The organism is Ruegeria sp. HKCCA6837 (assembly GCF_013034475.1).
GTDB lineage: Bacteria > Pseudomonadota > Alphaproteobacteria > Rhodobacterales > Rhodobacteraceae > Ruegeria.
On the sequence record NZ_WQGD01000010.1, the window covers coordinates 115,108 to 170,318 of the forward strand.

Consider the following 55,211-nt stretch of genomic DNA (forward strand, 5'->3'; position numbering starts at 1 on the left):
ACAAGTGAAACAGGACCGGTTTACAATGCGCCTGCCGACGATTTTGGGATTGATCATGCTGACCGCCGCTGTTTCGGCATGTGGACAGAATCAAAGCGCCTCGACGACCTATACGCCCAACCTCGCCGGCGGCAATTCAGATGAACGCGAGTTGAACGATCCTAACCGTTCGACAATTTGGGACATTTTCGACCGCAGCACAGCCGAGCAGGTGACCAATGTGAATCGCTACCTTTGGGCGGCTTCACTTGATGTGCTGAGTTTCCTGCCCGTGCAAGAAGTCGATCCGTTTACCGGTGTCATTGTAACGGGTTACGGCACACCGCCGGGTGGAGGGCGTTCATACCGGGCTACCGTTCACATCAGTGACCCTGCGCTGGCAGCCAGGTCGTTGTCCGTTGCTCTGCAAGCCAACGGCGGGGCACCTGTAAGCGCTGCAACGACCCGCGCTGTAGAGGACGCTATTCTGTCTCGTGCGCGTCAGCTACGCATTGCGGACAACAAGTTCTAGCAACCCGCCGAAAATCACACTAATACCACGCCGGGTTCCTACCCGGCGTTTTCATTCACGAAGGACCGCACAATGTCGCGCTATTCGGCCAACGAAATCGAAGCAAAATGGCAAGAGGCCTGGGACAAGGCTGGAATCTTCACCGCCAACCACAAGGCGGATAAGCCAAAGTATTATGTGCTTGAGATGTTCCCTTACCCGTCCGGCCGAATCCATATGGGACACGTGCGCAACTATACGATGGGTGACGTGATTGCGCGTCACAAGCTGGCGACAGGGCATAACGTACTGCACCCGATGGGATGGGACGCCTTTGGGATGCCTGCCGAAAACGCCGCGATGGCTATTGGTGGCCATCCGAAAGATTGGACTTATGGCAACATCGCCGACATGCGCGGGCAGATGAAGCCTTTGGGTCTGTCGATTGACTGGTCTCGTGAATTCGCCACCTGTGATCCTGAATACTACGGCCAGCAGCAGGCTCTGTTCCTGGACATGCTCGAAGCCGGGCTGGTTTACCGCAAGAACGCGGTGGTGAACTGGGACCCGGTCGACATGACCGTTCTGGCCAACGAACAAGTGGAAAACGGGCGCGGCTGGCGTTCGGGCGCTTTGGTCGAGCGTCGCGAACTGACGCAGTGGTTCTTCAAGATTTCCGACTATTCCGAAGAACTTCTGGACGCGCTGGACACGCTGGACAATTGGCCCGCCAAGGTCCGCCTGATGCAGGAAAACTGGATCGGCAAGTCGCGCGGCCTGCAATTTGGGTTCGAACGCACCGATGGTGGCGACCCAATCACGGTTTACACGACTCGCCCCGACACGCTGCTGGGCGCGTCCTTTGTTGGTATCTCGCCGGATCATCCGATTGCCAAGCAGATCGAGACCGAAAACCCCGAAGTTGCTGAATTTGTTGCCGAATGTCGCAAAGGCGGCACTACGGAAGAGGCCATCGAGACCGCCGAAAAGCTGGGCTATGACACCGGTATTCGCGTCAAGCACCCGTTGGACCCGAACTGGGAACTGCCGGTTTGGATCGCGAACTTCATCCTGATGGATTACGGCACGGGCGCGATCTTTGCCTGCCCGGCGCATGACCAGCGCGACCTTGATTTCTGCCGCAAATACGACCTGCCGGTGATCGATACGTTCTTTGCCCTGGACGATAACACGCCGGTCGACAAGATCGCGTTCGTTCCGCCGAAAACCGAAAAAGTCCGCTGGGTGAATCATTTCGCGGGCCTGACCGAGGCAACCGGCGACGAGGCGATCAACGCAACGGTCGACTTTGCCGAGAACGCTGGCTGGGGCGAAGGTGTCACCAAGTACCGCCTGCGTGACTGGGGCCTCAGCCGCCAGCGGTATTGGGGCTGTCCGATTCCCGTCGTTCATTGCGACAGCTGCGGTGTAGTGCCCGAGAAGAAAGAGAACCTGCCGGTCCGCCTGCCCGACGATGTCACTTTCGACAAACCGGGCAACCCGTTGGACCGCCACCCGACGTGGCGGGATTGCGCCTGCCCGAAATGTGGGGCTCCGGCCAAGCGTGAAACCGACACGATGGACACGTTTGTCGATTCGTCGTGGTATTTCGCCCGCTTCACCGCGCCACGGGCCGAAACGCCCACCGATCTGGCCGAGGCCGAGTACTGGATGAATGTCGACCAGTATATTGGTGGCATCGAACACGCGATTCTGCACCTGCTGTATTCCCGGTTCTTTGCACGCGCGATGAACATAACCGGTCACCTACCGAAAAAGGCCATCGAGCCCTTCGATGCGCTGTTCACGCAAGGCATGGTGACGCATGAGATTTACCAGACCCGCGACGCCAATGGCCGCCCGGTCTATCACCTGCCCGAGGACGTTACCGACGGCAAACTGGCAGATGGCACTGAGGTCGAGATCATCCCCTCGGCCAAGATGTCGAAATCCAAGAAAAACGTGGTGGACCCGGTTAGCATCATCTCGGCCTTCGGAGCCGACACCGCGCGCTGGTTCGTACTGTCCGATTCGCCGCCCGAGCGGGACGTGGAATGGACTGCTTCGGGTGCAGAGGCTGCCTTTAAACACCTGAGCCGCGTACATCGCATCACCTCTGAAATCGTCGAGTCGGACGTTCCGGCCAATGGCGAAGACGAAACCCTGCTGCGCGAGATGCACAAGGCGATCCACGATGTCTCGGGCGGCGTCGAATCCTTTGGCTTCAACGCCTCGATTGCCAAACTGTATGCTTTCACCAACACGCTAGCCAAATCCAAGGCAGGCTCTGGGGCCAAACGCGAAGCCGCCAAAACGCTGGCACAGCTGATGTCGCCGATGACACCGCACCTGTCTGAAGAGCTTTGGAACATGTTGGGTGGTGAAGGTCTGGTTGCCACCGCAGCCTGGCCCGTCGCTGATGAGGCGATGCTGGTTGATGACACCGTTACCCTTCCCATCCAGATCAACGGCAAGCGTCGCGCGGAAATCAGCGTCTCCAAGGATCTGGCCAAGGACGAGGTTGAAAAAATCGCGCTCAGCACCGAAGCTGTGCAAAGGGCGCTGGATGGCAACGCGCCCAAGAAAGTGATCGTAGTTCCAGGTCGGATCGTGAATGTCGTTGTTTAACCGCAGAACCCTTTTGCTGATGCCGCTGGCCGCCTGTTTCCTTGGCGCGGCCTGTGGCTTCCAACCGGTCTACGCACCTGGTGGAACGGGTTCGCAACTCTACGGCAAGGTTGCTGTGTCCGAGCCGAACAATGTCGACAGCTATCTTCTGGTCCAGAATCTGGAACAGCGACTGGGCCGCAGCGCTGATGCGGTCAGCAAGTACAAATTGGACGTTCGGGTCACAACCGTGACGCGTAGGGCTGCGATTACCACGACGAATGAAACGCAACGGTACACGATTGACGGGCGGGCCCAGTATACGCTGCGGTCCAATGCAACCGGACAGATCGTGGCTTCGGGTACTGCGACCGACTTTGTGGCCTATTCCGCCGCGGGTTCGACCGTTTCCACCCTGGCTGATGAGCGCGACGCCAAAGACCGCCTGATGGTGATTCTATCGAGCCAGATCGTGAACCGATTGAATTCAAAACCGGATCTGGCCACATGAAGCTGAGCCCGCGCGAGGCTGATGGATATTTCTCCAAGCCGGACGCGGACAAGACCGGGTTGCTGATCTATGGCGCGGATGCGATGCGGGTCGCGCTCAAGCGTCAGCAGGTTCTGACAGCTTTGCTTGGCCCCGGTGCCGAAGAGGAAATGCGCCTGACACGCCTGCCCGGCAGCGATCTGCGCGGCGATCCAGCGTTGTTGCTGGATGCCATCAAGGCCGTTGGGTTCTTTCCCGGCCCCCGCGCGGTATTTGTCGAAGAGGCCACCGAAACCGCAGCACCTTCGATTCTGGCCGCGCTTGAAGATTGGGCCCCCGGAGACGCCCAGATCGTCGTTACGGCCGGGCAACTGAAACCCAGTTCGAAAATTCGCAAAGCGTTCGAAGCACACCCCGCAGCCTATGCGGTTGGCATCTATGACGACCCTCCGTCCCGCGCCGAGGTGGAACGGATTCTGACCGAATCGGGCCTGAAGAACATACCCCGCGATGTCATGTCTGCCATCAGCGAGCTGGCAGTCAGCCTCAGCCCCGGCGATTTCGCCCAAACCGTTGAGAAACTGTCGCTTTACAAGCGCGGGGACAGTTCAGAACTGACCATCGAAGACATCGAGGCTTGCGCCCCACGCTCGACCGAAGCCGCGTTGGACGATGTTCTTAACGTGGTAGCCGAAGGTCGCGCGGGTGAGATCGGACCATTGATCCGGCGCTTGCAGGCGCAAGGGACTAATGGTGTGACATTGTGCATTGGGGCGACCCGGCATTTTCGAACGCTTTATGCCTGCGCCTCGGATCCGGGCGGCGCGGCACAGGGTATCGGCAAGCTGCGCCCGCCGGTTTATGGCAAGCGGCGGGACCGTATTCTGCGACAGGCGCAGGGATGGGGCGCACCCAAGCTGGAAACTGCGCTGACGGTTCTGACCGACACGGATTTATCGCTTAGGTCTGCAGGTCAAACGGCACCCGCTATGGCCTTGGTGGAACGCGCCATGATCCGCCTTGCGATGCTGGCGCGATCACGTTGAACTACCGGGTCTTTTCCAGCCAATCTGCGGCTGCCAGACCAGCCCACCGTCCGGTAGCCAGACAGGCTGTCAGCAAATAACCCCCTGTCGGGGCCTCCCAATCCAACATCTCTCCGGCACAGAACACACCCGGCAACGCGGTCAGCATCAGGCCGCCATCCAACGACGCGCTTTTAACGCCCCCTGCCGTCGAGATTGCTTCATCCATCGGGCGCAGACCGGCGTACAGGATGGGCAGTTTCTTTAACACTGCAAACTGATCTGGTTGAGCTGTGCCGCTGCGTTTCATCATCTCATGGAAAATTGCGGCTTTTTGAGGCGACAGGTTCAGTGACTTTCTAAACCACTGAGACAGAGTAACTTTCGACCGTTTCGCGGCATAGCGCGCCTGCAGGGTTTTGTGATCCAGATCGGGCACCAAATCCACAAACAACGACTGCCCGACACGCAAGGCTGGGGTGAGCGAATACAGCCCGCTGCCCTCCAGCCCCTTTGCAGAAATTGCGGCTTCGCCTCGACTTTCAGAATCGCCTGCCATCCAGCGGACCGATTTCAACGCGGCCCCAAAGTGTGGTCGCATATGATCGCTCCAATCTACGGAAAGAGCAGAATTTGCTGGCTCGAATGGAGCCAGAGCCACACCTCTACTTGCAAGAGCTTCTGTCCACTGACCGTCCGAGCCAAGGCGCGCCCAACTTGCCCCACCCAGCGCCAGTACGGTGACATCAGTCGAAACGCTGCGCACCCCGTCGGGGGTGTCGAACTTCAGCGCCTCACCCTCCCAGCCTGTCCAGCGCCAGCGGGTATTGACCTCTACCCTTGCGTTTCCTAACCGGGCCAGCCAGGCGCGCAATAGGGGGGAGGCTTTCATAACCTCGGGAAAAACCCGGCCTGTTGAGCCTGTAAACAACGGCTGACCCAGATCGCGCGCCCAGTGTTGAACCGCATCGGAATCGAAAGCGGAAACCATTGGAGTCAACCAATCCGCAGCCTCGCCGTATGCGCGGATCAAGGTATCGAACGGCTCTTCCTTGGTCAGGTTCAGTCCAGATTTTCCAGCCATCAGGAACTTACGCGCGACTGACGGTTTAGCCTCGGCCACCAGCACGGAATGCCCTGCAGCGGCCAGTTGTTCGGCGGCCATCAACCCGGCGGGGCCTGCTCCGATTACCACTGCCTGCGCCATTCACATCCTCTTGCCTTCGCCACTTTCAGGCGCAAGTTTCTAACCATTATGACGAACAGCGATCCGATCTGCCCGCTTTGCGACCGCCCGATCCCCGACGGAGGCGGCAGCCTGCATCATCTGATCCCAAAACTCAAAGGAGGCAAGGGCGGGCCAACCGTTCTTTTGCATCAGATCTGCCATAAGGAGGTCCATGCCACACTGACCGAGGCCGAACTGGCGCGCAATTACAACACGGTCGAAGCCCTGCGCGCGCATCCAAGGCTTGAAAAGTTCCTGAACTGGGTTCGCAAACGCCCACCCGGCTTTCGGTCAAAAGTTCCAGGCAAACGGCGCGGACGGTGATCAAACCGGCAGGATCGGATCACCAAAGGCGTCGTTCAGAGGTTCGGGCACGCCTTCGATTTCAATGCCCTGATAATCTGGTACAGGCGCGAACTGAGCCCCTGCAACGTGCTGAAATTCCAGCGTTGTATAGGGCCGTTTCCAAAGCCATTCCCGGTTTTCAACCAACCACAGATCGGGATTTGGAGGCGTTTCCTGCGTGAAGGCATAGAAATGCAGATCAAAGCCGTAAGGAGCAACCTCTTGCATGGACAACAATGACATACCTTGCCCGCGCCAAAACGTGTCTTCAGCTGCGATATCCCCGGTCCGCAACGTGATCTGACCGATCCGCGCCTGCGCGAACGGCGCATCGGGATCAGCGGCGTACGGAGGCCGGTTGCCTTCGAAATCCTGTTGCAACAGCTCGATGACAAAGCCTTCGGGGTCGGTCAGATGACACATGTAGCCGATATCCAGAAACTGGTTCGGATCGCTTACCGGAACATCCCGCGCGCGCAGATGGGTCGCCGCAAGATCAACATCCGGTACGGTTATGCCGATCTTCCAATAGCGCTGGCCTCGGTCATAGGTGTATCCACCGCCGCCGGGCAGCAACAGAAGATCTGCATCCTCGCCCGCATAACCTACACGAACGTTAGCCCCTTCTTCCCTGACAAACATACCCAAAATGTCGCGATAAAAGGCCGCCAAATTGAGCGGATCAGCGACCCGCAGGCGCAGGGCCGACAGCCTCATGAACACAACCTTGCGATTCCGGCGGCAATCTTCGGGTCGGCGTTGACGCTATCGGCCACCAGATCGCGCGCGGTCTGCATCAGGTGATCAGGTTCGACAATCCGGTCCACCAAACCAAAATCATATGCCTCTTGTGCGCTGATTTTCTGGCCCGCCATCAGAATAAGCTTGGTACGTGCCGGTCCCACCAAAGCCGCCAACCGCTTGGGGTCGGAAGGTTGCGGCAGAAACCCCAGCTTCATAACCGGATAGAAGAACTTGGCCGAGGGCACCGCGATACGCAAATCGCAGGCCAAGGCCATACCGTTGGCCCCGCCAGCCAGAGTTCCGTTCAGTGCAGCAACAGTCAGACAGGGCAGAGCCGCAATAGCACCAGAAAGACGTTCCCAGACATCCGACGTGGCCAGACCGGCGCGCGCTTCGTCAAGATCGGCACCGGCACTGAACACCTTGCCCGCCCCGGTCAGGATCAACGCCTTCGCCTCAGTCGCGGCCTCGGCAATCTCGGCCAGTTCGGTAAGCATGCCCCCGGTCAGAGCGTTGGCCTTGCCCGGGTTATTGATTGTGACTGTCCACAGGCCGTCCTCTTTGATCAAATTGATCATATCAGCCCAACCCGTTTGCGAATATCCTCCAACCGCAGCGAGATTTCGGTGCCTAAAAACTCATTCGCATCATCGGAACACATCCAGAGCAGCGCCCGCGCGGGCCAGTCTGCGGGAATGTGCACATCCCAATCCAGTTGACTAACCGGATTGATGCCGCTGGCCTTGATCGACCGTTGCATATCCGTGGCCACGGTTCCCGGTGACAGGCCCATGGCGCGAATCCCGTTATGGGCCTCTTCCAGATGCAGACATTCCGTTAGCATTTTGGCCCCGGCCTTGGACGCGCAATAATGGCTCCATGCCTCAACCGGGTTTGATGCGGCCCCGGACGAGATGGTCAGAATGCTTCCCCCGCCAGCGGCCCGCATGATCGGCAGCGCGGCACGCATTCCATAAAAGACACCCTTGAGGTTGATGTCGATGGCCTTGCTCCAAGCCTCTGTATCGGCGTTCGAGAGATGAAAGATCGGATCGATCACACCGGCGTTTCCGATCAGAACATCCAAGCCACCGAAGCGGTCGACACAGGTGGCCACGGCCTGCTCGACCTGCGCAAAGTCGCTGACATCACACGCCAAAGCGATGGCCTGATCGCCCAAAGCGGCTGCCAAAGCATCGATCTGGTCGTGGCTGCGCGCCACCAAAGCCACATTGGCCCCGGCTGCGGCAAAAACGCGCCCTGCTTCAGCCCCGATTCCCCGGCTGGCCCCTGTAATAAGAACCGTTTTACCCTGCATCTGCCCCTCCTCACGCGCTGCAATTGCTTTCGGCTACAGCCGTAGCCCGGAAACGGGGAAAGGGTCCAGCCCTTGCCCCCTTGACGATACCCGTCACAAACCCGACCATGCGCCACAAATTGATCAAGAAGGGTTACCTTATGTCCGTTTTTCTCCGCCGCAGCTGCGGTGCAGCTTTGGCTTATGCCGTTGCCACTCAGGGAGCGCTTGCCGACCTGACGGCTGATGATGTCTGGTCCAACTGGCAAGGCTATTTTACCTCGATGGGCTATACCATCACAGGCGACGAAAGCTCGGCGGGCGGTGTGACCACGATTTCGAACATGACGCTTTCAATGGCACTGCCCGAAGAGGAAGGGCAATTCCAAATGGTCATGCCCGAAATGACGCTGACCGAAAACGGCGACGGGACTGTGTCGGTCGGCATACCCGAGAACTTTCCCATGAAAATCACGGGTCAGGCCGAAGAAGGGGACTTTGCAGCTACGGTGACCTATTCTCATAGCCAATTGAACATGGTCGTATCGGGCGCCCCCGAAGACATGACCTATGACTACAATGCCGATATGCTTAGTATTTCACTGGACTCGATCGCAGTTGACGGCGAAACGGTTCCGGATGACGTCTTTGACCTGGCGGTCGCGGCGAATGATCTGAACGGCAGCTCGCGGATGCAGATCGGCGAAAACCGCGATCTCACACAGACATTCAATGCAGCCAGCCTGACCTACAACATGAACTTTCAGGACCCTGAAAGCGGTGAAACCGGATTGATCAATGGGCAGTTGGACCAATTGGCATTTGAAGGCGAAAACGTGTTTCCGAAAGACATTGATCTTTCGGATCCGCAGTCCTTTTACGAAGCCGGTTTTGCGTTCGACGGAGTTTTTACCTACGCGTCGGGCAACACGGATCTGAGTGGAACCAGCGAAGGCCAGGCATTTTCGATGAACAGTACTTCGGAAGGTGGGCGCTTTGCAGCCACCATCGATGCCGAAAAGCTGGTCTATGACATCGACCAAAACAGCACGACGCTGGCAGTGACTACAGCAGACCTGCCCTTCCCGATTGAAATCTCAATGGCCAATGCCGGGCTTAACTTTGAGTTCCCGGTTCAGCAGTCGGACGAAGTTCAGCCGTTTGGTCTGGGGTTTAATCTGACCGATTTCACGATGTCGGACGTACTGTGGGGTATATTCGATCCTGCAGGCGCACTTCCGCGTGATCCCGCGACAATCGCGCTGGATGCCACCGGCACGGCAAAGGTTCTGATGAACATCTTCGACCCGGAAATTGACCTCGAGTCCGAGGAAGCTCCGGGTGAGCTGCATTCTCTGAAAATCAATGAACTGCTGGTGTCTCTGGTCGGTACGAAACTGACAGGTGACGGCGATTTTGCGTTCGACAACTCGAACACCGAAGAATTCGATGGCTTGCCCAGCCCAAGCGGCGTTGCGAACCTGGAACTTGTTGGTGCCAACCAGTTGATCGACACCCTGATCGGCATGGGTATCATTTCAGACAATGACGCCTTGGGGGCTCGGATGATGATGGGCCTGATGGCAGTTCCGGGCGAAGAACCGGACACACTGAATTCGACCATCGAATTCACCGAGGATGGTCAGATCCTAGCGAATGGCCAGCGTATCAAATAATGTTTGAAAAGGGCCGCGTATCTTGCGGCCCTCTTTCCACCGTTCCTCGCCCAAATCTCTGAACCGGGGTGGGTCTGTCGAAATCCCCATCACACAATCCGGTCACGGGTCTTGCGAGACGGGCAGTCCAAGGCTAGGTCCTTGGAAATAAACCCGGAGGCCTTATGACCCGCACACCAGAAGAAATCAGCCAGCAATTGCTTGATGTGGCCCGCAAAGCAGGCGCAGAGGCGGCGGATGCCATCGTGCTTGACGGCTCCTCGGTTGCGGTCGAGGTGCGGGGCGGCGCGCTGGAACATGCAGAACGCTCGGAAGGCACGGATTTGGGGTTGCGGGTCTTTCTGGGTAAACGGTCTGCCATCGTATCCAGTTCCGACAGCCGCCCGGAAACCCTGCACGCTATGGCGGAACGCGCCGTTGCCATGGCCAAAGAAGCCCCCGAAGACCCGTATTCAGGATTGGCTGATCGCGACCAGCTGCTGAGCAACTGGGATGCGCAGTCACTGGAACTCATTGACCCAACCCCGGCCCCATCCGCCGAAACCCTGATGCAGGACGCTCTGGCAGCCGAAGCTGCGGCATTGGCTGTATCAGGTGTCACTCAGGTCTCAGATGCGGCCGCGAGCTATGGAACCCACCGCGTGCATCTGGCCGCCACAAACGGCTTTTCCGGCGGCTATGAGCGCAGCAGCCGGTCAGTGTCTTGCGTTGCGATCTCGGGCGAAGGCACCGGGATGGAACGGGAATATGACGGCGACAGTCGGACGTTTCAATCCGACCTGCGCAGCGCGGTTGAGATCGGGCGCACCGCAGGTGAACGCGCCGTGCAGCAGGTGGGCGCGCGCAAGCCTGAAACCGGCAGTTTCCCTGTGTTGTTTGATGAACGCATCTCGTCTTCACTGATCGGCCATCTATTGGCTGCCAGCAATGGTGCAGCGATCGCACGCGGCGCGTCTTGGCTCAAGGATTGCTTGGGGCAAGAGGTTCTGCCCGCGCATTTGTCGCTGATCGAAGACCCGCACCGCCCGCGCATCTCGGGCTCTCGCCCTTTTGATGCCGAGGGTTTGCCGACACAACGCAGGGCAATTGTTGAAAACGGTGTCCTCACCGGGTGGACGCTGGATCTATCCAGCGCGCGCAAGCTGGACATGGTGTCAACAGGCAACGCTGCGCGTGGCGTGTCCGGCCCGCCTTCTCCCAGCAACTGGAACCTCAGCCTGACGCAGGGCGACAAAAGCCGCGCTGATCTGGTGCGTGATATGGGTAACGGCTTGCTGGTCACATCCATGATCGGGTCGACGATCAACCCCAACACCGGTGACTATTCACGCGGGGCTTCTGGGTTCTGGGTGGAAAACGGCGAGATCAAACATCCGGTCAATGAATGCACTATCGCAGGTAATTTGCGGGACATGTTACGACGGATTATTCCGGCGAATGACGCCCGTCCATATCTGTCACGCGTGGTCCCCTCGTTGCTGATCGAAGGAATGACACTTGCCGGCAACTGACCTGTCCCTGCTCATTGACGCAGCACTCGAGGCCGGCAAGATCGCCACACGATATTCCGGGACGCAAGCGCAGCGCTGGGATAAACCCGATGGCGCCGGTCCAGTGACCGAGGCCGATTTGGCCGTGAACGCAATGCTTGGGGATCGGCTGCGTGCCGCACGACCGGGGTATGGCTGGTTGAGCGAGGAGTCCGAGGACACGTCCGAGCGGCTGGAGCGCCGCAACGCCTTCATCATCGATCCGATTGACGGCACGCGCAGCTTTGCCGAGGGTGCGCGCACATGGGCGCATTCGATCGCCGTCGCCGATGAAGGCAAAGTGACGGCCGCTGTCATCTATTTGCCGATGCGGAATTTGCTTTATGCTGCCGCCCGGGGAATGGGGGCAACGCTGAATGGTGAGGAAATCAAAACCTCGGCCTATGTCGACTTGCAGCAATCGGAAGTTCTGGCAGCTAAGCCGACTCTCGATACACGGCACTGGCGCGACGGGCATGTGCCTGACTTCGGGCGCGCATATCGCCCGTCTCTGGCCTATCGCATGGCTCTGGTTGGACAGGGGCGGTTTGACGCGATGCTGACTTTGCGCCCAAGCTGGGAATGGGACATTGCCGCCGGTGATCTGATTATCCAAGAGGCCGGTGGTGTGTGTACCGACCGGGCTGGGCAATCTTTGGTGTTCAACAACGCCACTCCTCGGCTGAACGGAGTAATCGCAGCGAACGCGGCGCTGCATGAAGAGCTTTCAAAGCGGCTGGATCCGAGCGGACCCGGGATTGGGGCATGAGCAAGCCGGGATCCCTGAGCTTGGCGGCCTACAGGGTTCTGTCCTGGGGAATGCGCAACACCGTCGGTCAGCGCATCGACCTACCTCGTCCTGAAGGTGAGTTGCTCTGGATTCAAGTCGCCACGCCGGGTCACTTGCGCGCTGTGAGCGACTTTTGCCAACGCTTGCTTCAGGTTCGATCCGAACTGAGCTTTGTCCTGACCGGTCCACCGGACGCAGATCTGGACAGTTGGCCAGGTTGCGATTTCCATCTGACCAACCTGCCTCAGGACCAAAGCGGGGCTGTGCGTGGTTTCCTGGAGCATTGGCATCCGACAATGGGTCTTTGGGTCGGCGGTGATCTGAAGCTCAACATTTTGATCCGAGCATGTGATCAGGACATCCCGCTGATTTTATTCGATGCCGAATTCAGCGTCTCCTTGCCGCGAAGTGCACGTTGGTTACCGGACATCACCCGGGCAACCTTTGACTGTTTTCAAGAAATCATGACGGCATCGCCAGAGACCGCACGCCATATACGCAGACTTGGTGTTCAATCGTCCAAGGTCCACGAGGCTCCACCCCTGCGTATCAGCCCAAACCCGCGACCCTGGCCCGAAGACGAGTTGATTGAAACCAACCACACCCTTGCAGGGCGTCCGGTTTGGCTGGCGGCTTGGGTACAAGACAAAGAATTCATTTCGGTTCTAACGGCCCATCGGCAGGTGCTTCGGATGCTGCACCGTCTTGTTCTGGTTCTGCATGTCGCTGACGAAACGGAAGCAGGGCCGCTAAAGCGGCGGCTTGAGACCATGGATTTGCGTTGCGTCAATTGGGACGACGGCGACGAAATCGAAGACAGCACCCAAGTGATCCTGACCGCTGACCCAGAAAACCTGGGCCTTTGGTGCCGTGTATCCGCTGTGACCTTTATGGCCAGCTCTCTGGAACGTGGCGCCGGTGGGCGTGATCCGTCCGAGTCTATTGCATTGGGATCAGCCATCATTCACGGACCCTTTGTGCACCGCCATGACGCGTTGTATTCTCAGCTGCAGCGGGCGGGCGCTGCGAAACAGGTCAAGACAGCGACCGAATTGGGGGATGCACTTATCGAACTTTTGGCACCGGATCTTGCGGCCGGGATGGCGCTGGCGGGATGGCAGATGATAACCGAAGGCGCACCCCAGGCGGACGCCCTGATCGACATGGTGCAGGATATTCTGGATCAGCGGAGTGCAGAACGTGCGGGCACCTGATTTCTGGAACACTTCCCCTGAGCAACGGGATCTGAGGGCGCGCCTTCTGGCGCCGCTCGGTCACCTCTATGCGGCAGCAACAGCCCGCCGGATCGCCTCGCAAACTGGTGCGCAGCCCGGGGTACCAGTGATCTGTATCGGCAACCTAAATGCAGGTGGTACCGGTAAGACTCCCACGGTGATTTGGACGCTCGAACAACTAAGAAACGCATGGCACGAGCCGCATGTCGTCACGCGTGGGCACGGGGGGTCTTTGGAAGGCCCGGTGCAGGTCGATCCGGCCAAACACACAGCCGCCGAGGTCGGAGATGAGCCGCTGCTGCTGGCAATGTTCGGCGAGGTTTGGGTGGCCAAGGACCGGGCTGCAGGCGCACGTGCGGCTGCGGCTGCAGGCGCGACCGTGATTGTTCTGGATGACGGGTTCCAAAACCCTTCGGTCAGCAAGGATTTCTCGGTTATCGTCGTCGACGCGCAGCGCGGGTTTGGAAACGGCTTGTGTCTGCCCGCCGGTCCCTTGCGCGAACCCGTGGATGTGGGCCTGAAACGCGCCAATCTGGTTTTGTCGCTTGGCGACGAGGCCGCACAAAAGACCTTTGCTGAACAATGGCAAGACCACCTGACGGTGCCTCATGTCACTGGGGCAATCGAACCGCTGCAAACCGGTATGGACTGGACAGGAACCCGGGCGCTGGCCTTTGCCGGTATCGGACACCCAGAAAAGTTCTTTCAAACTCTGCGCCGTATGGGTGCCGATTTGATACGGGCCGAAGCATTGGACGATCACCAGCCCCTAACCCAGGCCCTGATGACCCGGCTGGAAAACGACGCACGCACTCTGGGTGCTCAGATGGTGACCACAGAAAAAGACGCCGTGCGCCTGCCACCTGCATTCCGAAGTAAGGTGATCACGCTGCCGGTCCGGCTTCAGATACCAGAAGGCGAAAAGGTCAAAGAGATGCTGTTGACCGCGGCCCCGTCACCTAAGTAGATCCGGCCGACCCCATCGGGAGCCGACCGGCAAAAGATCAGCTGCCAAGCTCGGCTTCGATCAGCTTTTTGAAATCCGCGTAGGATTGATTGTCGACCTTCTTGCCATTCACGATGAAGGACGGGGTGGCTTGAATGCCGTCACGCTCAGCGTTTTCCTGGTACCACGCGGCCAGTGTACGCGCCTTGGTGCCGTCTTGTAGACATGCTTCCAGCTGATCGCCGTCGATCCCGGCCAAACGGCCGATCTTGCGCAGCTCGTCAACGATCTCAGTCGGACCGCCCGCGCGTGTCCACTCGGACTGCTTCTCGTAGATCACGTCGGTGAGGCCAAAGAACTTTTCGGGTCCGGCGCAGCGTGCGACCATCGACGCCCACAGACCGTAGCGGTCAAAATAAACCTCACGATAGGTAAACTTGACCTTTCCGGTATCGATAAAGTCTTTCTTGAGCTGCTTGTACGCGCCCTGATGAAAACTCGCACAATGCGGGCAGGTGAAAGAAGCATATTCGATGATCTCGACCGGTGCGTCTTCGGCACCCTGCACCATTTCGATAACGGTCGAGGTATCAATCTCAGCCTCCTGCGCCTCAGCAGTGCTCACCAACAGGTTGGACGAATTGGAATTTGACAGCGACAGCCAATAGCCTCCAGCGGCTACGGCGACGGCCGCACAGATTACGGTTGCAATACGGCTCATTCTCGGCCCTTTCTCAGCGTTTCTGTTTGGATAAAACGTTGCAAGCGAGACGTTCAAGGGCTGCGCGCAAATCTTCATCATTCACGTCGCGTGACACTTTGTCGGCTTCGGCGGCAACGTCTGGAGCAATCTGGGGTTTTGCCTGCTTCGGCTTGTGGTCGAAACTGGCCTGCCCCTCGGCAAAACCGGTCGGAGCAGTCTGGGTGATGCGGATGCGGCTGATGGCGTTGTATCCGTAAACCGCGTTGACCTTACCGCGCAGTTGTTCCTTCTGCATTTCCAGCATCGGTGCCTGCGGGCCGGTGGTCAGCACGGTCAGGGTCGCACCAAAGCCGCCCTTGCCATAGCCCACATTGACCGGGCGCGCGATGGCAGCGGTGTCCTGACCTACAATCTCGGCCCAATGGGTCAACAACCGCGACACGGCAAAGCCACGGCTTTCACCGGCGCGCCGGATCTGATCATTCAGCAAGGACGCGGTGCGTTTGAACCCGCGGGTCGAGGAACGTCTGCGTTGCATCTGGTTTCCCACTCCTACACCGCTATTGTAATAGGCAGACCATCGGGTGCCAGCGAAACCCGACAAGGAGATGAATAAAACTTGCGTGACTCCCCTGAATTCATCGTCAGCACCCCGCTTCTGGAGTGGTATGACCGCCACGCGCGCGACATGCCATGGCGCGTCAGCCCTGCGGATCGGGCGGTCGGGGTGCGCCCTGACCCCTATCGGGTCTGGCTATCCGAAGTGATGTTGCAGCAAACCACCGTGGCGGCAGTGCGAGACTATTTCCTGCGTTTCACAACCCGCTGGCCAACAGTTCACGCGCTGGCCGCAGCGCCGGATGAACAGGTGATGGGGGAATGGGCTGGGCTTGGATATTATGCCCGCGCCCGCAACCTGTTGAAATGCGCCCGTGCTGTGGCGCAAGACCACGATGGCCAGTTTCCTGACACCTATGATGCATTGCTGAAACTGCCCGGCATCGGCCCGTATACCGCCGCTGCGATCTCGGCCATTGCATTTGATCAGCCCGAAACAGTGCTGGATGGCAATGTCGAACGGGTCATGGCCCGGTTTTATGACATCCACGATCCTTTGCCAGGGTCCAAACCTTTGCTGAAAGAAAAAGCCGAGGCCCTGACACCGACCACGCGACCCGGTGACTATGCTCAGGCGGTTATGGATCTGGGGGCCACGATCTGCACGCCGAAATCTCCGGCCTGCGGCATATGTCCGTTGCGTGATCCCTGTCAGGCCCGCATCGCAGGAACCCAGGCCGACCTTCCCCGAAAAACGCCGAAAAGGCCCAAACCCACCCGTTATGGCCACGTCTATATTGCGCGTAAGGCAGACGGGGCCATGGTTTTGGAGCGTCGGCCGGATAAGGGCCTTCTGGGCGGAATGCTGGGCTGGCCCGGATCAGAGTGGAACGATGCGCCAGCCGAAAGCGCCCCGTTCCCGGCAGATTGGGCGATCCTGCCGGCTGAAGTCCGCCATACCTTCACGCATTTCCATTTGATCCTCAGGGTTTGGGCCGCCGATATCGAAGATAACAACGTCCCCGAGCACCTGACAGTGTTGGACAAGCACAGTTTCAAACCCAGCGACCTGCCAACGGTGATGCGCAAAGCCTACGATCTATGGAGAGAGCGTTAAGACCGCTGTGCAATCCGCCGGGCCACAGTTAGGCTAGGCCCATAACGTCGGAGCAGAAAAAATGATCACAACAGGAAAACTGTCCTGCTGGCAGTCCGCATCCCCTTTCTGGGTGTCCCTGCTGTTGATCCCGCTAATCTGGTTCACCGCAATTGCCGGAGGCTGGTGGGTCCTGTTGATCCCACTTTCAACGTGGTGGGCGTTTGCGGTTCTGGACCGGATCACTGGCCTGAACGAGCAGAATGCAGATCCGGAGACATCTGATGATGTGTTGCACTGGTACATCCTGCTGACAAAGCTTTGGGTGCCGCTTCAATTCCTGACGCTCTTTGGCCTGATCTGGTATGCAACCCACACCAACCACCTGTCGACGCCCGCAAAAATCGGTCTGTTTTTCGGTATGGGCGTCCTGTCCGGCACAATCGGGATCAACTACAGCCACGAGCTTATGCACCAGAAAAGTAGGGGCGAGCGATGGCTGGGTGACATCCTTTTGGCCATGGTGCTGTATTCTCATTTCCGGTCCGAACATCTGCTGGTCCATCACCGTTACGTGGGTACACCGCGCGATCCGGTGACGGCCCGGTACAACGAAGGGTTCCACCGCTTTTATCCCCGCGTTCTGTGGCAATGCTTTTTGTCAGCCTTCAACGCCGAACGCGACAAGCTGGCCCGCAAAGACCGGCCATGGACGGATCGCTCCAACCCATTTTGGCGATACTGGACCCTGCAAAGCGCAATGCTCATTCTGGCAGCGCTGATCGGAGGGTGGGCTGGTTTGGCCCTGTTTCTGCTGCAAGCCGGTGTCGCGATCTGGCAGCTTGAGCTGGTCAACTACGTGGAACACTACGGCCTGACCCGAAAACATCTGGGCGACGGGCGGTACGAACATGTCTTGCCACGCCATTCCTGGAATGCGGCGCATAAAGCGTCAAATTGGTTGCTGATCAATCTGCAGCGCCATTCCGACCATCACTACAAACCCAACCGTCGGTTTCCGCTGTTGCAACATCACAGACCAGACTCAGCCCCACAATTGCCGTATGGCTATCCGGTGATGACCGTTGCAGCGATGATCCCTCCGCTTTGGCGGCGGGTGATGAACCCGCGTGTTCGGGAATGGAGACGCCACTACTATCCCGATATTACGGATTGGCACCCTTATAACAAGGCTTTGAACCAGATGCCCAAAGCGTGACCGCAGCGCGCGTCTGCGCGCTGTCTGGCCCAACTGTCAGCACGGCATCTTCGATGCTGTTCTGATGGGCGGGAGGGTTTCAGTTCTTCATCACCCAGATATTCATCGGCGTCTCTACCCCGCGAACAGATTGATCGCGATGTGCAGTGAAACCTTCCATCGCGCCTGGCACAGTGGGGTTTTCTTCGGCTACCCGTTCCCGCACAGCATCGCTGACAACTATGCTTGCCTGAAACTCGCGCGTCAGCGCTTCCAGCTTGGCCGCCACATTGACCGCATCACCGATCACTGCAAACTCCAGCCGGTTGGCGCCGATGTCCCCCAAAACAACCGAGCCATAGTGCACCCCAATACCAACTTGGATTTCGGGTTCTCCGGCACGCCGACGATCCAGATTCCAGCGTTCGATCACCTTCACCATCGCGCGCGCGCAGCCCAGCGCATTGCTTGCATCCAAGGGCGTCGGCACCGGCGTGCCAAAGGTCGCCATCAACCCGTCACCCAGATACTTGTCCAGGGTTCCGTGGTGCCGGAACACTTCGGTCTCCATTCGGGCGTGGAAGCCCCGCAGCACCTCGATGACCTCATAGGGATCACGCCCGGCGGCGTATTTGGTGAAACCCACGATGTCGATGAACAAGACTGCCACGTTCTCTTTGCGGACCTGTTTCAGCGGTTCGTCATTCTGGCTGAGCTCATCCACCACGTTAGGTGAGAAATATCGCGACAGGTTGGCCCGTTCCCGTTCCAAACCGGCATTGCTCATCAGCAGCTGATTGAGGCGCCGCATCGAGATGCCCAGCGTCACCGCAACCATGATGAAAACGATCACCTGCTGAACACGTTGAGGTGCCATGAAACTGTTGGGATCCAGCAATTCCGCCACATCCGGATACCCTTGCAAGGCCGTTGCAACCTTTTCGCTGATCCCCGGAATGGGTGTCGCCACCCACCAGGCAATGATCCAACCCACCGTCCACATCATCGCGGTCCAGGAGCCGATGGCAATCACCGTGCGCCAGGAATAGGCCAGAGTCCCAGCAGCAAGAATGATGAAGAAATATTGGAAGTTATCGAACCGATATTGCATCGCCAATGGCCGAACATCATCGCTGAACGGGTTAGGTACGATCATTCCAAGCGTCATGATCAGCAGATCGACGAAGATTAAAAACAGCTCGGCACGGGATTGCCCAACGCGACCGGCCCGACGGATCAGCCAACCGTTCGCGCAGATCAACAGCAGGATGAAGTGATACCAAAGCACCTCCCACTGCGGGTTCAGGAAAATCAGAAGAACCCCAGTCAGCGCCATCGCCACCCAACGGGCACGCACGGCCAGCTCCAACCCTTGGCGTTTGTGCCGTTCTAACGCGGCCTCGGTGTACTTGTTATCCAGATCGTATGTATCAGGCTGTGTAAAAAACAGGCTGCGGCGGGGCTGCGCGGTCGTCTCGGTCATGGCCGTGATCTTTCTTGCAGTGTCAGAGTCATTGTTATGCAATCACTGTTGATGCCAAAACAAAAGACCCCGCCGTAGGATCGGCGGGGCAAGGCGTAGTGCCTAGTGTCAGGCCACAGGCACCGGCGGTGTTCTTGAAATCAGTTCATCTCGGCCCGGATCTGCTGACGCAGAACGTCGATCGGAACCGTTTTCCCATCACGCTTGAAGCACCAGTATGTCCAGCCGTTGCAAGATGGAGCGTTTTCCAGATGCGCGCCAACCTGATGGATCGAGCCTTTGACGTTTTGACCGACCAGCGTGCCATCGGCGCGCACTTTGGCCTTGTGGCGCTGGTTCATGGAATACAGCTCTTCGCCCGGGCGCAGCATCCCACGTTCGACCAGCTGGCCAAAGGGCACGCGCGGTTCGGCACGTTTGCTGGCGCTGACCTCCAGCGCTTCGCGGTCGAACTTGCGCACCTTGGCGATGCGTTTTTCGGCGACCTTACGATAGCTTTCCTCACGCTCGATACCGATGAACTCGCGACCCAGCATTTTGGCGACTGCCCCGGTTGTACCTGTGCCAAAGAACGGATCCAAAATCACATCGCCCGGATTGGTCGAGCCAATCAACACGCGGTGCAGCAACGACTCCGGTTTTTGCGTCGGATGCGCTTTGTCGCCGTTTTCGTCCTTCAGACGCTCATGCCCGGTGCAGATCGGCAGCACCCAGTCGCTGCGCATTTGCACGCCTTCGTTCAGCGCTTTCAAAGCTTCATAGTTGAACGTGTATTTCGCGCCTTCGCGTTTGCTGGCCCAGATCATCGTCTCATGTGCGTTGGTAAAGCGTTTACCCCGGAAATTCGGCATCGGGTTCGACTTGCGCCATACAACGTCGTTCAAAATCCAGTAACCCGCGTCCTGCAGGGCCGAGCCTACGCGGAAGATGTTGTGATAAGACCCAATAACCCAGATCGCGCCGTTGGGCTTCAGCAGACGGTGCGCCGCCTTCAGCCATTCGCGGGTGAACTGGTCATAGGCCCCAAAGCTGGAAAACTGATCCCAGTGATCATCAACCGCATCCACCTGAGAGTTATCCGGGCGGTGCAACTGGCCTTTCAACTGCAGATTATAGGGCGGATCCGCAAAAATCAGGTCAACCGACGCCTCGGGCAGACTGTTCATCACATCGATGCAGTCCCCGGATAGAATCGTGTTTAAAGGGAGCGCTTTTGCGCCCTTTTTGGTGGTCGTTGTCATATCACTGCCTCAAGTATCCACGGCGCTTTTGCGCTCATTTGGTTGAGACAAGGATGAGTCAAAGACGATTCGCCGTCAATTTCTTTTTTGAATCAGCAGCTTACGATTTACTCTTGATACAAGATATTGTGCACCGGTTTGAACGAACGTCTATGGTGTGGGGTCACGCCAAGATTTTGCAGCGCTTCTTTGTGTTGTTTTGACGGATAACCGGCGTTGGTTTCCCATCCATAACCCGGATGCTGTTGCGCCAAATCCACCATCACCTGATCGCGCCAGTTTTTCGCAAGGATCGAAGCGGCCGCAATCGACACCGAACGGGCATCCCCCTTCACAACAGCCTGCGACGGGATCTTCATACCACGCGGTATCATATTGCCGTCGATCAGCAGGAAATCGGGTGCCGGTGTCAGTGCCTCGACCGCGCGCAGCATCGCCAGATGCGAGGCCCGCAAGATGTTGATCTCATCAATCTCGGCAACCGTGGCCTCTGCGACAGCAAACTCGGCGCTGGCGCGAATCTCTGCGTCCAGTGCAGCCCGACGTTTTGCAGTTAGCTTCTTAGAGTCATTCAAACCCTCGGGAATATCCTTTGGGTTCAGAATCACGGCGGCGGCAACAACCGGTCCGGCCAAAGGGCCGCGCCCGACTTCATCCACTCCGGCGATACGGATATGGCCCCGCTCCAGCAGCGCTTGCTCAAGTTCGAAATCTGGCTTTGTCATGCCACCGGAAAACCGCGTTTCACGCAGCACCGCAAGCAAAAAGAGAGGGCCGCCCACACTGCCCTCTCCAACGCGGCACTTCTTTGGCACCGCTCCTGCTCAACCGATGTTACTGGTAAACGACGCGGTATCCTTTCTGGCGCAGGCACGCAGGTTCGTATGCCCGCTTGACCTTTTTGCCATTCCAGAAACCAACCTTGCACTCTTGGGGCAGGCTATTGGCATGGTTGTAGTGTTTCTTGAGGCACTTCGGACCAAGCAACAAATGGTCCTGTGAATAGCTGTTATACGTACGCAAGCAGCGCTGGGGCAGATCGTACCGGGCTACGCGCGGCGGCAATGGGCGCACCGGCTGGGGCTTGTAAGGTTTCGGAGTATAAGTTTGATGGCGTGCCGCCCGGTTCCTATCCTTTTCCTTGTTATAATAATGAACTCCAGCTCCGATGATCGCGATAGCCGCCAGACCACCCAAAATGTCCTTTGCATCCGCTGCCCGCGCCTGAGAGGCCGAAACGCCGGTAATGGCAACCGCGGTCGCAATGATCAAAGCGATGAATTTCTTATGCATGAGGCGTGTCCTTCTGATTGTTCGGGCGACCATGTGACAGACCGCGTCCTGATTGCCCTGACACTGGGGGCAGCCGTTCCTGCCAAGCAATAACGGCCCGGTGTTATCGGATATCAGATCCGGCAAACCCCTTAGGTTATTGAATATCGCGGCAACTCATGCGCAGGATGCGGCCTATGAAACAGATCCTCTCTTCTCTGACCTTTGTGGCCCTGATATCGCTTGGCTCTGCTGCGTCTGCGGCGGATTGCTATGCGGATTACAAGGCGAAAAAGGACAACCCTCTGCGTTTGCATTACGGGGTTATTCAAGTCTCGAACTGCGATAAGGGCCAGGCCCGAGCAGAAATCGCCCAGCGCCTGAGCGCGTCAGGCTGGACCCTGCTTGAGGTTCAGTCCGTTTTTGGACCAGAAGGGTTGGATCAGAGGAAGGGCAATGCCGGACAATTCTATCTCCGTTTCTGATGCGCGCCGGTCGGGCGTCCGGCTGGTTGTGCTGGGCATCGCTGCCATCGTTCTTATTCTGATTACGGCCGCCATTTTTCTGTTCTGGACCTTGCCAGATGCAAATGCGTTCAATGCGCGGGTCGAGCGTTTGTTTGTCGAGGCTGACCTGACCTCGCAAACAGAAATCCGGTTGCTTGAGATCTTGGCTCAATCGGGCACAGCCTTTGCCGACACCTTGTCCAGTTACCGGATGGTCATCTACGTACTGCTGGTTTTCGCGAGTGCGATGATGATCTCGGCACTGGTCTTTCTGGTGATGCTGGTTCTGATGAATCGACGCATGGCACAGATCGAACGCACCGGCATTCAGGTGACATCCCTGCTGATCAGCCGTGATGAAAACACCGTTTACCTCAACAATATGGATTTCAAACTGACGCCCGCCGCCATGGAAACCCTATCCGTTCTGGCGGAATCCCGGCTGGATGACGAGGTTCTGTCCGGTGCCCAGATCGAAGGAATGATTTCCGGTCGCGACGCTGCCGACTGCGAAGAAGCCGCAGGCGCAACGCGGATCAAACGGCTGCGCGACGCGCTTGGAAATCAAATGGTCAGCGAGCTTTTGGTCAAGAATATCGCCAAGAAAGGCTATATGCTGTCGATAGAAAAAGACGTCATTCAGATGGTCTGATCACTTGGAAGCCCTCGCTCGCGTCCGGTAAAATCCAGTTTCAGCCTCTTGGAAAGTGGAATGGGAACGCCCATTCTGAATATACCAAAGGCAAGGGAGGTCGCTTATGAACGTCCACGCCGCACCAAAGATGAATGGATATGGAATCTCTGTCGAACCTCTGAGCGGCAGGATTGCGATTTACCGCGATGACGTCCTTTTGGCTGAAAGCACAAATGCCAAGGTTATGTATGAAACACGCCTGCCGCCCACGGTTTATGTGCCGCGCGCAGACGTTTGCGTAGATCTGAGCGCAGAAACTGAATTGCAAACCTTCTGCCCGTTCAAAGGCACGGCCACTTATCACGACATTAGCCTGCCTGGTGAAACACTGACCAATTCCGTTTGGGCCTACGAAGACACTTTGCCAGAAAGCAAAGCGATACAAGGCTGCATCGGGTTTACGCCCAGCGCCTATACACGGATAGATTTGGGCGACAACCGCCTGCGCGAAGTTGACGATGGCAACATCAGCGGGCCTCTGATTGATTGGCTGATGCGCGGTGCGTCGACAGCGACGACACCAGAAAGCTTTACGGAAGCTTTGGCTGAAAAAATGCTGGAGCACGGTATCGCGATCCAGCGTCTGAGTATTTTGGCATGGTCCCTACACCCCTTGATCGTGGGCAAGCATTATATCTGGGAAAAAGGCGAAGAAGAGATTCTGACCCGGGCGCCAACATACGAAATCCATGATCACCCGGCCTTCATAAACAGCCCGCTGCGCCACGTCTCGAACGGTTTGGGGGGCGTGCGGCAACGGCTGAACGATGACAACCCGCACAATAGCTTCCCGATCATGGAGGATTTACGGGCCAAAGGGGCGACTGATTACGTTGCAATGCCGCTGCCGTTTTCCGATGGGCGGACAAATGTACTGACACTGACCTGCGATCACCCAGACGGGTTTACGACAGAAAACCTGGGCCTTGTTTTCGAGTGCTCTTCGGTTATCGCGCGATTCTATGAAGTGTTCATGCAACGAGAAAACGCTCAGGTTTTGTTGGAAACATATGTCGGCAAACGCACGGGTGCCCGTGTTTTAGGAGGAGAGATCCGGCGCGGGGACGGGGATGAGATCGACGCGGCGATCATGTTCTGCGATCTGCGCAACTCGACAAGCCTGGAAGAAAAGCTGGGGCGCAGCGACTACATCAATGTGTTGAATGCGTTCTTTGAAACGGTCTCAGGTATCGTTCATGAAAACGGTGGGGAAGTTCTTAAGTTTATTGGCGATGCTGTCTTGGCCGTCTTTCCAGCTGCGGACGAGAACGCCGCAACCGCACGTATGAACGCACAACTATCAGCGGTCAAAATCGTTGAAACGTTGGGGGAGCTGCGTAAGGACGGCTCTGACACGCATTGTGACTGTTCGATCGGCGTGTCCTACGGGCGCGTGACCTATGGAAATGTGGGTTCACGCGAACGCCTTGATTTCACAGTCATCGGTCAAGCCGCCAATATCGCCGCACGTTTAGGAGAGTTCGGGAAAACCAAAGGGCATCGCATTGTCGTGTCCGAAGATATCGAGCCCGCCTGCTCGAACGCTTTGCCTTTGGGTGCGGTAGAGCTGCACAACGTGTCTCAACCTGTTGTGTCATATGCTTTACGTACTGCGGCGGATGCCATTCTGGACAGTTAAAACCTACGTGAAATTGTTGTCTGCACACACATGATCCTGCCCCAAAAAAGGACGATCCAGTTCTGGACCAAACACTCTTTCTAACCAGCCCCAAGCAGGATCAGAGCCGTCTGCCCCGGTGAAATCGTATTCTGAAGCTGCGCAATCTGACTTCGGGCCAAGTAAGTGTCGGTCAGTTGCTCGAGTGCTTTCTGATCCGAAAACTGAGACAAATCTTCCGAGCCCGTCAGCTGCAACAGCCGGTCCTTGAATTCGACCAGTTGTTTGTCGATATCCAGCTGAGCAAAGGACCGAGGCAGGCCAAGCGCCGTTTCCATCATGCTGCGCAAGGGGGGCAGGCCCATCAGGTCAAACCACTTGGTATCTGCGCTTGAAGCCGTTTTGGCCAAATCGGCCAGCTCGCGCTGCGCGTAAAGCGAGATACGCATTGTCTCGTCCGAATCGCCTACGGTGACTTCAAACCGTGTCGTCACATTGGCCTGAGCAATCTTTTCCATGTTGGTTTTCAACGCTGTTTTCCGAACGTCCCCGGGCCCAAACCCGAAAGCGTCAGAGAACTCTCGATACCGTTTGTCCGCCAGACGGTTGGACAAAGCGTCATCGGCTCGCGTTCCGTCTTCAAGGATTTTGCGGACAAAAAACCGATTGTCCAAATCGCCTTCTAATCCAAACGCGCCCAAGGCGACCTGCAATAACCTGCGATCCGACACCAGCTGTTCTGCAGATTCCACCTTGCCGATATTCTCAAGAAAATACCGCGTCTCCCGCTCATTCACCGAGGAAGACGAGAAACTTTGGAACTGGTTGTCGTACGTACGCTGAAGAAACCGCCAGCCTACAATTCCACCGGTGGGGATAACTGGCTGAAAGGTCATTGCTGATAGGCCATAAGCCGCTCTTCACGCGGTAGAAGCGAACGCAGGGACTTAAGACATTTGTAGTAATGCTCGGCCACCAAGGCATCCGTGGCCTCTGACAGCACCTTGCGACTGTCCGCATCCGTGAACACCTGGCTCAACTCTTCCACGCGACGCAGCAATTGCTGACGTGCCTGATCCGGCTCCATGTCACCTGACAAAACCAGCTGCGCGGCATAACAGACACGGCGCACAGGCGTATTAACTTCGTCAGGATGGATCGCATCCCGCAGCCGCAGAACGTTTGCCTGTGGCGTCATGATTGAAAACCTGCTCCGACGATCCCCGTTCTCAATAACCACGCCGTTGATAAGCACTCTTTCCTTCGGGGCAAGTTTCAGGACCAAACCGCTCATCAGGTCGCCCCCATTTGACGCAGCCCGCGCAATACGGCCGTGTTGATTTCCAACAGTGGCTCGACCGTTGCACCGTCTCCCAACACACGACTGCTGTGTTGTTCGGTAAACTCGGCAAGGTAGAATATCCGCGCCCGCAGATCGTTTGGCAAAGCGTTCGCAGAATCCGCGACGCCTGTTGCCAGCACCCCCCAAAGCCGTCGATTCTCATGAACGGCCTGAACAAACGCCGAGAAATCTGTCGCCTTGCGGGCTGTTGCGGCCTTAAGACGCCGCGTGATCCTGGAAATTGCCTCATATTCGGTATCCCGGGGCGTTCGTGTTGGCGCGGCGGTTTGAGCGTAAGCGCGGTGGGCGAGCGTTTGCGGTATCACTTGAAATCCTTCCAAAGGGCCGTCGTCAGGCGATCAGGGTCGGGGCACTAAAATCATGCCCCGACCCGCTTTGTGATTTAGCGGAACAACGACAGGATCGACTGTGGTGCCTGGTTGGCGATCGACAACGACTGAGTAGCCAGCTGCTGTTGTACCTGCAGCGCCTGCAGCCGCGCAGAAGTCTCCTCCATGTCCGCATCGACAAGCGAGCCGATGCCGGACTTGAACGAATCAGCCAGGTTCGAGATGAACTCTTTCTGGGTCTCGATCCGACCCTGCGAGGACCCGAAAGCAGCCGATGCGTCAATCGAGGTATCGATCAGCGTTTCGATCGTTGCCAAAGCGGCAGTCGCGCCAGCGCCGGTCGAGACGTCAATGCCCGTCAACGCACCCAGACCACCCGAACCAGCGTTCACGTATTGAGCCGAGAACGAGATGTCGTCGCCGGTCGAATTGGTGATGGACAGAGTGCCTTGAGTGCCAGAATCGTAGTCAACAGTCAGGCCGGAAATCCCCAACTCCTCGATCTTTGCTTTCAGACCCACGGCAACCAGGTCGCCCGTTGTGGTCGCGGCTGCATCGGCTGCGGAAACTGTGTACGACACAACCTGATCGTCAATTGCGACAACTACCTTGTCACCCGCCGCGAAGGCCCCGCTGGATTCATCCGTAACCAGAGCGGTTGCTGAAGTCGCACCGTTGTCGATAGTCGCACCAACTCGGTCATTGCCAGTAGACGCCCCGGTTGAACCGTCAAATACCTGGGCTGCGGTGTAACCACCAGTGGACAAGTCCTGACCTGTTACAGTGATCGACGATGCCGTGACATTGCCAAGGCTGTCCCGATCCAAGGACGCGAGGATCGACGCAGAGCCTGCCGAGCCGTCCACCAGGTTCAGACCGTTGAACTGCGCGGCGCTGACAACCGAGTTGATCTGGTCTTTCAGAGCAGTCACGTCATCGTTGATTTTGCCGCGGTCAACGTTGTCTTCCTGCGCTGCAACGATCTTTTCCTTCATCTGTGTCAGCAGATCGGTCACGGTTTCCGACGCGTTCCGGGCCACAGCAACGGTCGATTCCCCCAACGCCAGGCTGTCCTTGATGGCGTTGAAGCCTTTGACATCCGATTCCATCACTTTGGATATCGCCCAAACTGCCGAATTGTCCTTGGCCGTCGCGACATCCTTACCGGTCGAAATCGCGTTCTGCGTCATCGCCAGATTTTTGTTTACCGACTTCAGTGTCTGCAGCGCAACCATCGCGCCATTGTTTGTCAGAATGCTGGACATTGCTGTCATCCTTTTCCGTTTGAGCCATTTTGCCCGTGTTCACCCCGCAAAACCTGCGGGCATTGGTGTCGTTCTGACCTATGCGATGCGCCGCTTGGCCAATCGCGCCACCTGCCATTCTCAGGTGCAGCCTCACTCTTGAACCAGATCCCCTAACGGAGTGCTAAAACCTCAAGGCGGGAAATTTCGGATTTGAATCAAACTCCTGCCTATGCCCTTTTTTCCAATTTCACTGTTCCACGCATCGCGAATTCGCTGCGCTGACCATCAGCGCCGTAGGTACTGAATTCCTGCCGAACCCGGCGCAGTTCAGCCATGCGGCTGGCCACGGCGCGGATTCCGTCGGCCGCACTGTTCAGCAAGGCCTGATTACGCGCGACCTTCTGCTGCACCCGAATCAATGCGTCGCTGTCCTGCACTTGAAGATCATTTATTGCGCCGATCAGCTTCTCTTTTTCCGGAACCATATGCGTCAATCGATCAAGATCCCCTTGCACTAGCGCCGCGCGCTCAAGATCCAGAACCTCTTCCAAAGACTTGATCAGCGTCATGTTGACCTCAGATGTCATCAGCTTTCTCCATCAACGACTTGAGCAGTATTTCAGAAAGACCGACGCCGCCGGACCGGGCGAGTTGCTGCGCCTGATGCTGAACAAGAAACGAGCCAAACTGGTCTTCCCCTGCCCCACCGCCAAAACTCTGGCGCGTTTCTCCCAGCCCAGCGGATTTTAGCATTTCACTTAAAAAGGCCGCCTCCAGTTCAACGGCTGCTTCTTTGAGTTGGGTCTGGGCCAAAGGAATTTGGCCCGCCTGCGCGTGGGTGGAAACTTGCATAGCTTTCTCCGAAATTTGCTTCGAACTTTCTCGATCAAAAGCGAAAGCAGTTAAAATAAACGTAACTTCCTGAGTGCAGAGTTCTGGCCAATCACACGGAGCCGGAGCAAAATGCCCAACTCAATTATGCTGGCCACTACGGCGTCAATAGCCCCTGCAAAACCGACCTCGTCACAAAATGAAATGGGGCAGGCCAGCGGGGTGACACGCTTTGAGGACATCCTGGGCCAAGATGGAAAAACCGACGATCTGCCCGATACCGACCTGTCCCTTGCCGCCCCTGAAATCGAAACGCCGGACGCAGAAGCACAAAGCATAGATATGGCGGAACCCGAAGCTGCCCCGCTTTTAGAACCTCTTCGTGTAGTGGAACTGGTGAGCTCTTCAACACATGTCGCGTATAGTCAGCCTGTGGCTGAAGGAGGGCTTTCAAGTAACACACTGGCATCGGCAGGTGATCCTAGTGCATCCGCTGAAAATGACCCGGAACGGCCAAAGTTTTCATCGACAACAAGCCAGCCCGACCCGGTTGATGCTCCTGCACCCGCATTAACGCGATCCAAGACAGGTCAGGTACTGCCTGCTTTGAACCAGCACGTGACGCCTGTCGCGGTCGCAAAGGAGAGCCGACCGATTGACCACCTGACTAAGGCAAAAGGCACGTTCAACGCCCCGGAATCCGCCCCAACATCTCAAAGCATTGAGTCCACGCAACGGTCTGAGGTCACGCCCGCAACAATCAAATCAACAAAACCGGCCCACGCGCCGCCTGTTGCACAGCTTCAAATGTTGGTAGACCTTATCGAGAAGGAACACGCGGTCCTTGATCAGAGCGCTGAAACCACAGTTGTTACCAAGGACGAAGCACTCCAAACCGCTCCGCGTGAAACGACGCAACACCTTTCTGGACAGTCAACTTTTGCCCGCGCCGAAATCGCACGAGCAATCGCTGGTCAACTTGCGGCGTCGATTCAGGGTCGTGCGGGATCCGGAGCAATGGAGATAGCGCTGAACCCTGAAGAGTTGGGGCGAGTTTCCATTGTTCTGAACGGGCGCGACGACGGCATGCATATGACAATTGCCACCGAACGCCCCGAGACCCTAGAGCTGATGCGACGCCATTTATCCGTACTTGCGGAAGAGTTTCAGAAACTGGGATACGGTGAATTGAACTTTGATCTGGGCACATCTTCCGATGCGGATGGCCAGGCGGTTGGCACCGATACACCCGAGTCCGGATCTGCGTTCGATGACCCGCAAAGCGATTCGGATGCTCAAATCGTATCTCTGCAACAAATTCAGGTCCCAGGCCGGGGCATCGACATGAGGTTTTGACCGATGATTACTCCCGTCACCACCACACAAGCATCGACCTCTCAGCAATCCGCAGAGAATACACAGACCTCTGCGATCACATCTGACTTTGAGACCTTCTTGCAAATGCTCACTGCCCAAGCACAGAATCAGGATCCGTTAGAACCCATGGACTCGACTCAGTACGCATCGCAGTTGGCCCAGTTCTCGATGGTCGAACAACAAGTTCAAACCAATGATCACTTGTCGTCTTTGGCCAGCACTTTGGGCAGCGTCAATCTGAATGAGCTTGCAAGCTGGGTCGGCATGGACGTCCGATCAACATCTGCTTTCCATTTTGACGGTCAGCCCAAGACACTGTTTGCTCAGGCTGATCCAAAGGCCGACACTGCCAAACTGGTAATACGTGACGAAAACGGAACCGTTCTCGATAGAATGACAGTGTCCCCAGCACAATCCGAGTTTGTGTGGGCTGGCGTGACCGCATCGGGCGATCCGATAGGCACCGGCAACTACACTGCTACACTGGAAAGCCACAAGAATGGAGAACCGCTGTCTCAAACGCCAGCTGCTGCCTATAACCGCGTTGTAGAAGCACAGGTTGGGGGCAACTCAGTGCTATTAACCCTCAGCGGCGGGCAGGTGATTTCCGCAGGCGAGGTGAACGCCGTTCGAACTGGTGCTTGATCTGCGGCACAGGAGCGTCCAAAGCTTGGCAAATTGACTCGCTAAAAGAAGTGACGGAACCTCTGCCCGAAACGCCTGCACCTCCTCGCGATCTGGTTGACCACCTCTGCGCTCAGGGGCTGGTCAGCACATACCCGCGTTTTGAAACGCTGTATGGCGGACGCACCAACCAAGTTTGGAAAGTTCTAGAGGACGGAGGCGACAAGGTGCTGAAGCTTTACAGCACCACGCTGCGCAATCCGCTGTTTCGCAATGACGCTGAACTCGAGGCGCGGTGCCTGGAGGCCCTTGGCCCGGAAGGCTTCGTGCCGCGCTTGCGTGCAGCTGGACGGCACAAAGACGCACATTGGGTTTTTTATGACCACGCACCCGGAACACCCTGGCAGAAGGGCACCGATACGGTTGGCAGGTTGTTGCGACGATTGCATGACCTTGTGCTTTCCGTCCCGGCCCCGGCCGGATGTAACGGCAGTGCCGATCTAAAGGCCCACGGGTGTCGCATTCTACAAGGCTGCACCTCGGAGGCACGGCACAGGTTGTTTGAACAGCAACCAACGATGGAGGTCGCGCCCACGGAACGGACATGTTTGATCCATGGTGATCCTGTTGCAGGCAACATTTTGGTTGCAACTGACGGCCTGACATTGATCGACTGGCAATGCCCGGCCCGTGGCGACCCAACCGAAGACCTTGCCTTGTTCCTGTCGCCTGCCATGCAACGGCTGTACCGGGGGGCACCTCTGTCAAAAGCAGAGGAAGACCAGTTTTTGTTCGCCTATGATAATGCGGAAATCGTAGCCCGCTATCAGCACCTCAAACCCTGGTACGCCTGGCGTATGGCAAGCTATTGTCTGTGGCGCGCGGAGAATGGCGCGCCCGATTATGCAGAAGGTCTGAGGCTGGAAACGGCTGCTTTGTGATCGTCGGCTTTATCTAAGATCCGCAAGAGCCATCAGGGCATAGGCTGGCGGCATGATTGCCCGCCGCCAACGTCCCATTGGAAACCGCTGAGGTGTTTGACTCATGAGCGTGGGCAAGCCGGCATTCTGCCCCAAGGCCAGCCTTGCCAAGGCTCGGCCACAATAGGTTCCCATAGCGACGCCGTTGCCGTGATATGCAAAGCCAGCGTACATGCCCGGCTGCTCAGGTATGGGACCGACATAAGGCGTCAGCGCACGGGACATGCACACCAATCCGGACCAAAGATGCGTGGCTTCAACCTGTGACCAGGCCGGAAACATCTTTTTGAAATCCTGCTGAACCTTTGCCCGTATGGATGCTTCTGTTTGCACTGAGGACCGCAGCCCGCCCCGCATGCCAAACAGAAATCGCCCGTCCGGCATCAGGCGGAAGTAATGCAGAAGGTTACGTGTGTCGTAACACATCTGGTCCGACGTCCAGCCCTGTGCCATTTGCTCGGCCTGGCTGAGCGGTCGCGTAACCATAACCGTAGACTGGGCAGGCATGTACCGCCCCGACATCCAATCCGGAATGTCTTCGCTGGAATACCCGTTGGTGCAGATCAGCACGATTTCTGCGTGGACCTGCCCAGTATGTGTTTTCAAAGCAAATCCTGATGCAGTTTTGTCGATACGCTGCACCGGGCTGTTTTGAAACAGGCGCACACCCAAAGCTTCCGCTGCTTTCGCAAGCCCAAACAAGTATTTGCGAGGGTTCAGGCCAAAGCCAACCGGGTGCGTGTACCCACCCAAAAAGGGACCGCCCAATCCCAACCCGGGTAAGTCTGCTGCATCATGCAGCACGCCCATCTCATCTTGGTTTCTGCGCAACACGTCCATGGCGTGGTTCGAATGCGCCAATTGGGTTTCTCCGCTGGAATGTCTGTCTGCTGCTATCCCATGCTGGTCAAGAAGAGCGGCGACCAGGTTCACCGCATCTTCTTCCGCCGCAGCATAGGCTTGCGCCGCAGCGCGCCCGTAGCGACGCTCCATCATCGCTGAACTAAGTTTGGACCCACCGACACAGCAGAAACCGCCATTTCGCCCCGACGCACCCCACCCCGGCGGACCAGCTTCGAAGACCGCAACTGAAGCGGCTTCAGCCAAATGCAGGGCAGCGGAAACGCCAGTAAACCCGCCACCAACAACCGCGACATCCACCTTCGTGTCGCCCTGCAACTCTGGCCAATCCAAGGCAGGCACTGTTTCGTCCCACCAACAGCCGTCGCGTGGTGCGTCGCTATAAGCGTAGTCGGGAAATACCCGCTTCATTCGGTGCGTGCCGCGGCCATCTCATCCTGCCGCTGCCTGACCATCGCCCGTTTGGTCACAAGCGAGGCCGTAATCACCCCAACTGTCACCACGGCAATCATGATCGTGGACAACGCGTTGATTTCCGGACTGACGCCAAGGCGCACGGCCGAGAAGATCTTGATCGGCAATGTCGTGGCCGACGGCCCCGAGGTGAAAGAGGCAATCACCAGATCGTCCAGCGACAAGGTGAAGGCCAGCAACCAACCCGAGATCACCGCCGGTGCGATGATCGGCAGGGTGACAAGGCGGAACGCCTGCGCCGGTGAACATCCCAAATCCAGCGCAGCTTCCTCCAACGAGCGATCGAAAGTGATGAGGCGCGAGGACACAACAACCGAAACGAAACACATCGAAAAGGTCGTGTGGGCCAGCACGATGGTCAGAATACCGCGATCCAGACCAATTCCGATAAACAGCAGCAACAGTGACAGACCGGTGATCACTTCGGGCATCACCAACGGTGCATAGATCATGCCGGAAAACAGCGTCCGGCCAAAGAACCGCCCGCTTCGGACAAGCACATAAGCGGCAGCCGTTCCCAGAATCGTTGCCAGTGTCGACGAAAACACCGCGACCCGGATCGTGACCCAGGCAGCATCCAAAAACGCCTCGTTCTGAAGAAGCTCTCCGTACCATTTGGTAGAAAACCCGGCCCAGACCGTGACCAGCTTGCTTTCATTAAAGCTGAAAACGATCAGGATGATCATCGGGATGTACAGGAACGCAAATCCCAACGTCAGCGAAACCGTATTGAACCAACTTAATCTGTTCATCCGTCGGCCTCCGCCTGTTTCTGCTGGTTCCGCTGGAACAGCACAATGGGAATCACCAGGATCAACAGCAACACGATGGCCACAGCACTGGCCACCGGCCAGTCTCGGTTCGAGAAGAACTCCTCCCACAGAACCTTGCCGATCATCAGCGTACCTGAACCGCCCAGAAGCGAGGGGATCACAAACTCACCGATCACTGGGATCATCACAAGGAAGCAACCCGCGATGATCCCGGGTTTGGACAGCGGAATCGTCACCAGCCAGAACGCTTGCAAACGGGAACATCCCAGATCTTCGGCTGCCTCGATCAGTGATCCATCCAAGCGCTCCAAAGCCGAGTAGATAGGCAGGATCATGAAGGGTAGATAGGTGTAAACGATGCCGATATAGACAGCGGTCGAGGTGTTCAGGATCGTCAGCGGGGTCGAGATGAGACCCGTCCAAAGCAAAATCTGATTCAGGTACCCTTCGTTCGAAAGAATACCCATCCACGCGTAAACCCGGATTAGGAATGAGGTCCAGAAGGGCAGGATAACCAGCATCATCAGCGTCGGACGCCATTCCTGGGGTGCACGTGCCATGCCATAGGCAATAGGGTAGCCAACTAACAGCGTCAGGAAGGTCGAGATCAAAGCGATCTTGACGCTGGACAGGTAGGCTTTCCAATACAAATCGTCTTCGGTGAGCCAGACATAATTCTCAAAATCCAGCTGACTGAAGAAATCTTTGATCCCCGCCCAACCGGCTGAAAAGTCCAAAGTCGGAGTATAGGGCGGAATGGCAAGCGCCGTGTCCGACAGTGAAATCTTCAAGACAATGAAGAACGGCACCAGAAACAATGCCAACAGCCAGACATAAGGGATGGCGATCAGAACAGCGCGGCGCATCAGTTGGCCAACAAAACCGCAGCCGTCGCTGTCCAGGACAGCCAGACCGGGTCTTCCCAGGTGAACGAACGGCGCGAGATGCGGCGGGTGTTGGCCGTCTGCGCCTTGATGATTGTGCCATTTTGCAGTTCGACGTGATAGGTGGACAGATTGCCCAGATAGGCAATGTCATGAACCTTGCCCTGAACGGCGTTGACCGCATCGGCCGGCCGCTCGGCAGAGATAGTCACTTTTTCAGGGCGGATCGCCAGATGACAAGACTGACCGTTCGAGAATCCGGTTGACGATGACGCCGTCAAAGGGGCCTGACCTTCGGCCCAATCAATCTGATAAGTATCCTCCCCCGATGGGACTGCACGGCCTTCGATAATGTTCACATCTCCAATGAAATCAGCGACATAGACCGAAGCCGGGTTTTCATAAATCCGGTCGGGCGTGGCAACCTGCATCAGCTGCCCCTGATCCATCACTGCCACGCGGCTAGCAACGGTCATGGCTTCTTCCTGGTCGTGGGTGACGATCACGAAAGTCGTGCCCGTTTTCTCTTGAATATCCATCAATTCGAACTGCGTATCTTGGCGCAGTTTCTTGTCGAGCGCGCCCAACGGTTCGTCCAACAGCAGAAGTTTTGGAGCCTTCGCCAGCGAGCGCGCCAAAGCCACGCGCTGTCGTTGTCCACCTGAAATCTGATGCGGCTTACGGCGGGCAAACTGCTCCAACCGTGTCAGACGCAACATCTCTTCAACACGCTCATCCAGGTCATGTTTCGGCATGTTGTCCCGGCGCAGACCAAACGCGATGTTTTCCCAGACGCTGAGATGCGGGAAAAGGGCATATGACTGAAACATCATGTTCACGGCCCGCTTGTTCGGTGGGATCGGGTCGATATCCTGACCGCCCAGTAGAATATGGCCTTCGGTCGGGGTCTCGAACCCGGCAAGCATCCGCATCATCGTTGTCTTGCCGCACCCTGACGGGCCGAGCAGCGCAAAGAACTCACGTTCGAAAATATCCAGCGACAGGTTGTCGATCGCTGTGAACTCGCCGAAGCGCTTGGTCACATTCTGGAACTGGATCAAAGGTTTCGCCTGTGGGTCTTCCCATGGCTCAAAGACGTCAGAATTCAAAGCAGCCCCCGCTTGTCTTAAAGGACAAAATTGCAGCGGGGCGGTTTCCTGACCGCCCCGCGCTTGTTCACTCCGATCAGGTACCTGACTTGATCTTGGTCCAAAGACGAGTCACGACGCGCTGCGTTTTCGCGGGATATGGCGTCGTGATGTACAGGTTTTGCATCGTGGCCTCATCCGGATAAATCGCCGGATCGCCGATCACGTCTTCCTCGAGGAACTCCTGCGAAGCTTCGTTGCCATTAGCGTAGTAGACGTAGTTGGATGCAGCCGCCATGTTGTTGGCATCCAGAATGAAATTCAGGAACTTGTGCGCGCCTTCCGGATTCGGCGCATCAGCCGGAATCGCCATCTGGTCGAACCACATCAAAGATCCTTCTGCGAACGGGTGATATTCAATGTTTACGCCGTTGTCAGCTTCGGCTGCGCGGTCCCGAGCTTGCAGAATATCGCCCGACCAACCCACGGCGACGCAAATATCACCATTTGCCAGCGCGTTGATATATTCCGAGCTGTGGAATTTCTGGATATGAGGGCGAACGCTTGTCAGAACGTCTTCAACTTTCTTGATCACATCCGGATCGTGGCTGTCGGGGTCCTCACCGATGTACTGCAAGGTCATTGGTATCATTTCGGCTGGCGCATCAAGGAAATGAACACCACACGACGCCAGTTTTTCCATGTTCTCTGGCTTCAAAACCAGATCCATGCTGTTCAGTGCCACATCGTCGCCCAAGGCTTCTTTGACCTTGTCGACATTCACACCAATGCCCGTGGTGCCCCACATATAGTTAATCGAATAGGCGTTGTTTGGGTCATATCCAGCAGTTCGCTCTTGAATAACGTCCCAAAGGTTGCCCGCATTCGACAATTTGGCCGCATCCAGTTCCTGAAACGCCCCTGCCTGAATTTGACGTTGAAGGAACGTGCCAGAAGGCACCACCACGTCATAGCCCGAACCACCAGCCAGCATCTTGGTTTCCAGAACCTCGTTGCTGTCAAACACGTCGTAGATGAGGGTCAGACCAGTTTCTTCCTCGAATTTGCTCAGAAGCTCTTCGTCGATGTAGTCGGACCAGTTGTAGACACGCACCTCTTCAGCGAAAGCCGCTGAAGTCCCCAATGCGATGACCGCTGTCATGGTCAGCGTTTTGATTGTCATATTCTTCTCCCTGCAAGTGTACGGCTATTTTCCCGTTTTTTTGGATTTGATCAAGTTTTGCGTTTTTCCCTGATCCAGCGTATGGTTTCACGAGGTCTGTCACCTGACAAGTCAGGGTATGTCGAAATAGGATGAACCAATTGGATTTGATCAAAAATAAGGCATCTTCGCCGCAAGCCGAAAGCGGGAAACAGCCCGCGCACGAGCAGGTTTATCAAACCCTCAGGTCGCAGATCCTGTTTGGGGAATTGGTCCCTGGGCAACCCGTCACAATCCAGGGTCTGACTGATTCGCTGGGTGTTGGAATGACCCCGGTCCGCGAGGCAATCCGTAGGCTGATTTCGGACGGGGCCTTGGTATTTCAAGGTAACCGCCGCGTTAGCGTTCCGCTTTTGACCTCCGACGACATTGAGCAGATGATTTTCGCCAGAATCTCAATAGAATCAGAGCTTTCCAGACTCGCCACTGCGAATTTACAGGCAGACGACATAGATCATCTTGAGCGTATCGACAAACAGCTGGATCATATGATCGCAGATGGCGACGTTGGGGGCTATCTGCGTTTGAACCAGGCCTTTCATGAATCGCTATATTCCCACGCCAATGCAGCGATTCTCAGTGATCTTGCCGAAAGACTGTGGCTGCGTTTTGGCCCGTCTCTGCGTGTGGTGTGCGGTCGCTTTGGCACGCAAAGCCTGCCTGATCGGCATAAGGATATAATCAGCGCATTACGAAACGGAGACGCTGAAAAGGCGGCAAAAGCTACCGCTCAGGACATTGAACAGGGTATGGAATTGATCTCGGAGTCGCTCACATCAGGCTGATTTCGTCCGATTCGATTGACAGTCCAAAATTTGATCATATTGTGATCACCACTGCTTTTGTGGGAGAGCCTCAGATGTCCACCATCACCAACCATATGCCAACCGCCGAACTACAGGCACTGGACGCCGCGCATCACCTTCATCCATTTTCTGCCAACGGCGCGCTGGGTCAGGAAGGCGCACGCGTGATCACTCGCGCCAAGGGGGTCTATCTGACCGACAGCGAGGGCGAAGAGATTCTTGACGCCATGGCTGGCTTGTGGTGCGTCAATATCGGTTACGGTCGCGACGAACTGGCCGAAGTAGCCGCACGTCAGATGCGTGAACTGCCCTATTACAACACATTTTTCAAAACGACCCACGTTCCGGCCATAGCGCTGGCCGCAAAGATTGCCGAGTTGGCGCCTGGCGATCTGAACCACGTCTTCTTTGCGGCGGGCGGGTCCGAGGCCAACGACACCAATATCCGTCTGGTCCGAACTTACTGGGCCGAAAAAGGCCAGCCGAATAAGAACATCATCATTAGCCGCCATAATGCCTACCACGGGTCTTCCGTGGGCTCGGCCTCATTGGGAGGTATGGCAGGAATGCACGCGCAAGGCGGCATCCCGATTCCAAACATTCACCACATCAACCAACCCAATTGGTGGGCCGAAGGTGGTGACATGTCGCCCGAAGAATTCGGACTGGCCCGCGCACGCGAACTGGAAGAAGCCATTCTGGAACTGGGCGAAGACCGCGTTGCAGCCTTTATCGCCGAACCCGTGCAAGGCGCAGGCGGCGTGATCGTCGCGCCGGATACCTATTGGCCGGAAATCCAGCGTATCTGTGACAAGTACGACATCCTTTTGATCGCCGACGAGGTCATCTGCGGATTTGGCCGTACCGGCAATTGGTTCGGTTCGCAAACCGTCGGGATCAAGCCGCACATCATGACCATCGCCAAGGGCCTGAGCTCGGGTTATGCGCCCATCGGTGGATCAATCGTGAACGACGAGATTGCCCAAGTGATCGGCGGCACCGAGTTCAACCACGGCTACACCTATTCCGGCCATCCGGTCGCCGCTGCCGTAGCTTTGGAAAATCTGCGCATTCTTGAAGAAGAGAAAATCGTCGAGCATGTACGCGATGTAGCTGCCCCTTACCTGAAGGAAAAATGGGAGGCTCTGGCCGAACACCCGTTGGTCGGTGAGGCAAAGATTGTCGGCATGATGGCCTCAATCGCGTTGACACCAGACAAGGCCAGCCGCGCCAAATTCGCGTCCGAGCCAGGCACTGTCGGCTATATCTGTCGCGACCGGTGCTTTGCCAACAACCTGATCATGCGCCATGTCGGCGACCGGATGATCATATCACCCCCGCTGATCCTGACCCCCGCAGATATCGACGAGATGTTCGTGCGAATCCACAAATCGCTGGATGAGGCGCAGGCCGAGATCATCGCACAAGGATTGATGAAAGCGGCCTCGTAAGCCATTTCGCAATTATAGAGTCAGGGGACGCTTTGAACAGCGTCCCTTTTCTTATTTGGCTTCAAACTTACGTTTCTTACTGCAAACCCAGACGTAGAACTCTGCACGTTGCCACCTTTGAGAAGACAGTCGTCAATAGTTACGAGACCTCTTGCCAACAGCTACCATAAGTTTACGCGCGACAAAAAACTTGATTTCACCCACGTCAACTTCAAATATTCGCATGCGATTCGGAAGAATATTACCTCGGCCTGTATCGCAACCTGCCATCCCGCAGGGTCTACCTCCTGTCTGCCGTGTGAGTGGTGGCAGACAGGAGGCTTCACAAGGCCAAATCGTGAAAGACGCAGTCAGCGCCCGCGTTTGAAACTGAGCCGGCCCTGGGTTTTACGACTGCCTTATCGCAGCCGCTCCAATAATTCCTCAGTTGGATACCCATCTGGCCGCAAACCTTGCGCCAGTTGGTATGCGCGCACCGCGCTGATCGTGTTCGGCCCAGCGCGCCCATCTATACCCTTTGTATCAAACCCGGCATTGGTCAGGCGGGTTTGCAGTTCCTTTTTCTCGGAAAAACTCAACACCCGGTCCGCGCGCGGCCAGTTGGATTGAAACGGTGCGCCTCCGGCAAGCCGGTCAGACAGATGCCCGATCCCGATCACATAGGCGTCGGCCCCGTTATACGCTTCGATCACACTGAAATTGTCAAAGATCATCAAGGCAACGCCCTGCCCTCCGGCCGGAAGCAGGATCGCCGCCCGACCGTGGTCTGGAACAGCGTTGCCATCGGTTCCCACAACACCCTGTGCAGCCCATTCGGACGGCATCCGGGTGAAGTCTCGCCGGGCCGAAGCGTAGTCAAAGCCCGCGGGCAATCGCACCTCAACCCCCCAAGGTTGCCCCTTGGTCCAGCCGTGTTGTGCCAGATACGACGCCGCCGAGGCCAATGCATCCGTTGGATCGTCTGACCAGATGTCGCGGCGGCCATCTCCGTCAAAGTCGACCGCATGATCAAGATACGAGGTCGGCATGAATTGCGTGTGGCCCATCGCACCCGCCCAGCTGCCTAACATGTTCGCAGCGCTGACATCACCTGCCTGCACGATCTGCAGGGCAGCGATCAACTGGGTTTCGAAGAACTGAGCACGCCGTGCGTCAAAGGCCAGTGTCGCCAGAGACCTGAGCGTGCGGCTACTGCCACGATAGGACCCAAACGAGGTTTCCAGCCCCCAGATTGCCGTTACAACCTCTTTCTCGACACCATATTCAGCCTCAATCTGCTTCAGCACCTGCCGGTGCCGTTGCATGGCGGCACGCCCGTTTGACAATCGCGTGTCCGAAACCGCCGAGTCCAAATAAGCCCAGATCGGCTTCGAGAATTCGGCCTGATTTCGATCCCGCGCGATGATGTCTTCGTCAAAGGTTATGTCCGAAAACACCTGAGACAACGTCCGTTGCGTTATTCCCTGCTGCCGCGCCCTATCCTGAAACGCGCTCAGCCAGACCTGAAACCGTGCTGCCGCTGCTGCAGAAACCTGCAGCGCCTCGATCGATGGTCGCGGAACGGGTCGAAGCGAAACAGCCAAGTCTGCCGAAGCCAGCTGTATCGTTTCGCCAAGAGCATCACTGCCCGACCATTTTCCAGTGTCTGTTGTGTCCGCCTGCACCATGGATGCCCATAATGCGACGGTCATGACGCCGCCTACGCATTTATGCATACCGATTTTTCCTGATTACTGCTCAACCCTAAGGTAGCGCAAAATCGGCAAATCACAAAGCGCTCAGGCACCTGTCTCGCAGTCTTGTGCTTCCCGGTCGGCGCGGATGCGGGCCAGCACATCGCGCAGCATCGGCACCCGGTTTGGCCTAAAGCTTTGATCCGTCACGCACATATCCTGCATCCGGTCCAGGCGAAAAACGCGAAAATCCTGCCTCAGATGGCACCAGCTGAGCAACACATTCGAGCGGTCCATATAGACGATGCTAAGCGGATCCACGCGCCGACGCGTGGCCTCTCCCTTTGCGTCGGTATACGAAAACTCTACCGTGCGCTCGTCCCAGGCTGCCTGCCGCAGGGTTGAAGCGTCTATCGTCGGTGCCGGAGGACGATTAAATCGGGTGGCCGCCAGAATTGCGTGACTCAGCCTGTGCGACTGACGCGGTGGCAAGCGGCCCTGCAACTTTCGCAGTGCGGCACTGGCGGCATCCGCCAAGGCCGGGTCACCAATAACCTGTACTTCGCGCAGGCCCAGAACCAGCGCCTCAAGCTCATCATCGGTGAAACCCAGCGGGGGCAATGTTGCATCCTCGATCAGGGTAAACCCAAACCCCGCTTCGCCGTCGATAACGGCCCCCAGACCACGTAGCGCATCGATATCGCGATGGATCGTCCGGGCAGACACATCCAGATCCTGCGCCAGTTGCGCCGAGGTTTTCGGCGACGGGCCAGAACGCAGGGCCTGCATCAATTGGAACAGTCGTGCTGTGCGAGACATGATACACCCTAGCTTAAACCTAATGTCAGAAACTGTCATCAGTGCCGACTACGTATCAAGCATCCCCACAAACGGAGCCCAGTGATGCTGACCCTTCTCACCTATCCTTCTGCCTTCGGCCTGTTCAGTGCCAGCCCGTTCTGCGTCAAGACGGCTTTGATGCTGCAACATTCCGGCCGGAAATGGCAGCGCTCTGACATGCTTGATCCCCGAAAGATGCCGCATCAGAAACTACCCGTTCTGCGCACACCCGAGCGTCTGATCCCCGACAGCGACCTGATCCGCGACTGGCTGGAAACCAACGGCGCAAATTTCGATCAGGGGCTGACAGATGTTGAAAAGGCGCATTCCCGCGCTTTGGTGCGCATGGCCGAAGAACACCTGTATTTTCACATCGTTCTGGACCGTTGGGGCAATGACGACGTGTGGCCGATCCTACGCGAAACCTTCTTTACCGGGATACCGGCCCTGATCCGCAAGCCGGCGTCCAACGCAATCCGAAAATCTGTTCTGAAGGGGATTACGTCTCAAGGGATTGGGCGGTTTTCGCTGTCCGAACGGTTGGACAGGGTTGAACGCGATCTCGAGGCGATCTCGGCCTATCTTTGGCAATCCTCCTTCCTGCTGGGGAATAAGCCGACGTCTGCGGACATGAGCGTCGGTCCAATGCTTGCTGCAATGCGCGCAACGCCTGCGGATACCCCGCTGACCCAGCGCATCAAACAGGATAATGTGTTGAACAGTTACGTGGACCGGATGGAACAGGCGATACCCGTTTGAAACCTTTTGATAACCCCAAAGTCGCCGCAGCATTCGAAGCCTTGGCACCGCCCGCGCGCGCAGGGGCCCTTGCGCTGCGTGACCTGATCATTGACACGGCAACAACTCTGCCCGCGGCCACCCCGCTGCGAAAGGAGTTGCGCTGGGGCCAACCTGCGTATCTTGCACCCAAAGGATCAACGATCCGGCTGGGGGCACACAAGTCGGCCAGTTTCGCACTGTTCGTGCATTGTCAAAGCCGATTGATGGGTGACTTCACTTCAGCCTTCCCGAATGAAGATCGCATTGACGGGACCCGCGCCGTTCTGTTCGACGACCCGCATCAGATAGATCCGAACCGCCACGGGTGGCTGATCGCCCGGGCGCTTACCTATCACCTCTGACGGCGCTTGCGTTCCACCTTGCGCTTGATCTTGTCCTTCTTGCGCTTGGTGCTGACAGCCTTTCGGCGGGTCGCCCGCTTGGGTTGACCCCGTCCGCGCGGCAGCGCCTGATCGTCGATCGACAAAAGTTCCAGTTCCAGACCGCCAGTAACAGGTGTTGCTTCGGTCAAGCGAACGGTGACACGCTGACCGATGGAGATGATCAGGCCGGTGTCCGACCCCATCAGCGTCCCGGCCTCGCGGTCGAAATGAAAGAACTCGCGCCCCAAAGACCGCACCGGCACCAGCCCGTCTGCGCCGGTTTCGTCCATTTTCACGAAGGCCCCAAAACGGGCGATGCCGCTGATCCGGCCAGAAAACTCATTGCCCACCCGCTCGCTCAGATAGGCGGCCAGATAACGATCGGTTGTGTCCCGTTCCGCCATCATCGAACGGCGCTCTGTGTCCGAGATGTGCGTGGCGGTTTCGTCCAAGCGCATAATTTCATCTTCAGATAGCCCGTCCTTGCCCCAGCCATGGGCCGAGATCAGAGCGCGATGTACGATCAGGTCGGCATAGCGGCGGATGGGTGATGTGAAATGCGCATAGTTCCGCAGCGCCAATCCGAAATGCCCGAAGTTCTCGGGGTTATAATAAGCCTGCGCCATCGACCGCAGAGTGGTCAGATTGATGAGTTCCGCGTCCTCTGTCCCCGCAGCTGCGTTCAGCAATGCGTTCAGATGCCGGGTCTGCAATACCTGCCCCTTGGCCAGGTTCAGACCCGCCGCCTGTGCTGTTTCCCGCAGGCTTTCAAGCTTCTCAGGCGCGGGTTCCTCGTGCACACGGAACAATAGCGGGCGGCGCTTGGCAATCAGGGTTTCAGCAGCGGCGACATTGGCGAGGATCATGAACTCCTCGATCAGCTTATGGGCATCCAAACGGTCGCGGAAAGCAACACTCGTTACTTCCCCGGTTTCGGACAGGAGGATCTTGCGTTCGGGCAAATCAAGCTCTAGCGGCTGCCGCACCGCGCGAGCCTTTTTCAAGGCAGCGTACGCGGCATAGAGCGGTTTTAACACTGGCTCCAGCAACGGCCCGGTGCGATCATTCGGAGTGCCGTCAATGGCCTTTTGTACTTCTGTGTAATTCAGCGAGGCGGCCGACCGCATCAGTCCGCGGACAAAGCGATGTCCAATCTTGTTCCCATCTCCGTCGATCTGCATCCGCACAGCGATACAAGCGCGGGGCACCCCTTCGTGCAAGGAACACAAATCGCCTGACAAGCGATCCGGCAGCATCGGAACCACACGATCCGGGAAATAGCTTGAGTTGCCCCGCTTTCGCGCCTCACGATCCAGGGCAGTTCCGGGCTGCACATAAGCGGCGACATCTGCAATGGCGACCCAGATCACGTGCCCGCCCGGGTTCTTCGGGTCGTCGTCGGCATGCGCGTAACAGGCGTCGTCATGATCCCGCGCGTCCGAAGGGTCGATGGTGAGCAAAGGCATTTCCCTAAGGTCTTCGCGGCCCTTCAAACCAACAGGCTTGGCCTTGTCCGCCTCGGCAATCACCTTATCGGGGAAGTCATCTGGAATGCCGTGCTGATGAATCGCGATCAGTGACACAGCCTTGGGCGCGGTCGGATCACCCAAGCGTTCAACAATGCGCGCACGCGGCAGACCCATGCGGTTTTTGGGTCCCGCCTGCTCAGCTTCGACCAACTCGCCGTCTTTGGCGCCCAGCAGTGCCCCGTCGGCAACCAGCCATTCGGTGGATCCGGCCTTGTCGATGGGCACGATCCGCCCCCCTTCGGCGCCCTTGCGGAAGATGCCGACAATTTTGCGCGGGTTGGTTCCGATGCGGCGGATCAGGCGGGCTTCATAGTTATGATCTTCTTCATGCACCACGGTCAGACGCGCCAGAATGCGGTCGCCCTCGCCCAGCGCCGGATCACTGGCGCGGGCAATGATCAGCACGATGGGCTCGACCCCCTCGCCATGCCACTCCAGCGGGCGCGCGAACAGGTCGCCATCGGCATTCGGTGCTTTGACCTGCAAAACGCTGACCGGTGGCAGGCGATCCGGGTCGCGATAGCTGCGCTTGCGCTTTTCAAGATGCCCTTCGGCCTCAAGTTCTTTGAGGATGCGCTTGAGATCAATCCGATCTGCGCCCTTGATGCCAAAGGCCTTGGCGATATCGCGTTTCGACGTCAGAGTGGGGTTCGCCGAGATCCAGTCCAGGACCTCCTGCTTGGTGGGGATGCGAGTCATATCTTCGGCCTATCACGCGTTTGCGACCGCGTCATGATCAAAAAACTTCAGGCTTTCAGATCGGCCACCGTATCCACATCGCGCAGGTGATCCATCAACGAGACCCGCGCGCCGGGAACCGTGGCCAACGTGTCCGCCAAAGCGTGTTCCGTCGACCAGCGCACATTGCGAAACAGACCTGCTGGCAAAGCCGCATAGCGTTGCGCGCCAACCAGCCAGTAACCGCCATCCGGCGCTGGGCCGAACACCATCTGTGATCGCCCCAGTGCACCAAAGGCACTGGCAATGTGAGCCCGCGAAATTCCCGGAATATCGGCACCGATCAGGCAAACCGGACCTTTGGGCATGCCCCGCAGCATTCGCCCCATCCGATCCCCCAGATCGCCACGCCCCTGTGCGGCACGCGGCAAATCAGCCGGCCAGACCCGACTGTTCAGACCCTCTGCATCCGGGGACACCGCCAATACGATCTGCCAGCGTGGATCCCGCAGACGCCGGATCAACGACCGGGTCTGATGCCGGAACCACCATGCCGCACTCACCATGCCGATGTCGCGACCCAACCGTGTTTTCACCCGACCCGGATGGGGTTCCTTGACCATGATCACCAATGTACGCGGCATGGATCAGGCAAAGTATTCCGTCAGGATGCGCGTGTAGATCGACTTGAGCTGTTCGACCTGTGCCACCTCGACGCATTCATCCACCTGATGCATGGTGCGCCCGACCAGCCCAAACTCAACCACCGGGCAGTGATTTTTGACGAAACGCGCATCCGATGTGCCTCCTGTTGTGGACAACTCGGGCGTGACACCGGTTTCCGCTTCGACCGCCTTGGCCACCAGATCAGACAGTGGCCCCGGCGGGGTCAGAAAGCTCTCCCCAGAAATCTTGATTCTTACGTCCACCTCAACGCCGTATTCGGCAGCCACCTGATCCGCCTCTGATTTCAACCAATCGCTTAGGCTTGCACCGGAATGCAGATCGTTGAAACGAATATTGACCGCGCCACTGCTCCGGGCTGGGATCACGTTGGTGGCAGCGTTCCCCGTGTCGATCGTGACCACTGCCAAAGTTGAGGCGTCGAAGTGATCCGTGCCCTGATCCAGTTCGTGACTTGCCAACCGATCCATCAGCCGCGCCATCGCAGGCAGTGGGTTCTTAGCCCGATGCGGATAGGCCGAATGCCCCTGAACGCCAGTGATCGTGAACCATGCCGTCATCGAGCCACGACGGCCGATCTTCATCATCTCGCCCATCGTGTTCGGGCATGTGGGCTCACCTACCAGGCAGACCGACATGCGCTCATCTGCGCTGCTCATATAGTCGAGCAAGGCGGTGGTGCCATCCAGCGCATCACCTTCTTCATCGCCGGTAATCGCCAGGATGACGGCCCCGTCCGGCGGTGTGTCGCGCACGAAGTCTACCGCAGCCGCAGCAAACGCCGCGACCCCGGATTTCATATCGGTGGTACCGCGCCCGTACATCACACCATCCCGCACCTCGGCCCCGAAAGGCGGCATCGTCCAAGCCTCTTCGTCGCCTACCGGAACAACATCTGTGTGGCCGTTGAATCCGAAGCTGCGCGCGTGGCCTTTCTGGCCCCAGCGCGCGAACAGATTACTGATGCCGCCGCGGTCGACACGTGTGCATTCAAAGCCCGCGCCAGTCAGAACCGAGTCGAGCAATTCAAGCGCGCCGCCCTCTTCCGGTGTGACCGATGGGCAACGAATCAGGTCAGCTGTCAATTGAACGGGGTCGGTCATGCAGAGGCCTCTGGAGCTTTGTCTTTCGCGGGTTCGCGCACAGATTCAACGAATTGCCCGGTTTTCCAACCCCAATCCACAAAAAATCAATCTTCCGACGCCGGACGTGTCAAAGCGAGACCCCAGCAAAACATGGCAATTTACCCAGCGACCACCTTGCCGTGCGCCGCACAATCGCGTTACAGGGGCCGCGAAACAGGTGAAAAGAAAATGAAACGCGCGTTTTACGCTCTGATCTGCCTGACTTTCGCCGTCATCGCACAGCAGAGCCTGGCACAGACCCTTTCCGTCACGACCGTGACACGCCCCCCGTTTTCCTATGTCGAGGACGGGGCTGAAACGGGTTTCTCGATGGACTTGCTTGCGGCACTGGCCGAGTCGCTGGGCTGGGACTATTCCGTCAACCGTGTGGACGCCTTTTCCGATATGCTGGGTGCCGTACAATACGGGTCTGCCGACCTTGCCATCGCCAATATCTCGATCACGGCGATGCGTGAAACACAGATGGATTTCAGCCAGCCGATCTTTGAGGCCGGGCTGCAGATCATGGTGCCGTCAGACGCCGTTCGTCGGCCCTCGCTGTTGCAGGCGTTGTTGTCCAAAGAACTCTTCATTGCTATCGGTCTGGCCTTTGCCATTCTACTGGGCGGCGGCATGTTGATGTGGAGCTTTGAGCGCCGCGCCCAACCCTATTTCGACCGCAAACTGAACGAAGCCTGGTTCCCGTCATTCTGGTGGGCGCTCAACTTGGTTGTGAATGGCGGCTTCGAAGAGCGGATGCCCCGTACCCCGTTTGGGCGAATGTTGGGGGTCGTGCTGGTTGTGTCGTCGCTGTTCATTGTGTCGGTTTTCACCGCACGCATAACCTCGGTCATGACGGTAGACGCGATTACCGGCAACGTGAACTCAGTGAACGATTTGTATGGAAAAAATGTCGGAACGATCTCCAGTTCAACTGCGGCGAGCTTCCTGAATCGACGCGAGATCGAATTCACCGGCTATCCCGGCCTGGAACAGATGCTGGACGCCTTCAAGGCCGAGGAGCTGGACGCAGTCGTATTTGACGCGCCGGTCCTGTCCTATTTCGCCTCGCATGAGGGGCGGCGTATTGCGTCCATGACAGGCGGCATCTTCCTGCGCGAAAACTATGGCATCGCATTCCCGACAGGATCGCCGCTAGTCGAGGACGTCAATCAGGCTTTGCTGTCACTGCGCGAAGATGGAACTTACGACGAAATTTACCGCAAGTGGTTCGGTACACGAAACTAGGCTTCAGCCTCGTCGCCATAAAACGGTGTCATCTGCGCGACGATCACGGCGTTTTCGTCCAATGCGCGTTGCATTAGGGCACGCTCGTCCGGCTCTATGTCATGCCCTTGCGCTTCGCGTTCCGCCAAAGTGCCATAACCGGTGACATCCAGCGGCGCTGTATCGGCTTGCTTCAGAATGGCCACCGTTTCGCGCACGGCCTCGGCCTCGTCGACTCCGCTGGCAAAGCAGATCAACGCCGCGCCGGTCGCCCCTTCGGGCAGCCCGTCACCATCCTTGCGACCGATCTGGACCAGAAGAGTATAAACTTGCTGACGCGAAGGTTTCTTTTGCTTTTCCATGCGCAGGGCCATAGCTGCGTGCCCGCCGACGGTCAAGAAGCCCAGAATTGCAGACGGGCAATCTGGCGTCCATAGTACCGGTAAACAGCCGAACCATGATAACACAGGACCATTTCATGACATATCCCGATTTCATCACAGCATTTCCCAGCCTCGACGTCCCTTTCCCCGAAGATGTAGTTCAGACCGCTGTGATCCGCTCGGATGCTGGGCTGGTGGCGTTTTTTACTTTTCTCAAGGATTTTGAACTGCCCGCACATTCTCACAAAGCCCAATGGGGCACTGTCGTCGAGGGTGAGGTCGAACTGACCATCGGCACCGAGACCAGAATATACCGCCCGGGCGACAGCTATTCGATCCCTTCGGGTGTCGAACACGGTGGCAAGATCAAAGCGGGTTCTCGTGTGATTGACGTTTTTGAAGAACCAGACCGCTATCCGGTGAAGGCATAAGGCTCAAAAAAGGGCTGCAGCGCAAGCTACAGCCCTTCTTGGAGGATATACGGCAATTTAGTCGCGCAGCAATTCGTTGATGCCGGTTTTCGAGCGTGTCTTTTCATCCACCCGTTTCACGATCACGGCACAGTACAGGCTGATGTTGTTCTTGGAAGGCATCGAACCGGCAACAACCACCGAATAGGGCGGCACTTCGCCATAGGTGACTTCGCCGGTTTCACGGTCCACGATTTTGGTGGATTTGCCGATGAACACGCCCATGCCCAGAACCGAACCTTCGCGTACGATACAACCCTCGACCACTTCGGAACGGGCACCGATAAAGCAATTGTCTTCGATGATGGTCGGTCCGGCCTGCATGGGCTCAAGGACACCACCGATGCCGACGCCCCCCGACAGGTGAACGTTCTTGCCGATCTGCGCACAGGATCCAACGGTGGCCCATGTATCAACCATGGTGCCTTCATCGACATAAGCGCCCAGGTTCACAAAAGACGGCATCAGAACAGCGCCGGGTGCGATATAGGCAGACTTGCGGACAACGCAGTTCGGCACAGCACGGAACCCGGCGGCTTGCCATTGGCTTGCGTCCCAACCGGCGAACTTGCTGTCCACCTTGTCCCACCAGCCGCCAGCCTGCGGACCACCGGACTGGATTTCCATATCCTTGATGCGAAAGCCCAGCAGAACCGCTTTCTTGGCCCACTGGTTCACGTGCCAGTCGCCATTTTCAAGCTTTTCCGCAACACGCAGCGATCCGCTGTCCAGCGCGTTCAGCGTATCCTCGATCGCTTCACGCTGTTCGCCGGTGGTGGCGGGCGTGATTGTGTCGCGCGCCTCCCAGGCGGCTTCGATGGCGGCTTCCAGTTGCGCGTTGGACATGGGGCGTCTCCCTACAGAATCTGTTCGTGTCGGTTTGGCCTATACGCAAGTGGAAACAATGGTGCAATGCGACGAACATGGATCATTTTGCGTCTGAAACGGCCTTTCGTCAGCTTGCGCGGCGTATATGGCGGGTCAGGATGCCCTTGGCGGTGCTCAGATCCCTGCGCCTGAGCGCCTGAACCAGCGCGGCGTGATCCTTGTCTACCTGCTGTACCCATTTTGATCGCCAATGTGCGAACAGGTGGCGCGCGCTTGCGATATGCAGATCGTCAATGGCGTGCAAAAGCCGGGGTAGGCCACAAGGTGTCAGAATGGCACGATGGAACGCTCGGTTCAAAGCTTCCCATTGCGGCATCGTCTGCGCCTCATCACAGGCGATGCGTGCGCGATCGATCTTGTCCAACGCGATCGGAGACATGTTCTGCACGGATTGCTGCAACGCAAGGGTCTCTAACGCCACTCGCATTTCTATCACCTCACGCACTTCTGCCGGGTCCAGCGCGGTGACGCGCATCCCGCGGCGAGGCTCATGCCGGGCCAATCCATGCGCCTCAAGCCGCAACAGGGCTTCACGTACAGGGACGTGACTGGTGTCAAATTGGCGGGCAATATGGTCTTGCCGCAGCTTTTCCCCGGCCTCAAGCTCTCCGGTGATGATTTGCTGGCTCAGGTTTTGGTAGATCGTGTCGGAAATCGTAGCGGACATGGATTATAGATAAAATCCGCCCTACCCGTTCACAAGCCGATAATTCACCCTGCAAACGGGTCCGGTGCAATATTTGCGCCGCACAGCAGAACGGCAACACGCTCATCCGGTTCAGGCTGGTAGACACCCGACGTCAATGCAGCCAAGGCTGCTGCGCCTGCGGGCTCCACCAAAATGCGGTGGCTCTGCCAAAGCGCCTTTTGCGCATCCGCAATCGCGTCATCCGATACCAGAACCGAGCTCATGCCTTGCGCCAGATCGAAACAGATCTGTCCGATCCGCCGCGCGCCCAGCGCATTTGCAGCGATACCCGAGACAGATACATCCACCGGCTTACCCGCCTGTAACGCAGCGTTCAGCGCGCAAGAGGTTTCAGGTTCGACTGCAACAACCTTGCGCGCGCCGTCAAACCACGCCAGCGCACCGGCAATAAGACCGCCGCCACCGACAGCAACCAGAACCGTATCGGCCTGCACCCCCTGAGCATCCCATTCGGCAAAACAGGTCCCTTGCCCCGCCACTGTCGCCGGGGCGTCATAGGCGTGAATTTGCATGGCACCGGTAGCTGCCTCATGTTCTTGCGCCGCGGTCAGCGCGTTGGCGTATTCGCCGGACACGACGCTTAGATCCGCGCCAGTTTGCCGGATCAGCGCGATTTTCGACGGACCTGCCAGTTCCGGTACGAATATCTTGGCGGGATAGCCCAGCGTCTGCGCAGCATAAGCAGCCGCCGCACCATGGTTGCCCCCGGACGCGGCCACAACGCCTGCCTGTGGCACGTCCATGCTGAGCAATGTGTTGAACGCGCCCCGTGCCTTGAAACTGCCAGTGTGCTGCATGTGCTCGAGTTTTAGCTCGATCGGATAGCCCGGAATGCGGCTTTCCATCACTGGGGTCACTTGTGCATATCCGGCGATACGGTCGCGGGCTTTTGAAATTTCACTTTTCCAATTCATTCTTGTCTTTCCGTGACTGGCGCTCTGATCGCGAACCCTATAGCTGTTTCATGAACACGCAAGCAGGGATCGATCACCTATGAGAGAAGACCGCCACAATCCGTTCCGCGACGCGCAGACCGACCGCTCGACCGCGAGTGAGGTTCCGGACACGCCGCAGACGCGTTCACCTGCCTATCGCCTTGCCTTTGCCGATGACGAATTCTTGTGCCGGGACGAATTGCGCCCGGTGCGTCTGCAACTGGAATTGCTGAAGCCCGAGATGATCATGACCGAGCGCGAGATCACCTCGACCATTGTGATGTTCGGCGGCGCGCGCATTCCGGAACCGTCGCAGAAACACACGGCGCGAACAGAGACTTTGGCCGGGTTGTCACAATATTACGATGAGGCGCGTGAGTTCGCGCGGCTAATGACCGAAAAGTCAAACGAAACCGGATGCCGTGAGAACGTCATCGTCACCGGCGGTGGTCCCGGTGTGATGGAGGCCGGAAACCGTGGCGCGCAGGACGCGGGTGGGTGTTCGATCGGCTTGAATATCGTGCTGCCGCATGAACAGGCGCCGAACCTCTATGTGACGCCGGACCTCAGCTTCAACTTCCATTACTTTGCCATTCGCAAGATGCATTTCCTGATGCGCGCCCGCGCCATCACCATCTTCCCCGGCGGTTTTGGCACCATGGATGAACTGTTCGAATCCCTGACCCTGATCCAGACCGGGCGGATGGACCGCGTGCCCTTCCTGCTGTTTGGCCGCGAATTCTGGGAAAAGGTCATCAATTGGGAAGCGCTGGCCGATGCCGGCACCATCTCGGACGAAGACCTCGACCTGTTCCGCTTTGTCGACACTGCGCAAGAGGCGGTCGAGATCATCGAGAACTGGGAACCCGCCCCGCCCCGCGACGAAATTCCGGGGCGCTGAGCTATGGCTTCTAAAACCGGAGAGATGCTGCACCTGCGCGGCAACGCGTTGAACGCCGGTGAGCCGGTAACCCTGCCACTGACCCAAAGCAGCATGTACCACCTGCCCGGCGTGACGGAAGGTTTGCGCACCTATGGCCGCGTCGACAACCCAACCTGGGAGCATCTGGAACATGTTCTGGCCCATCTGGAGGAAGCGCCCTGCCTGACATTCCCTTCGGGGATGGCAGCGATCTCGGCAGCGTTGTTCGCGACCCTGAAGGCCGGATCACGCCTGCTGATCCCGTCGGACGGGTACTACGTGACACGCCTGCTGGCGGATCGTTTCCTTTCAGGTCTGGGCGTGACCGTTGAGGAACGACCCACTGCCGCCTTTACCAACGGCGGTTTTGACGGGTTCGATGTTGTCTTTGTAGAAAGCCCCTCGAACCCCGGTTTGGATACGATCGATCTGGCAGTGGTTGCTGAACAGGCGCGCGCCGCCGGGGGAGTGACCATTGCCGACAACACGACGATGACCCCGCTGGGTCAACGCCCACTGGAACTGGGCATTGATGTGGTTGTCTCGTCAGATACCAAGGCGATGGGCGGGCATTCCGACATGCTGATGGGCCATGTGGCCTGCCGCAACAAAGATATTATGGAACGGGTCGAGGAATGGCGAAAAGTGTCTGGATCAATCCCCGGCCCACACGAGGCATGGCTGCTGCATCGCGGGCTGGAAACGCTGGATGTACGCTTTGACCGTATGTGTACCTCGGCACAGGTATTGGCCGAACGATTGACGGCACATCCCGCAGTGAAACAGGTCCGCTATCCAGGTCTGCCGGGCGATCCATCCCACAAACTGGCGCAGGCACAGACGGCACGCTTCGGGTTTCTGCTGTCCCTGACACTGGAAAGTGAAGAGAAAGCCGAAGCCTTCATCAACGATTGCCGTCTTCTTCGCCCCGCGACCTCGTTCGGGGGCGTCCACAGTTCAGCCGAACGTCGCGCGCGATGGGGCGACGATGTCGATCCCGCCTTCATCCGCCTGTCCGTCGGATGCGAACCTGTAGAAGAACTGTGGCAAGCCATCGAGGCCAGCCTGAACGCGCTGTGATTACTTCTTGGCTTCGCGCAGTTCTTTGAACACGTAGATCGGCAGCACAACGCTGGCGATCAGCGCCCCCAGCCAGACCAACAGCGTTGCTCCCAACAGGTTCGCAACTCCACCTACGGTCAGCCCAGCGGTTATCAGATCAGTCACCAACAGGCCTACAAAGGTCACGATCAAAGCAATCCCGCCCTTCAGCGCAGGCGCTTTCTTTTCACCCAGCTTCAGGATCAGGGGTTCGGCAATCAGCTGCACCACGGTGAAGACGATTACAACGACGATGAAAGAGATCGGCTTGATCGCAAATCCTGACAGTATCAGCGAGGCAAGCAACAACCCAATGGCATTCCCCGCCAGCAAGGCCAAAGCCGATTTAATTCTACGCGACATGTGACGATCTCCGTCAATCAACAATTAGAAACATGCAGATGTTAACAGACCTGCAGGATTTTACGAGGCAATTCAATCGCCTCTTCCTTTTGACCCGTTGAAATCGCATGGTAGAAGACATTCATCAAGATCAGACCTGTCCCTGAGCCATGAGTGTGAGATGAGCGACGATCCCTATTCCGTTCTTGGCGTGGCCAAAGACGCCAGCGCCGCCGAGATCAAGAAAGCCTATCGGCGCATTGCCAAGGAATACCATCCGGACCTAAAGCCCGGTGATGCCGAGGCTGAGGCAAAGTTCAAAGCTGCCGCCTCCGCATACGATCTGCTAAAAGACCCGGAAACCCGCGCGCGTTTCGACAATGGCGAGATTGACGCCTCGGGTCAGGAACGCCCGCAACAGCAGTATTACCGTGAATATGCCGAAGCCGCTGGCAACCCGTATCGCGGACGTCAGGCAGACCCGGACGACATGTCCGACATCTTCGCCGAATTCATGCGCGGGCGCGGCGGGTTTGGCGGCCAGCGCGGCCATGAGTTTCACGCGCCGGGGCACAACCTGAACTATTCGCTGCAGATCAGCTTTCTGGATGCCGTGTTCGGTGCCAGTCAGAAACTGACCTTGCCAGACGGCGACCGGATCGAAGTGAAGATCCCGGCTGGAATTACCGAGGGTCAAACCATCCGCCTGAGGGGCAAAGGGGCCCCGGGATATGGCGAAGGCCCTCCGGGCGATGCTCTGGTAACTGTTTCGGTGGCCAGTCATCCGGTCTTTGATCGCCACGGCGACGACATCCATATTACGCTGCCCATCACGATTGACGAGGCCATACTGGGTGGCAAAGTCCCAGCTCCGACCATCGACGGTGGCGTGAATGTCAGCGTACCGGCGGGCACCAGCAGCGGCAAAACCCTGCGATTGCGGGGCAAGGGTGTCAAAAAACGCGGCTCGTCCGAGCGTGGGGATCAGTTGATCGAACTGACCGTCTCGATGCCCGAGAAAATCGATGACGATCTGAAACAGTTCATGGAGACCTGGCGCGAGACGCACAGCTACGACCCGCGGAAAGGAATGCCGTCATGACCTTGACCGAGAAGGAACTGATCGAAACCGTCGCCCGACTGACCTCGGACCGACTGACCGAGTATCTGGCGGCAGAGATTGTGATCCCCGAACAATCAGCCCAAGGGCTGATCTATCACAGTATCGACGTCGCCCGTCTGGAACTAGCCTGCGAGTTGCACGAACAGTACGACATGGAGGCAGATGCGCTGTCGATGATGATCTCGCTGATTGATCAGATGCACGGGCTACGGGCCGAACTGCGCGAGGTTCTGAACGCGGTCGAGGCTCAACCCGAACCGGTGCGTCAGCAACTGGTTGAAGTGATCGGCACAGCGCGGTTCAGTCGCAGATAACGGGCTTTTGGACTCGACCCATTTG

The 55,211-nt window shown here is 57.5% G+C and carries 60 protein-coding genes; 29 read left to right on the plus strand and 31 right to left on the minus strand.

Annotation, left to right across the window (positions count from 1 at the left end; all coding sequences use genetic code 11):
- Positions 1–25: 25 nt before the first annotated feature.
- From GOV91_RS14830 to holA, 4 genes are all read left to right on the plus strand, one after another.
- Positions 26–511 carry a DUF3576 domain-containing protein gene (locus tag GOV91_RS14830; protein WP_171180282.1) on the plus strand — a complete coding sequence of 162 codons (486 nt, stop codon included), beginning with the start codon at positions 26–28 and terminating at the stop codon, positions 509–511.
- Positions 512–583: 72 nt separating this feature from the next.
- Positions 584–3,118, plus strand: a complete 2,535-nt coding sequence (leuS, locus tag GOV91_RS14835) for a leucine--tRNA ligase (protein ID WP_171236081.1) — start codon at positions 584–586, stop codon at positions 3,116–3,118.
- Positions 3,105–3,608, plus strand: coding sequence for an LPS assembly lipoprotein LptE (gene lptE / locus GOV91_RS14840; RefSeq protein ID WP_171236082.1), 504 nt, complete (start codon positions 3,105–3,107; stop codon positions 3,606–3,608). Before leuS ends, lptE begins: the two co-directional genes overlap by 14 nt.
- Complete coding sequence (gene holA / locus GOV91_RS14845) at positions 3,605–4,633, plus strand: DNA polymerase III subunit delta (RefSeq protein WP_171236083.1); 1,029 nt, start codon at positions 3,605–3,607, stop codon at positions 4,631–4,633. Before lptE ends, holA begins: the two co-directional genes overlap by 4 nt.
- Before the next feature lies 1 nt (position 4,634).
- Here holA and GOV91_RS14850 read toward each other — a convergent pair whose 3' ends face one another.
- A complete protein-coding gene (locus tag GOV91_RS14850; protein WP_171236084.1) occupies positions 4,635–5,819 on the minus strand; it encodes a TIGR03862 family flavoprotein in 1,185 nt (394 codons plus the stop codon).
- 48 nt (positions 5,820–5,867) lie between these two features.
- Between GOV91_RS14850 and GOV91_RS14855 the strand changes: the two genes are divergently transcribed.
- A complete protein-coding gene (locus GOV91_RS14855) occupies positions 5,868–6,164 on the plus strand; it encodes an HNH endonuclease (RefSeq protein WP_171180292.1) in 297 nt (98 codons plus the stop codon).
- On the opposite strand, the gene GOV91_RS14860 is transcribed toward GOV91_RS14855, so the two are convergent.
- The 3 genes from GOV91_RS14860 to GOV91_RS14870 are packed head-to-tail and all read right to left on the minus strand — an operon-like array spanning position 6,165 to position 8,247.
- The gene (locus GOV91_RS14860; protein WP_171236085.1) at positions 6,165–6,902 is read right to left on the minus strand and encodes a VOC family protein; all 738 of its coding nucleotides are present in this window, start codon (positions 6,900–6,902) and stop codon (positions 6,165–6,167) included.
- Positions 6,899–7,507, minus strand: a complete 609-nt coding sequence (locus tag GOV91_RS14865) for an enoyl-CoA hydratase/isomerase family protein (protein WP_171236086.1) — start codon at positions 7,505–7,507, stop codon at positions 6,899–6,901. Before GOV91_RS14865 ends, GOV91_RS14860 begins: the two co-directional genes overlap by 4 nt.
- Complete coding sequence (locus tag GOV91_RS14870) at positions 7,504–8,247, minus strand: SDR family oxidoreductase (RefSeq protein ID WP_171236087.1); 744 nt, start codon at positions 8,245–8,247, stop codon at positions 7,504–7,506. The genes GOV91_RS14865 and GOV91_RS14870 overlap by 4 nt, the downstream gene beginning before the upstream one ends.
- Positions 8,248–8,387: 140 nt before the next feature.
- Between GOV91_RS14870 and GOV91_RS14875 the strand changes: the two genes are divergently transcribed.
- The 5 genes from GOV91_RS14875 to lpxK all read left to right on the plus strand — a co-directional run bounded on the left by GOV91_RS14875 (position 8,388) and on the right by lpxK (position 14,423).
- Positions 8,388–9,902 carry a DUF2125 domain-containing protein gene (locus GOV91_RS14875; RefSeq protein ID WP_171236088.1) on the plus strand — a complete coding sequence of 505 codons (1,515 nt, stop codon included), beginning with the start codon at positions 8,388–8,390 and terminating at the stop codon, positions 9,900–9,902.
- Between the two features lie 164 nt (positions 9,903–10,066).
- Positions 10,067–11,413, plus strand: coding sequence for a TldD/PmbA family protein (locus GOV91_RS14880; RefSeq protein ID WP_171236089.1), 1,347 nt, complete (start codon positions 10,067–10,069; stop codon positions 11,411–11,413).
- Positions 11,400–12,200 (plus strand): 3'(2'),5'-bisphosphate nucleotidase CysQ, encoded by an 801-nt coding sequence (locus tag GOV91_RS14885; protein WP_171236090.1) that lies wholly within the window; start codon positions 11,400–11,402, stop codon positions 12,198–12,200. The genes GOV91_RS14880 and GOV91_RS14885 overlap by 14 nt, the downstream gene beginning before the upstream one ends.
- Entirely contained in the window at positions 12,197–13,435 is a 1,239-nt protein-coding gene (locus GOV91_RS14890) for a 3-deoxy-D-manno-octulosonic acid transferase (RefSeq protein ID WP_171236091.1), read from the plus strand. The genes GOV91_RS14885 and GOV91_RS14890 overlap by 4 nt, the downstream gene beginning before the upstream one ends.
- Positions 13,422–14,423, plus strand: coding sequence for a tetraacyldisaccharide 4'-kinase (gene lpxK / locus GOV91_RS14895; RefSeq protein WP_171236092.1), 1,002 nt, complete (start codon positions 13,422–13,424; stop codon positions 14,421–14,423). The genes GOV91_RS14890 and lpxK overlap by 14 nt, the downstream gene beginning before the upstream one ends.
- 37 nt (positions 14,424–14,460) lie before the next feature.
- On the opposite strand, the gene GOV91_RS14900 is transcribed toward lpxK, so the two are convergent.
- Positions 14,461–15,123: a DsbA family protein gene (locus GOV91_RS14900; protein ID WP_171236093.1), complete on the minus strand. Its 663-nt coding sequence runs from the start codon at positions 15,121–15,123 to the stop codon at positions 14,461–14,463.
- A 13-nt stretch (positions 15,124–15,136) separates the two neighbouring features.
- Positions 15,137–15,643, minus strand: coding sequence for a DUF721 domain-containing protein (locus GOV91_RS14905; protein WP_171188610.1), 507 nt, complete (start codon positions 15,641–15,643; stop codon positions 15,137–15,139).
- Between the two features lie 81 nt (positions 15,644–15,724).
- Between GOV91_RS14905 and mutY the strand changes: the two genes are divergently transcribed.
- Together mutY and GOV91_RS14915 are read left to right on the plus strand one after the other, a co-directional pair.
- The gene (gene mutY, locus GOV91_RS14910) at positions 15,725–16,780 is read left to right on the plus strand and encodes an A/G-specific adenine glycosylase (RefSeq protein WP_171236094.1); all 1,056 of its coding nucleotides are present in this window, start codon (positions 15,725–15,727) and stop codon (positions 16,778–16,780) included.
- Positions 16,781–16,841: 61 nt separating this feature from the next.
- Positions 16,842–17,978 (plus strand): alkane 1-monooxygenase, encoded by a 1,137-nt coding sequence (locus GOV91_RS14915; RefSeq protein WP_171236095.1) that lies wholly within the window; start codon positions 16,842–16,844, stop codon positions 17,976–17,978.
- Positions 17,979–18,057: 79 nt separating this feature from the next.
- Here GOV91_RS14915 and GOV91_RS14920 read toward each other — a convergent pair whose 3' ends face one another.
- The 4 genes from GOV91_RS14920 to GOV91_RS14935 all read right to left on the minus strand — a co-directional run bounded on the left by GOV91_RS14920 (position 18,058) and on the right by GOV91_RS14935 (position 21,974).
- Positions 18,058–19,440, minus strand: coding sequence for an adenylate/guanylate cyclase domain-containing protein (locus GOV91_RS14920; protein WP_171236096.1), 1,383 nt, complete (start codon positions 19,438–19,440; stop codon positions 18,058–18,060).
- A gap of 140 nt (positions 19,441–19,580) precedes the next feature.
- On the minus strand, positions 19,581–20,681 hold the full coding sequence (locus GOV91_RS14925) for a site-specific DNA-methyltransferase (RefSeq protein ID WP_171095800.1): 1,101 nt from the start codon (positions 20,679–20,681) through the stop codon (positions 19,581–19,583).
- A 107-nt stretch (positions 20,682–20,788) separates the two neighbouring features.
- Positions 20,789–21,406 carry a ribonuclease HII gene (locus GOV91_RS14930; protein WP_171236138.1) on the minus strand — a complete coding sequence of 206 codons (618 nt, stop codon included), beginning with the start codon at positions 21,404–21,406 and terminating at the stop codon, positions 20,789–20,791.
- A gap of 109 nt (positions 21,407–21,515) precedes the next feature.
- Complete coding sequence (locus tag GOV91_RS14935) at positions 21,516–21,974, minus strand: hypothetical protein (protein WP_171236097.1); 459 nt, start codon at positions 21,972–21,974, stop codon at positions 21,516–21,518.
- 176 nt (positions 21,975–22,150) lie between these two features.
- On the opposite strand from GOV91_RS14935, the gene GOV91_RS14940 reads away from it, so the two are divergent.
- From GOV91_RS14940 to GOV91_RS14950, 3 genes are all read left to right on the plus strand, one after another.
- Complete coding sequence (locus GOV91_RS14940; protein ID WP_171236098.1) at positions 22,151–22,438, plus strand: hypothetical protein; 288 nt, start codon at positions 22,151–22,153, stop codon at positions 22,436–22,438.
- Positions 22,410–23,111, plus strand: a complete 702-nt coding sequence (locus tag GOV91_RS14945; RefSeq protein ID WP_171236099.1) for a helix-turn-helix domain-containing protein — start codon at positions 22,410–22,412, stop codon at positions 23,109–23,111. The genes GOV91_RS14940 and GOV91_RS14945 overlap by 29 nt, the downstream gene beginning before the upstream one ends.
- Before the next feature lie 106 nt (positions 23,112–23,217).
- Positions 23,218–24,792: a DUF427 domain-containing protein gene (locus GOV91_RS14950; RefSeq protein ID WP_171236100.1), complete on the plus strand. Its 1,575-nt coding sequence runs from the start codon at positions 23,218–23,220 to the stop codon at positions 24,790–24,792.
- Between the two features lie 80 nt (positions 24,793–24,872).
- Here GOV91_RS14950 and GOV91_RS14955 read toward each other — a convergent pair whose 3' ends face one another.
- From GOV91_RS14955 to GOV91_RS14970, 4 genes are all read right to left on the minus strand, one after another.
- Positions 24,873–25,667, minus strand: a complete 795-nt coding sequence (locus GOV91_RS14955) for a DUF1217 domain-containing protein (RefSeq protein ID WP_171236101.1) — start codon at positions 25,665–25,667, stop codon at positions 24,873–24,875.
- A complete protein-coding gene (gene flbT / locus GOV91_RS14960) occupies positions 25,664–26,065 on the minus strand; it encodes a flagellar biosynthesis repressor FlbT (RefSeq protein ID WP_171236102.1) in 402 nt (133 codons plus the stop codon). Before flbT ends, GOV91_RS14955 begins: the two co-directional genes overlap by 4 nt.
- Entirely contained in the window at positions 26,065–26,439 is a 375-nt protein-coding gene (flaF, locus tag GOV91_RS14965; RefSeq protein ID WP_171236103.1) for a flagellar biosynthesis regulator FlaF, read from the minus strand. Before flaF ends, flbT begins: the two co-directional genes overlap by 1 nt.
- A 77-nt stretch (positions 26,440–26,516) precedes the next feature.
- On the minus strand, positions 26,517–27,728 hold the full coding sequence (locus tag GOV91_RS14970; RefSeq protein ID WP_171236104.1) for a flagellin: 1,212 nt from the start codon (positions 27,726–27,728) through the stop codon (positions 26,517–26,519).
- Between GOV91_RS14970 and GOV91_RS14975 the strand changes: the two genes are divergently transcribed.
- The gene (locus tag GOV91_RS14975; protein ID WP_171236105.1) at positions 27,718–27,870 is read left to right on the plus strand and encodes a hypothetical protein; all 153 of its coding nucleotides are present in this window, start codon (positions 27,718–27,720) and stop codon (positions 27,868–27,870) included. The two genes, GOV91_RS14970 and GOV91_RS14975, sit on opposite strands and share 11 nt — an antisense overlap.
- Positions 27,871–27,937: 67 nt before the next feature.
- Here GOV91_RS14975 and GOV91_RS14980 read toward each other — a convergent pair whose 3' ends face one another.
- Both GOV91_RS14980 and GOV91_RS14985 read right to left on the minus strand, forming a co-directional pair.
- Positions 27,938–28,297: a flagellar export chaperone FlgN gene (locus tag GOV91_RS14980; protein WP_171236106.1), complete on the minus strand. Its 360-nt coding sequence runs from the start codon at positions 28,295–28,297 to the stop codon at positions 27,938–27,940.
- Positions 28,287–28,562 carry a rod-binding protein gene (locus GOV91_RS14985; protein WP_171236107.1) on the minus strand — a complete coding sequence of 92 codons (276 nt, stop codon included), beginning with the start codon at positions 28,560–28,562 and terminating at the stop codon, positions 28,287–28,289. Before GOV91_RS14985 ends, GOV91_RS14980 begins: the two co-directional genes overlap by 11 nt.
- A 111-nt stretch (positions 28,563–28,673) precedes the next feature.
- Here GOV91_RS14985 and GOV91_RS14990 point away from each other — a divergent pair, with 111 nt between their 5' ends.
- The 3 genes from GOV91_RS14990 to GOV91_RS15000 are packed head-to-tail and all read left to right on the plus strand — an operon-like array spanning position 28,674 to position 31,483.
- The gene (locus tag GOV91_RS14990; protein ID WP_171236108.1) at positions 28,674–29,897 is read left to right on the plus strand and encodes a flagellar hook-length control protein FliK; all 1,224 of its coding nucleotides are present in this window, start codon (positions 28,674–28,676) and stop codon (positions 29,895–29,897) included.
- A gap of 3 nt (positions 29,898–29,900) precedes the next feature.
- Positions 29,901–30,563, plus strand: coding sequence for a flagellar hook capping FlgD N-terminal domain-containing protein (locus tag GOV91_RS14995; RefSeq protein ID WP_171236109.1), 663 nt, complete (start codon positions 29,901–29,903; stop codon positions 30,561–30,563).
- A 50-nt stretch (positions 30,564–30,613) separates the two neighbouring features.
- The gene (locus GOV91_RS15000; protein WP_371732326.1) at positions 30,614–31,483 is read left to right on the plus strand and encodes a phosphotransferase family protein; all 870 of its coding nucleotides are present in this window, start codon (positions 30,614–30,616) and stop codon (positions 31,481–31,483) included.
- 9 nt (positions 31,484–31,492) lie between these two features.
- On the opposite strand, the gene GOV91_RS15005 is transcribed toward GOV91_RS15000, so the two are convergent.
- The 5 genes from GOV91_RS15005 to GOV91_RS15025 form a co-directional block, all read right to left on the minus strand.
- Positions 31,493–32,794 (minus strand): FAD-binding oxidoreductase, encoded by a 1,302-nt coding sequence (locus GOV91_RS15005; protein ID WP_171236110.1) that lies wholly within the window; start codon positions 32,792–32,794, stop codon positions 31,493–31,495.
- Positions 32,791–33,609: an ABC transporter permease gene (locus GOV91_RS15010; protein WP_171180347.1), complete on the minus strand. Its 819-nt coding sequence runs from the start codon at positions 33,607–33,609 to the stop codon at positions 32,791–32,793. The genes GOV91_RS15005 and GOV91_RS15010 overlap by 4 nt, the downstream gene beginning before the upstream one ends.
- Positions 33,606–34,496, minus strand: coding sequence for an ABC transporter permease subunit (locus tag GOV91_RS15015; RefSeq protein WP_171236111.1), 891 nt, complete (start codon positions 34,494–34,496; stop codon positions 33,606–33,608). Before GOV91_RS15015 ends, GOV91_RS15010 begins: the two co-directional genes overlap by 4 nt.
- The gene (locus GOV91_RS15020; protein ID WP_171236112.1) at positions 34,496–35,623 is read right to left on the minus strand and encodes an ABC transporter ATP-binding protein; all 1,128 of its coding nucleotides are present in this window, start codon (positions 35,621–35,623) and stop codon (positions 34,496–34,498) included. Before GOV91_RS15020 ends, GOV91_RS15015 begins: the two co-directional genes overlap by 1 nt.
- Positions 35,624–35,699: 76 nt before the next feature.
- Positions 35,700–36,785, minus strand: a complete 1,086-nt coding sequence (locus tag GOV91_RS15025) for a polyamine ABC transporter substrate-binding protein (protein WP_171236113.1) — start codon at positions 36,783–36,785, stop codon at positions 35,700–35,702.
- Between the two features lie 140 nt (positions 36,786–36,925).
- On the opposite strand from GOV91_RS15025, the gene GOV91_RS15030 reads away from it, so the two are divergent.
- Complete coding sequence (locus GOV91_RS15030) at positions 36,926–37,609, plus strand: GntR family transcriptional regulator (protein ID WP_253284404.1); 684 nt, start codon at positions 36,926–36,928, stop codon at positions 37,607–37,609.
- Between the two features lie 74 nt (positions 37,610–37,683).
- The gene (locus GOV91_RS15035) at positions 37,684–39,081 is read left to right on the plus strand and encodes an aspartate aminotransferase family protein (RefSeq protein WP_171180353.1); all 1,398 of its coding nucleotides are present in this window, start codon (positions 37,684–37,686) and stop codon (positions 39,079–39,081) included.
- A 398-nt stretch (positions 39,082–39,479) separates the two neighbouring features.
- On the opposite strand, the gene GOV91_RS15040 is transcribed toward GOV91_RS15035, so the two are convergent.
- Together GOV91_RS15040 and GOV91_RS15045 are read right to left on the minus strand one after the other, a co-directional pair.
- A complete protein-coding gene (locus GOV91_RS15040) occupies positions 39,480–40,796 on the minus strand; it encodes a lytic murein transglycosylase (RefSeq protein WP_171236115.1) in 1,317 nt (438 codons plus the stop codon).
- A 63-nt stretch (positions 40,797–40,859) separates the two neighbouring features.
- Entirely contained in the window at positions 40,860–41,573 is a 714-nt protein-coding gene (locus tag GOV91_RS15045) for a YafY family protein (RefSeq protein ID WP_171095754.1), read from the minus strand.
- 84 nt (positions 41,574–41,657) lie between these two features.
- Between GOV91_RS15045 and GOV91_RS15050 the strand changes: the two genes are divergently transcribed.
- A complete protein-coding gene (locus GOV91_RS15050; protein ID WP_171236116.1) occupies positions 41,658–42,353 on the plus strand; it encodes a glutathione S-transferase family protein in 696 nt (231 codons plus the stop codon).
- Entirely contained in the window at positions 42,350–42,736 is a 387-nt protein-coding gene (locus tag GOV91_RS15055; RefSeq protein ID WP_171236117.1) for a DUF1801 domain-containing protein, read from the plus strand. The genes GOV91_RS15050 and GOV91_RS15055 overlap by 4 nt, the downstream gene beginning before the upstream one ends.
- Here GOV91_RS15055 and rnr read toward each other — a convergent pair.
- Genes rnr through dapE form a run of 3 tightly spaced genes read right to left on the minus strand, consistent with a single transcriptional unit; the run spans position 42,727 to position 46,751 of the window.
- Positions 42,727–44,985, minus strand: coding sequence for a ribonuclease R (gene rnr / locus GOV91_RS15060; RefSeq protein WP_171236118.1), 2,259 nt, complete (start codon positions 44,983–44,985; stop codon positions 42,727–42,729). The two genes, GOV91_RS15055 and rnr, sit on opposite strands and share 10 nt — an antisense overlap.
- 47 nt (positions 44,986–45,032) lie before the next feature.
- Positions 45,033–45,608, minus strand: coding sequence for a TIGR04282 family arsenosugar biosynthesis glycosyltransferase (locus GOV91_RS15065; RefSeq protein WP_171236119.1), 576 nt, complete (start codon positions 45,606–45,608; stop codon positions 45,033–45,035).
- A gap of 3 nt (positions 45,609–45,611) precedes the next feature.
- A complete protein-coding gene (gene dapE / locus GOV91_RS15070; protein ID WP_171236120.1) occupies positions 45,612–46,751 on the minus strand; it encodes a succinyl-diaminopimelate desuccinylase in 1,140 nt (379 codons plus the stop codon).
- A 210-nt stretch (positions 46,752–46,961) separates the two neighbouring features.
- Between dapE and GOV91_RS15075 the strand changes: the two genes are divergently transcribed.
- Complete coding sequence (locus GOV91_RS15075; protein ID WP_171236121.1) at positions 46,962–48,020, plus strand: transporter substrate-binding domain-containing protein; 1,059 nt, start codon at positions 46,962–46,964, stop codon at positions 48,018–48,020.
- Here GOV91_RS15075 and GOV91_RS15080 read toward each other — a convergent pair.
- Positions 48,017–48,373, minus strand: a complete 357-nt coding sequence (locus GOV91_RS15080; protein WP_254440686.1) for a hypothetical protein — start codon at positions 48,371–48,373, stop codon at positions 48,017–48,019. The genes GOV91_RS15075 and GOV91_RS15080 overlap by 4 nt on opposite strands.
- Before the next feature lie 104 nt (positions 48,374–48,477).
- Here GOV91_RS15080 and GOV91_RS15085 point away from each other — a divergent pair, with 104 nt between their 5' ends.
- Positions 48,478–48,813, plus strand: a complete 336-nt coding sequence (locus tag GOV91_RS15085; protein WP_171180425.1) for a cupin domain-containing protein — start codon at positions 48,478–48,480, stop codon at positions 48,811–48,813.
- A 57-nt stretch (positions 48,814–48,870) separates the two neighbouring features.
- Here GOV91_RS15085 and dapD read toward each other — a convergent pair whose 3' ends face one another.
- The 3 genes from dapD to GOV91_RS15100 all read right to left on the minus strand — a co-directional run bounded on the left by dapD (position 48,871) and on the right by GOV91_RS15100 (position 51,363).
- Complete coding sequence (gene dapD / locus GOV91_RS15090) at positions 48,871–49,698, minus strand: 2,3,4,5-tetrahydropyridine-2,6-dicarboxylate N-succinyltransferase (protein ID WP_171105853.1); 828 nt, start codon at positions 49,696–49,698, stop codon at positions 48,871–48,873.
- A gap of 109 nt (positions 49,699–49,807) precedes the next feature.
- Positions 49,808–50,407, minus strand: coding sequence for a GntR family transcriptional regulator (locus GOV91_RS15095; protein WP_171236123.1), 600 nt, complete (start codon positions 50,405–50,407; stop codon positions 49,808–49,810).
- 44 nt (positions 50,408–50,451) lie between these two features.
- Positions 50,452–51,363, minus strand: a complete 912-nt coding sequence (locus GOV91_RS15100) for a threonine/serine dehydratase (protein WP_171236124.1) — start codon at positions 51,361–51,363, stop codon at positions 50,452–50,454.
- Between the two features lie 79 nt (positions 51,364–51,442).
- Here GOV91_RS15100 and GOV91_RS15105 point away from each other — a divergent pair, with 79 nt between their 5' ends.
- Positions 51,443–52,285: a TIGR00730 family Rossman fold protein gene (locus tag GOV91_RS15105; RefSeq protein ID WP_171095729.1), complete on the plus strand. Its 843-nt coding sequence runs from the start codon at positions 51,443–51,445 to the stop codon at positions 52,283–52,285.
- A gap of 3 nt (positions 52,286–52,288) precedes the next feature.
- Positions 52,289–53,386, plus strand: a complete 1,098-nt coding sequence (locus GOV91_RS15110) for a cystathionine gamma-lyase (protein WP_171236125.1) — start codon at positions 52,289–52,291, stop codon at positions 53,384–53,386.
- On the opposite strand, the gene GOV91_RS15115 is transcribed toward GOV91_RS15110, so the two are convergent.
- Positions 53,387–53,770, minus strand: coding sequence for a hypothetical protein (locus tag GOV91_RS15115; protein WP_171095725.1), 384 nt, complete (start codon positions 53,768–53,770; stop codon positions 53,387–53,389).
- 160 nt (positions 53,771–53,930) lie between these two features.
- Between GOV91_RS15115 and GOV91_RS15120 the strand changes: the two genes are divergently transcribed.
- Together GOV91_RS15120 and GOV91_RS15125 are read left to right on the plus strand one after the other, a co-directional pair.
- Positions 53,931–54,851 carry a DnaJ C-terminal domain-containing protein gene (locus tag GOV91_RS15120; protein ID WP_171236126.1) on the plus strand — a complete coding sequence of 307 codons (921 nt, stop codon included), beginning with the start codon at positions 53,931–53,933 and terminating at the stop codon, positions 54,849–54,851.
- A complete protein-coding gene (locus GOV91_RS15125) occupies positions 54,848–55,186 on the plus strand; it encodes a hypothetical protein (RefSeq protein WP_171236127.1) in 339 nt (112 codons plus the stop codon). The genes GOV91_RS15120 and GOV91_RS15125 overlap by 4 nt, the downstream gene beginning before the upstream one ends.
- Positions 55,187–55,211 lie beyond the last annotated feature (25 nt).

Coding starts and splice junctions, on each gene's coding strand:
- GOV91_RS14985 (WP_171236107.1), bottom strand. CDS start 28,562: ATGCAAGTTTCCACCCACGCGCAGGCGGGCCAAATTCCTTTGGCCCAG.
- GOV91_RS15095 (WP_171236123.1), bottom strand. CDS start 50,407: ATGTCCGCTACGATTTCCGACACGATCTACCAAAACCTGAGCCAGCAA.
- GOV91_RS14890 (WP_171236091.1), top strand. CDS start 12,197: ATGAGCAAGCCGGGATCCCTGAGCTTGGCGGCCTACAGGGTTCTGTCC.
- dapD (WP_171105853.1), bottom strand. CDS start 49,698: ATGTCCAACGCGCAACTGGAAGCCGCCATCGAAGCCGCCTGGGAGGCG.
- leuS (WP_171236081.1), top strand. CDS start 584: ATGTCGCGCTATTCGGCCAACGAAATCGAAGCAAAATGGCAAGAGGCC.
- lptE (WP_171236082.1), top strand. CDS start 3,105: ATGTCGTTGTTTAACCGCAGAACCCTTTTGCTGATGCCGCTGGCCGCC.
- GOV91_RS14990 (WP_171236108.1), top strand. CDS start 28,674: ATGCCCAACTCAATTATGCTGGCCACTACGGCGTCAATAGCCCCTGCA.
- GOV91_RS15125 (WP_171236127.1), top strand. CDS start 54,848: ATGACCTTGACCGAGAAGGAACTGATCGAAACCGTCGCCCGACTGACC.
- GOV91_RS14870 (WP_171236087.1), bottom strand. CDS start 8,247: ATGCAGGGTAAAACGGTTCTTATTACAGGGGCCAGCCGGGGAATCGGG.
- GOV91_RS15100 (WP_171236124.1), bottom strand. CDS start 51,363: ATGAATTGGAAAAGTGAAATTTCAAAAGCCCGCGACCGTATCGCCGGA.
- GOV91_RS15085 (WP_171180425.1), top strand. CDS start 48,478: ATGACATATCCCGATTTCATCACAGCATTTCCCAGCCTCGACGTCCCT.
- GOV91_RS14940 (WP_171236098.1), top strand. CDS start 22,151: ATGAAACAGATCCTCTCTTCTCTGACCTTTGTGGCCCTGATATCGCTT.
- GOV91_RS15015 (WP_171236111.1), bottom strand. CDS start 34,496: ATGCGCCGCGCTGTTCTGATCGCCATCCCTTATGTCTGGCTGTTGGCA.
- dapE (WP_171236120.1), bottom strand. CDS start 46,751: ATGACCGACCCCGTTCAATTGACAGCTGACCTGATTCGTTGCCCATCG.
- GOV91_RS15010 (WP_171180347.1), bottom strand. CDS start 33,609: ATGAACAGATTAAGTTGGTTCAATACGGTTTCGCTGACGTTGGGATTT.
- GOV91_RS15105 (WP_171095729.1), top strand. CDS start 51,443: ATGAGAGAAGACCGCCACAATCCGTTCCGCGACGCGCAGACCGACCGC.
- GOV91_RS14925 (WP_171095800.1), bottom strand. CDS start 20,681: ATGACAACGACCACCAAAAAGGGCGCAAAAGCGCTCCCTTTAAACACG.
- GOV91_RS15080 (WP_254440686.1), bottom strand. CDS start 48,373: ATGGCCCTGCGCATGGAAAAGCAAAAGAAACCTTCGCGTCAGCAAGTT.
- GOV91_RS14900 (WP_171236093.1), bottom strand. CDS start 15,123: ATGAGCCGTATTGCAACCGTAATCTGTGCGGCCGTCGCCGTAGCCGCT.
- GOV91_RS15035 (WP_171180353.1), top strand. CDS start 37,684: ATGTCCACCATCACCAACCATATGCCAACCGCCGAACTACAGGCACTG.
- GOV91_RS14865 (WP_171236086.1), bottom strand. CDS start 7,507: ATGATCAATTTGATCAAAGAGGACGGCCTGTGGACAGTCACAATCAAT.
- GOV91_RS15025 (WP_171236113.1), bottom strand. CDS start 36,785: ATGACAATCAAAACGCTGACCATGACAGCGGTCATCGCATTGGGGACT.
- GOV91_RS14955 (WP_171236101.1), bottom strand. CDS start 25,667: ATGACCTTTCAGCCAGTTATCCCCACCGGTGGAATTGTAGGCTGGCGG.
- GOV91_RS14995 (WP_171236109.1), top strand. CDS start 29,901: ATGATTACTCCCGTCACCACCACACAAGCATCGACCTCTCAGCAATCC.
- GOV91_RS15115 (WP_171095725.1), bottom strand. CDS start 53,770: ATGTCGCGTAGAATTAAATCGGCTTTGGCCTTGCTGGCGGGGAATGCC.
- GOV91_RS15040 (WP_171236115.1), bottom strand. CDS start 40,796: ATGCATAAATGCGTAGGCGGCGTCATGACCGTCGCATTATGGGCATCC.
- GOV91_RS14880 (WP_171236089.1), top strand. CDS start 10,067: ATGACCCGCACACCAGAAGAAATCAGCCAGCAATTGCTTGATGTGGCC.
- GOV91_RS15050 (WP_171236116.1), top strand. CDS start 41,658: ATGCTGACCCTTCTCACCTATCCTTCTGCCTTCGGCCTGTTCAGTGCC.
- GOV91_RS14975 (WP_171236105.1), top strand. CDS start 27,718: ATGCTGGACATTGCTGTCATCCTTTTCCGTTTGAGCCATTTTGCCCGT.
- GOV91_RS14850 (WP_171236084.1), bottom strand. CDS start 5,819: ATGGCGCAGGCAGTGGTAATCGGAGCAGGCCCCGCCGGGTTGATGGCC.
- GOV91_RS15045 (WP_171095754.1), bottom strand. CDS start 41,573: ATGTCTCGCACAGCACGACTGTTCCAATTGATGCAGGCCCTGCGTTCT.
- GOV91_RS15110 (WP_171236125.1), top strand. CDS start 52,289: ATGGCTTCTAAAACCGGAGAGATGCTGCACCTGCGCGGCAACGCGTTG.
- GOV91_RS14935 (WP_171236097.1), bottom strand. CDS start 21,974: ATGCATAAGAAATTCATCGCTTTGATCATTGCGACCGCGGTTGCCATT.
- GOV91_RS14945 (WP_171236099.1), top strand. CDS start 22,410: ATGCCGGACAATTCTATCTCCGTTTCTGATGCGCGCCGGTCGGGCGTC.
- GOV91_RS15075 (WP_171236121.1), top strand. CDS start 46,962: ATGAAACGCGCGTTTTACGCTCTGATCTGCCTGACTTTCGCCGTCATC.
- GOV91_RS14860 (WP_171236085.1), bottom strand. CDS start 6,902: ATGAGGCTGTCGGCCCTGCGCCTGCGGGTCGCTGATCCGCTCAATTTG.
- GOV91_RS14920 (WP_171236096.1), bottom strand. CDS start 19,440: ATGACCGAGACGACCGCGCAGCCCCGCCGCAGCCTGTTTTTTACACAG.
- GOV91_RS15065 (WP_171236119.1), bottom strand. CDS start 45,608: ATGCCGCGTACATTGGTGATCATGGTCAAGGAACCCCATCCGGGTCGG.
- GOV91_RS14905 (WP_171188610.1), bottom strand. CDS start 15,643: ATGCAACGCAGACGTTCCTCGACCCGCGGGTTCAAACGCACCGCGTCC.
- GOV91_RS15120 (WP_171236126.1), top strand. CDS start 53,931: ATGAGCGACGATCCCTATTCCGTTCTTGGCGTGGCCAAAGACGCCAGC.
- GOV91_RS14830 (WP_171180282.1), top strand. CDS start 26: ATGCGCCTGCCGACGATTTTGGGATTGATCATGCTGACCGCCGCTGTT.
- GOV91_RS15005 (WP_171236110.1), bottom strand. CDS start 32,794: ATGAAGCGGGTATTTCCCGACTACGCTTATAGCGACGCACCACGCGAC.
- GOV91_RS14855 (WP_171180292.1), top strand. CDS start 5,868: ATGACGAACAGCGATCCGATCTGCCCGCTTTGCGACCGCCCGATCCCC.
- GOV91_RS14970 (WP_171236104.1), bottom strand. CDS start 27,728: ATGTCCAGCATTCTGACAAACAATGGCGCGATGGTTGCGCTGCAGACA.
- rnr (WP_171236118.1), bottom strand. CDS start 44,985: ATGACTCGCATCCCCACCAAGCAGGAGGTCCTGGACTGGATCTCGGCG.
- GOV91_RS14930 (WP_171236138.1), bottom strand. CDS start 21,406: ATGACAAAGCCAGATTTCGAACTTGAGCAAGCGCTGCTGGAGCGGGGC.
- holA (WP_171236083.1), top strand. CDS start 3,605: ATGAAGCTGAGCCCGCGCGAGGCTGATGGATATTTCTCCAAGCCGGAC.
- GOV91_RS14950 (WP_171236100.1), top strand. CDS start 23,218: ATGAACGTCCACGCCGCACCAAAGATGAATGGATATGGAATCTCTGTC.
- flbT (WP_171236102.1), bottom strand. CDS start 26,065: ATGAGCGGTTTGGTCCTGAAACTTGCCCCGAAGGAAAGAGTGCTTATC.
- GOV91_RS14875 (WP_171236088.1), top strand. CDS start 8,388: ATGTCCGTTTTTCTCCGCCGCAGCTGCGGTGCAGCTTTGGCTTATGCC.
- GOV91_RS14915 (WP_171236095.1), top strand. CDS start 16,842: ATGATCACAACAGGAAAACTGTCCTGCTGGCAGTCCGCATCCCCTTTC.
- GOV91_RS14980 (WP_171236106.1), bottom strand. CDS start 28,297: ATGACATCTGAGGTCAACATGACGCTGATCAAGTCTTTGGAAGAGGTT.